Raw genomic sequence first — 57,461 nt, forward strand, 5'->3', positions numbered from 1 at the left:
CGCCGCCTGCGCCTCGCCCTCGACGTCGATGTCGACGAAGCCCGTCGTCGGCCGCGATTCGACCTTGCGGATCAGAACGGATCCGTTCGACGCCGCGAGGGTCCGGCCGGTCGGCATGTAGACGGTGCCGCTCGCCAGCGTGATGTCGACGTCGGAGCCGCGGAAATCGACGGTCCCTGAGGCATCGCGAACGGCGGGCAGTTCTCCGGTGATGTCGAAGCGGGTGTCGGCGATCGTGAAGGAGCCGTTGACCTCGTCGCCGTTCAGTTCGATGCCATTGCCGAGCCGTCCGGGTCCGACGCGCAGCCGGACGCGCGAGTTTTCGATCGTGCCGCCGAAGACGTTCGACATCACCCAGGCCCGGGCTCCCGGCGCGGTCGGCGTCGGCCAAAGCTGTTTCGCGTGGGCGACCGGAATCGACGGAATGTCGAGCGCCAGCGCCACCGAGGGGCTGCGCCCGTCGAAGAACTGCACCGTCGCCTGGCCGTAGACCTCGCCCGGTCGCGTGCGGACGCCAAGCTCGGCTGCGGTGAGCAGGCGCGCTGCGGGATCGTAGGTTCCCGCCACACGGGCCAGGAACGGCAGGGCGGGCTCCGGCACGCCGGTCACGGCCACCACCGATCCGTCCGAATTGAACTCCCAGCGATAGGCCGGCGCTGCGCTGCCCTGATCCGCCACGGGAACGGGGCCGATCGCGCCATGGAAGGCGAAGGTCGAGCGCTCGGTCCTGATCGAGATGCGCTCGAACTCCAGCTTGCCCGATCCCGCGGCGAGAACGGCGGACAGATCGAGATCCGCATGCTGCTCCCCGAATTCCGGCAGCAGCGCGATGAGCTCCGAACCGGAGGCGGCGATGCGGATGCGCCCTCGCCCGGGAGCCGGCCGCGTTCCGGTCAGCCGGATGCGGCCGCTGCCGTCGATCGACGGCAGCTTCGCCGACGGCGTCTCGACAGCCAGCCGGGCGACGTCGATCTGCAGGTCGAACTTCAGCCCGGCCGCAGACCGCCGCGATGCGGAGCCGGTCAGCTCGACCGGCCTGCCGAGAAGGTCGAACGAGCCCTCCAGCTTGAGGCCCTGCCCCGGCTCGCGCCAGGCGGCGAAGCGCTCGGCGTGGATGCTGTTTCGCGCAGGCCCGGCGAAGATCATCTCCACGTCGCGCAGGACCACCCTCGGCGCCTGGCGGCCCTGCAGCGCATCGAAGAGCTGGTTCATGCCGCCGAAGATGGACGCCACCACCTTGTCGGGATCGACAAGGCCGCGTTCGTCGGCGACGCCGTCGAGCCAGCCCGGCTCGTTGGATGCCGGAAGGGCGGCGCCATCGATCACCGCCTCCTTCAGCGCAACTTCCGCGACGTCGAGCCGCCCGGACAACAGCGGCCGGAGGGAAAGGCCGAAGCGCATCGAGCCGGCACGCGCAAACTCCCGGCCGTCCTCGGCGATCAGCAGTCGAACGGAGGGAATTTCGATGGAGACAAGCCCGATTTCTCCCCACGACAGGCGCGCAGTCCCGGCTTCGACCTGCACCGGGACGCCGGTATAGGCCGAAAGCGCGATCTCCGCCTCGCGCTTGATGCGCTCGTTGCCGACGCCGGCCGCCCCGGCCAGGTAGAGACCGCCCGCGGCGACGACCAGCAGCACGAGGGCCGCCAGAACCGTATAGAGGCCAGCCTTCAGCACGGCGCGGCCACGTCCGCCCCGCCGCTTGGCGAGCGGCGGCGGCACGCAGGCCGACGGCAGAGTCTCGAGGGCCGCTATGTCGGCCTTCCGGAAGCGCACCCTTTCGTGCTGCACGGTCCTCTCTTCCACTCGTCCGTCCGTCTCAGCGGTGATCCATGGACGAATCCCACACGTTAACTATAAGGCGAACCGTCGATGTCGCTAACCAAATTCGGCTGCGGGGTCGTTCCCGCGCGACGGGTCTCGTCGACACAGAAGGGACAACATATGGCACTTCCAGAAATCGGACAGGATGCACCGGACTTCGAACTCCCCAGCGACGGAGGCGGCACCATCGCGCTTTCGTCCCTGAAGGGAAAGGCGGTCGTCCTCTACTTCTACCCGAAGGACGACACGAGCGGCTGCACCACCGAAGCCGTCGACTTTTCGGCCCTCAAAAACGAGTTCGACGCGACCGGCGCCACGGTCATCGGCGTTTCTCCCGATAGCGCAAAAAGTCATGACAAATTCAAGGCGAAGCATTCGCTGAGCGTGGCGCTGGCATCGGACGAGGAGAAATCCACGCTGGAGGCCTACGGCGTCTGGGTCGAGAAGAGAATGTACGGAAAGAAGTACATGGGCGTGGAGCGGACGACTTTCCTCATCGGGCCGGACGGCAAGGTGCGCCGCGTCTGGTCCAAGGTGAAGGTTCCCGGCCACGCGAAGGACGTGCTCGAGGCCGTGAAGAGCCTGTGACGTCCATGGATACAGCCTCCCCCGCGGACCCGGCCGACTACCGTCCCAGAAGCCTGCGGGGCGGCTGCATCGACGCCATCGGCGAGAGCGACCTCGATCGCAAGACGGCAATCGTGCGCGCCGTCGCGCGGCGCTGGTTCGACCGGACGATCTCGGTGATGAGCCCGATGGACGGGACGCCTCCCGACTATCCCGGCCGGCCGGCGCGGCCGGAACTGGTCGAGCCGAAGCGGGTGCCGCGGCGGTCACTGCATACGGATCGGGGCCGCATCGCGCTCGCCCACGCGCTCGCCCACATCGAGCTCAACGCCATCGACCTGGCGCTCGACATCGTCGCCCGCTTCGCGGCCGAGCGGCCGCCCGCGAGCTTCTTCGACGGCTGGATGCAGGTCGCTTTCGAGGAGGCCAAGCATTTCACGCTGCTGCGCAACCGGCTGCGGTCGCTCGGCGCCGACTATGGCGACCTGCCGGCGCATGGCGGATTGTGGGAGGCCGCTCACCAGACCCGCAACGACCTGCACGCACGGCTGGCCGTCGTGCCGCTGATCCTCGAGGCGCGTGGCCTCGACGTCACGCCCTCGCTGCTGGAGAAGATGGAGGAGACCGGAGACGCCGAGACGGCGGCGATCCTGCGGGTCATCTACGAGGACGAGAAGAAGCACGTCGCCATCGGGGCCAAGTGGTTCCGCTTCTATTGCGCGCGCGACCGGCTCAACCCCGCCCAGCGTTTCCAGGAACTCGTGCGGGCCAATTTTCGCGGCGACCTGAAGCCGCCCTTCAACGACCGCGCCCGTGCGGCGGCCGGCCTGACGCCCCTCTTCTACCGGGCGCTGAGCGCCTCTTCGCGACACGGTTGAAACGCGTCCGCGAGGCCCGCGGGGAAGCGCCCGAAAACGTTTGTTAACCCTAATGGAGTGTAATCGGCAGGCATCGACTTTCGTGCAACGGAAAGCAGTATCCTGTGTCAAAGAGCCGTTCATCAGCCGTCTTCGGCAAGCGCAAGGAACCGCACACCTTCATCATCGCCCGCGGCGAGGAGATCCGGCATTTCACCGTGCGTCCGTGGATGTCCGCGCTCGCCGGATCGGCCCTGGCGGCCTGCGCGGTCGGCTATCTGCTCGCCACCAGCTATCTCGTGCTGCGCGACGACCTGATCGGCGCCACGGTCGCGCGGCAGGCCCGCCTGCAGCAGGCCTATGAAGACCGCATCTCGGCGCTGCGCGCCCAGGTCGACCGCATCACCAGCCGGCAGATGCTCGACCAGCAGCTCGTCGAGAGCAAGGTCGCCGAACTCATCGACCGGCAGGAAGAACTGACTGCCCGCAACGGCATGATCCTGCCCCTTCTGGAAAAGGCCGCGGGCGAGGACGTGTTGCCTGCGCGCGGCCCCGTCCCGCTCGACAGGCCCGAGATCCGTGCCGACCTGCCGCTCGAGAACGCCTTCGCGCCCACGGCGGCCGCGACCGCCAGCGCGGCCGCATCGGCCCTCTCCAGTCTCGCCGCGCAGAAGCCGGCGGCCGATCCGCAGCGCCTCTCGGCGGCCGACCGCGCCGACCTACTGTTCGTGAAGATCAACCGCTCCCTGCACGCCATCGAGGCGCTGCAGTTCCAGAAGATCCGGGCGGTGAAGGAAAACGCCTACAAGACCGCCGACGCGATCGTGGCCGCGCTCAAGGATGCCGGTCTGCCCGTCGACCCGGACTACGGCACCGGCGATGTCGGCGGGCCCCTCGTTCCCGTCGGCGCGGACGATCCGTTCGAGACCGAAGTCGAGGAACTGGACGACGCGCTGACCAAGCTCGACGGCATCCGCCAGGCCGCCGTCCGCCTGCCCATCGCCAATCCGGCGCCGGGCCAGAGCGTGACCAGCGGGTTCGGCGTCCGGCGCGACCCGCTCATCGGTCGCCCGGCCTTCCACGCGGGCATCGACTTCCGCGCCTCGGTCGGCGTCCCGGTGCGCGCCAGCGGGGCCGGCACGGTGCTGAAGGCCGGCTGGAACGGCGGCTATGGCCGGATGGTCGAGATCGACCATGGCAACGGCCTGACGACCCGATACGCGCATCTGAGCAAGCTCAAGGTGGCCGAGGGCGACACGGTCGCGGCCGGCGCCGTCGTGGGTCTGTCGGGAAGCTCCGGCCGCTCGACGGGACCGCACCTGCACTACGAGGTGCGGCGCAACGGCAAGGCGACGAACCCGGTCCGCTTCATCAGCGCCGGCAAGGCGATCAAGGACCTGCTCTGACGCGCAGGCCCCGCCGGACCAGGCCGGCGGCGCCTGCGATCAGTCGATGTCCTCGACGGTCGTGACGCCGCCATCGATCCTCTGCGACAGCGAAGCTTCCATGAAGTCGTCGAGGTCGCCGTCGAGCACGCCCTGCGGATTGGTGCTCTCCACGCCGGTGCGCAGGTCCTTCACGAGCTGGTAGGGCTGCAGCACGTAGGACCGGATCTGGTGGCCCCAGCCGATGTCGGACTTCGACGCCTCGGTCGCGTTGGCCGCTTCCTCGCGCTTTTGCAGTTCCACCTCGTAGAGGCGCGAGCGCAGCATCTCCCAGGCCTTGGCCTTGTTCTTGTGCTGCGAGCGCTCCTGCTGGCACGACACGGCGATGCCGGTCGCCAGATGGGTGATGCGGACGGCCGAATCGGTGGTGTTGATGTGCTGGCCGCCCGAGCCCGAGGCGCGATAGGTGTCGATGCGCACGTCGGACTCCGAGACCTCGATCTCGATGGTGTCGTCGATGACCGGATAGACCCAGATGCTCGAGAACGAGGTGTGGCGGCGCGCATTGCTGTCGAAGGGCGAGATGCGCACCAGCCGGTGCACGCCGGACTCGGTCTTCAGCCAGCCATAGGCGTTGTGGCCCTTGATCAGCAGGGTGGCCGACTTGATGCCGGCCTCCTCGCCGTCATGCATCTCGAGCACTTCGACCTTGAACTTCCGCCGCTCGGCCCAGCGCGTGTACATGCGCAGGAGCATGTTGGCCCAGTCCTGGCTCTCGGTGCCGCCGGCTCCGGCATGCACTTCGAGATAGGTGTCGTTCTTGTCGGCCTCGCCCGACAGCAGCGTCTCGATCTGGCGCGCAGCGATCTCGGCCCGCAGCTCGCGGATGGAGGCCTCGGCCTCGCCGACGACCGACTGGTCGCCCTCCTCCTCGCCGAGCTCGATCAGGCCGATGCCGTCGTCGAGCTGGGCGGAGAGCCGCCGGATGGCCGCGATCTGGTCCTCGAGCGACTGGCGCTCGCGCATCAGGTCCTGCGCCTTCTGGGGATCGTTCCACAGCTCGCCGTCCTCGGCGAGCATGTTCAGGTAGTCTAGTCTCTTGTGGGCCTGATCCCAGTCAAAGATGCCTCCTCAGCAGGCCGATGCCCTGCTGGATCTCGTTGACGAGGTTCTGGGTTTCCGCGCGCATGGCAGTTCGCCTGCTCTTCCTGACTGGATCTGATGGGTGATGAATCGCGGCGGACCATATTTCCATGGTCCGCCGCTGTAAAGGTGACGCGAAGGCTTCGGTGGTGTGGTGCCGATGCGCCGGGCCGCAGCGGTCAGTAGAGACCGCCGCCGCCCGTCGAGATGGCGCGGCTCGCCGAGGGCGAGATGGCGGCGCCTTCCACCGAGTCGCCGAACTCGCCGCCGATGATGGAATAGGAATCGGCAGGCCCGGTGCCGGGCTTGAAGGCTTCCATGATCACGCCCGCCTCGCCTTCGTAGGCCTGCATGCCGGTCTGGCGGTTGATCGGGATCAGCTTCATGCCCTGCGGAATCTGGAAGTCGACCGGACGCATGTCCTTCAGCGCTTCGGCCATGAACTCCTTGAAGATCGGCGCCGCGAGGCCGCCGCCCGTCGAGCCCTTGCCCATCGGCGAGGGCTGGTCGTAGCCGAGGTAGACGCCGACGACGATGTCGGGCGTGAAGCCGATGAACCAGGCGTCCTTCTCGTCGTTGGTGGTGCCGGTCTTGCCGGCGATCGGCCGGCCGAGCTCGGCGATGGTGGTGGCCGTGCCGCGCTGCACCACGCCCTGCATCATCGAAGTGATCTGGTAGGCCGTCATCGGGTCGAGCACCTGCTCGGCAGTGTCGATCAGCTCCGGTTCTCCCTGGCCGCGCCATTCGGCGGCGTTGCAGCCCTCGCAGCCGCGATCGTCGTGCTTGTAGACGGTCTTGCCGTAGCGATCCTGAATGCGGTCGATGAGCGACGGCTTGATCGACTTGCCGCCATTGGCGAAGACCGAATAGGCCGACACCATGCGCATGACCGTCGTCTCGCCCGAGCCGAGCGACATGGCGATGTGCGGCGGCATGCGGTCGTAGACGCCGAAGCGCTCGGCATATTCGGCCACCAGCGGCATGCCCATGTCGTTGGCCAGCCGCACCGTCATCAGGTTTCGCGAGCGCTCGATGCCCGCCCGCAGCGTCGAGGGGCCGGCGGCCTGCCCGCCATAATTCTTCGGCGACCAGACCTCGTTGCCGATGGTGATGGTGATGGGACCGTCGAGCACCACGGAGGCCGGCGTGTAGCCATTGTCGAGCGCGGCGGCGTAGAGGATCGGCTTGAACGACGAGCCCGGCTGGCGCATCGCCTGGGTGGCGCGGTTGAACTCGGAGGCGGCGAAGGAGAAGCCGCCGACCATGGCCAGAACGCGGCCGGTGTGCGGGTCCATCGCCACCATGCCGCCGCCGACCTTGGGCACCTGGCGCAGGATCCAGCCGTCGTCTCCGGTCTTCTCGACATAGACGACGTCACCGACGTCGAGGACGTCGGAGGGCGACTTCGCCTTGAGCAGCTTGCCGTCGACGACGTGGCGCATGGCCCAGCCCATCTCGGCGGTCGCGATCGAGATCGTCCGGCGTTCCGGCGCCAGTTCGCCGGAGACTTCGCGCTGCGGCTGCAGGCCGAGCTCGAGGCCCTTGGCACCGACCTCGAGGACGACCGCCAGGGTCCATTCGGGGACGTCCGACAGGGCAGGCACTTCGGCCAGCGCCACACCCCAGTCGCCGTCGGTGGCGATGGTGGTCACCGGACCGCGGAAGCCGCGCAGCGTGTCGAAGCGGATCAGGCCGTGCTGCAGCGCGGTACGCGCCATCATCTGGAGCTTCGGGTCGAGCGTGGTACGGATCGATAGGCCGCCGGCGTAGAGCGCATCCTCGCCGTAGCGCTGGATGATCTCGCGGCGCACCTCCTCGGTGAAGTACTCGCCCGCGAACAGGTTGCTGCCGCGGCGGCGCGGGTTGACGTTGAGGCCGGTTTCCTTGGCCTTCGCGCCTTCGGCGGCGTCCACGTAACCGTTCTCCACCATCTGGTCGACCACCCAGTTGCGGCGCTCGATGGCGCGCTCGGTGTGGCGGAAGGGATGGTAGTTGGACGGACCCTTGGGCAGCGCGGCCAGGTAGGCCGCCTCGGCAATGGTCAGCTCGTTGACGGACTTGTCGAAATAGGCGAGCGCGGCGCCGGCGATGCCGTAGGAACCGAGACCGAAGAAGATCTCGTTCAGGTAGAGTTCGAGGATGCGGTCCTTCGAATAGGCCTGCTCGATGCGGAAGGCGAGGATCATCTCGCGGATCTTGCGATCGTAGGTCTGGTCCGAGGTGAGCAGGAAGTTCTTGGCGACCTGCTGGGTGATCGTCGACGCGCCGACCGGGCGGCGGCCGCTGCCGACGTTCTGCAGGTTGGTGACGACGGCACGGACGAGGCCCGTCACGTCGATGCCGGGGTGGGTGTAGAAGTTCTTGTCCTCGGCAGAGAGGAATGCTGCCTTGACGCGGTCGGGGATCGCCTGGATCGGCAGGAACAGCCGCCGCTCCTTGGCGAACTCGGCCATCAGCTCTCCGTCCGAGGCGTGGACGCGGCTGGTGACGGCCGGCTCGTAGCGGGCAAGGACCTCGTAATCCGGCAGATCGTTGGTCAGCTGGCTGATGTAGAGGGCGACGCCTCCCGCCACCACCAGGCCGAGCATGATGGCAACGCCGAAGAAGTATCCAATCAGTCGAATCATACCCGCTCCAATCCGGACAACCCGAAGTCCGGCAGCATCCCGGAAGCGCCTCCACCGGGAGAAGCCGCCCTCCGTCTCACCGACCGCTCATTGCCTTCCTCATGTGGGCAAAATGCGGCAGGAAAACCGTTCGTCCAACCCGTGGCGCCCTGCCCGCCAGGCATGTTGCCAAAAGGCCACTGCCGTCAATCCCCGCCGCCCGTTTCAGCCGCCCGCACCGGTGCGAATCGCCGCGAAGGCCTCGATCGCCACGGTCATGCTGCTCACCGCCTTCTCGCGCCAGACGGGGTCCTGGAGTTTCGCGGCATCCTTGGCGTTGGACAGGTATCCGAGCTCCACGAGCACCGACGGCACGTCCGGCGCGCGCAGCACCCGGAAGCCGGCCGACCGCTGCGGATTGTTGATCATCTCGATCGCCCGCCCGAGTTCGTCGACCAGCGCGCGGGCGAACGCGACCGAGAAGCCGTGCGTCTCGCGCCGCACCAGGTCAAACAGGATATCGGCCACCTGCTGGTTGTCGTCGGCGATCTCGATGCCGGCCACCGAATCGGAGAGGTTCTCGCGCTCGGCGGCGGCCCGGGCGACCTCGTCGGAGGCCTTCTCGGAGATCGTGTAGACGGTCGCGCCCCGGATACCCGGCAGGCTGATCGTGTCGGCATGGATCGACACGAACAGATCGGCCTCGTGCTGGCGCGCGATCCGCACCCGTTCGTCGAGCCGCAGGAAGACGTCGTCGTCGCGCGTCATGAAGACGTTGAAGCGACCCGTGGACTTGAGCCGCTCGAGCAGCTCGCGCGAGAAAGACAGCGTCAGGTCCTTCTCGGCCGTCCCGCTGACGGCCTTCGCGCCCCCGTCGATACCGCCATGGCCTGGATCGATGACGATCGTGAACGGCTTCTCGATCGGGGCGCGCACGCCGACGCGGTCGTTCTTGCCGGTCGTCACCGTGGAGGCCGTCGTCGCCGCCTGGTCGGCCAGCGCGCGCTCGAAGGCCGCTTCCGAATCGGCGACGATGTCGATCACCATGCGATGGCCGGGCGAGTTCTCGTTCTCCAGCAGCGAAAGGTTCTCGACCGTGAACGGCCCGTTGCCCGTCAATATGATTCGCGACGAACCGGTGCCGAGATTGCCGTAGCGTACCCCTGCCACGAGCCCGCGCGGATCGAGCTGGTCCGGCTCGAAGGCGAAGTTCGTCGCCGGCAGGTCGACGATCAGCCGGTGCGGTCCGCGCAGCAGGAACCACTTCACGTCCGGCTCGCGGTCGAACTCCACCACGACGCGCATCCGCACCGCGTCGCCGGCCATCCGATAGGCATGCGCCCGAAGCGCGTCCTCGTCGGCGTTCGGCGCCGCCAGCGCCGCAGCCTGGCCGAGAACCAGCGCGAACAGCACGGCAAGCCACGCCATTCCCGAACGCAGCAGTCGCCGGCGGTGATCCTGCGATCGTTGCATCAGTTCCTGTCCCGCCACCCTATTTCGTCGGCGCCCGGCCTTCCGGACATGCGTCTCGTTAACGGATCGTATCCGCGCGTGGTTAACCGAAGGTTGTCGCGCGGCAGTTGCCGACGCCCCCTTTGCCGGCATCGGAAACGGGGGTTGCCATCGTCGCGCCCAAATCATAAAAGCGTCGCTGGGTTACTTCAATGCTCGGGACCGCCTCCCGATCGGCCTTCCGACAATTGTCCGGAAGTTCCAAGTCGATGGCGACGGCCTGGTCGCTGGCGCGTAGTGAACCAGAAAGTTTTCGTCAAGGCGTTCGCGACTATCGCGAATACCTTGAGTGATGAAAACGGCCGGAAGTTGTCTTCCGCGCCGGCTCTGTATGAGCAAAGAGCTGGTCCGGCGCGCCGGGCCTTGGTTGAAAACGTTTCGCCTGGAAATGCGATGGCCTTGGGCGCCCTGAAGACAACCCCCGATCAGAACCGCGCCTTCGTGGCTGCGGACGGGCATCTTCCGGCGTTCTGGTCACGGCAGTCGGCGGACCACAGATTATCCGGCACGATCCCTCCGAGACTCACAAGGCGGTGCGCGGTGACGCGTCCACCCGTGATGGCGGCTGCCGGGGAGACAAATTCTTATGCCCAACAAAATGCTTATCGATGCCTCCCACCCGGAGGAAACACGGGTCGTCGTCACACGCGGTAACCGTATCGAGGAATTCGACTTCGAGTCCCAGGACAAGAAGCAGCTCAAAGGCAACATCTATCTCGCCCGCGTGACGCGGGTGGAGCCGTCGCTCCAGGCGGCCTTCGTGGAGTATGGCGGCAATCGCCACGGCTTCCTCGCCTTCAGCGAAATCCATCCCGACTACTACCAGATCCCGGTGGCCGACCGTCAGGCGCTGCTGAGGGCCGAGGCGGAAGCCGCCGAGGACGAGGATGAGGACGAGGATCCGGAAGAGCGCGGCGAGCGCGGCAAGCAGAAGCGACGCCGCAACGGCCGTGGCCGCGGCCGCAACCGCCGCGACGACGAGACCAACGCCGCGGGCGAAGCCGTCGATGCCGACGCCGACTCGGAGAGCGATTCGGAGGACGAAGGCGTCGAGTCGGTCGGAAGCTTCGAGAATGGCGACCCCTTGTCGGCCGGCGACGAGCTCCCCGCTCACGACCGGCAGGACGAAGCGTCCGACGAGGACGATGACGGATCGGACAACGGCAAGTCGGGCGGCCCGGCGATGGCTGCGGCGATCTCGGCCGACATCGTGTCGGAAGATGCCGACGGCCATTCGGAGCGCTCGCGCGACTTCGGCAGCGACGACGGCGACGACAATGGCGGCCCCCGCTCGATCGAAGAAGGCGACGAGGAGGTCGAATCGGTCGGCGCCGAGGACGCGATGGAGGAACTGCCGAACCGCCGCAAGGTGTTCCGCAAGCAGTACAAGATCCAGGAAGTCATCAAGCGCCGGCAGATCCTGCTCGTCCAGGTCGTCAAGGAAGAGCGCGGCAACAAGGGTGCGGCACTCACCACCTACCTGTCGCTCGCCGGCCGCTACTCGGTGCTGATGCCGAACACGGCGCGCGGCGGCGGCATCTCGCGCAAGATCACCAGCATCCAGGACCGCAAGCGGCTGAAGGACGTCGTCAAGGAACTCGACGTGCCGCAGGGCATGGGCGTCATCCTGCGCACGGCCGGTGCCAACCGCACCAAGCCGGAAATCAAGCGCGACTATGAGTATCTGATGCGGCTGTGGGAGAACGTCCGCACGCTGACGCTGCAGTCGACCGCCCCTGCCCTCGTCTACGAGGAAGGCAGCCTGATCAAGCGTTCGGTGCGCGACCTCTACAACAAGGACATCGACGAAATCCTCGTGGCCGGCGACGAGGGCTACCGCGAGGCCAAGGACTTCATGCGCATGCTGATGCCCAGCCATGCCAAGGTGGTCCAGCCCTATCGCGACGTCGTGCCGATCTTTGCCCGCAACGGCATCGAGGCCCAGCTCGACCGCATGCTGCAGCCGCAGGTGACGCTGAAGTCCGGTGGCTACATCATCATCAACCAGACCGAGGCGCTGGTCTCCATCGACGTCAACTCCGGTCGCTCGACCAAGGAGCACTCGATCGAGGACACCGCGCTGCAGACCAACCTGGAGGCTGCCGAGGAAGTGGCGCGCCAGCTGCGCCTGCGCGACCTCGCCGGCCTGATCGTCATCGACTTCATCGACATGGAAGAGAAGCGGAACAACCGCTCGGTCGAGAAGAAGATGAAGGACTGCCTGAAGAACGACCGGGCGCGCATCCAGGTCGGCCGCATCTCGCATTTCGGCCTGCTGGAGATGTCGCGCCAGCGCATCCGCGCCAGCGTGCTCGAATCGACGATGAAGCCCTGCTCGCATTGCGGCGGCACCGGCCACGTCCGTTCGGACTCGTCGGTCGCCCTGCACGTCGTGCGGGCCATCGAGGAGCACCTGCTCAAGGACAACCGCCACCACATCACCGTGCGCACGCCGGTGGCCACCGCGCTCTACGTTCTCAACCACAAGCGCGCCAACATCGTCGACCTGGAGACCCGCTTCGGCCTGTCGATCACCATCGAGGCGGACGAGAGCGTGGGCATCCAGCACTACGCGATCACGCGCGGCGCGGTGGTGGAGAACCCGATCGCCATGCCGGCGATGCCCTCCTATGCCGACACCACCGAGGACGAGATCCTCGACGCGGAGATCGTGCCGGAGGTCGAGGACGAGGAAGAGGAAGAGGAGGTCGTCGCCGCGCAGCCCGAGCGGCGGGAACCGCGCGAGCAGAGGGAGCCGCGCGAGAGCGCTTCCGACGACGGCCAGGGTCGCCGCAAGCGCAAGCGGCGGCGGCGGCGCGGCGGTCGCGATCGCGACGGTCAGGAGACCGGCCCGCAGGTGGCTGCGGATGCGGCTCCGGACGCCGACATGGACGAGCCCGAGCAGGCCGGGAGCGAGGCGGAAGCCGTCGAGATGGCCGATGAGGCCGGCGCAGACGCGGACGGCGGCAAGAAGCGCCGGCGCGGCAAGCGCGGCGGCCGCAAGAACCGTCGCGATGCGGATGGCAGCGACATCGAAGCCGGCGCCGAGGGCGCCGACGACGAGGCCGACGACGCACCGGCCGGCGAGAGCCTCGCCGAGGCACCGGCAGCCGTGACGGAGGAAGCGCCGGTGGCCAAGGCCGTCGCAGCCGAAGCCGCGGTTGAACCGGTTGCCGAGACGGCACCCGAGGCCGACGAAAAGCCGGCGCCCAAGAAGCGTGCCCGGCGGCCGTCCAAGAAGGCGCTCGCCGAAGCGGAGGCCGCGGCCCTCGCGGCCGAGGCAGCGGCGCAGGCTCCCGTCGCCGCCAGCCCCGAAGCCGAGGCGGCTCCGGCTGCCGAGGTTCCGGTCGAACAGCCGGCCGAGGTCGCTGCCGAGCCGGCCGCCGAACCGGCGCCTGCCGCGGAGACGGCCGAAGCGGCGCGGGCTTCCCGGCGCAAGCCGTCGGCACCGCTGGCGACCGAACCGGTGGTCACGTCGGCCGCCGAACCGGCTGCCGACAGCGAGGCCAAGCCGCGCAAGGCCGGCTGGTGGCAGCGCAAGAGCTTCTTTTGAGAAGTAACTGACATTGCTCGCACGGCGGTCGTTCCGCCGTGCCTGGAGGGGCTGCCCGAGGGCAGCCCCTTCTTCGTTGGCGATACCTTCGCCGCTGCGGAGCGTCACGTCGCAGCGACAGCCCGCCAACCCTCTAGCCGGAGCGCGTCATTGCGCCTGCGGGCAGCGTCCGACCCGCTCAGCCGCCCTGCCCCGCGAGCCAGGCTTCCAGCCGGTCCATCGCCGTGACCATGTCGGCGGTGGCGCCGGCATAGGAGAAGCGCATGGTTCGGTGGCCGTTGACGGTGTCGAAGTCGATCCCCGGCGTCGCCGCGACATGGGCTTCGGCGATCATCTTGCGGGCGAAGTCCATGCTGTCATTGGTGAAGCGCGAGACGTCGCAATAGGCGTAGAAGCCGCCGTCCATCGGCGAGGCGATGGCGAGGCCGAGGCGCGGCAGGCGTTCCAGAAGCATGGCGCGGCTTTGCGCATAGCGTGCCTTCACGGCTTCCAGTTCCTCCGTCGCGGCGAAGGCGGGAACGGCGGCGATCTGCGAGATTTCGGGCGCCGAGATGTAGAGGCTCTGCTGGATCCGCTCGACAGGCCGCAGCAGCGTCTCGGGCAGCACCATCCAGCCGATGCGCCAGCCGGTCATGCAGTAGTATTTCGAAAACGAGTTGATCACCACGACGTCCGGATCGAGCGCCAGCGCCGTGCGGTCCGGCCGGTCGTAGGCCAGCCGGTGGTAGATTTCGTCCGAGATCACCTGGACGCCCAGCCGCTCGCATGTCGCGAGGATGCGGCTAATCTCGTCGTCCGGCGTGATCGAGCCGGTCGGATTCGCCGGACTGGCGAAGAGCAGTCCCTGGAACGGCCACCGCGCATGCGCTTCCTCCAGTCGCTCGGCGGTCAGCCATCCGGCACCCGCGAGATCGATCTCGACCGCCTCGATGCCGAGCACCTTCAGGATGTTGCGATAGGCCGGATAGCCCGGCGCCGTGATGGCGACGCGCTCGCCGGCATTGAACATGGACAGGAAGGCGAGGTTGAAGGCGGCCGACGAGCCGGTCGTCGCCACGATGCGCTCGGGCGGGACGGTCACGCCGTAGTGGTCGGCATAGTGGCCCGCGATCGCCTCGCGCAGGATGCGCAGGCCGAGTGCGTCGGTGTAGCCGATGCGGCCGTCGCGGGCTGCGCGGGCGGCCGCGTCGCGCACGGCCTGCGGCGCGGGATCGGAGGGCTGGCCGACGGCCATGGAGATGATCGGGGCCCCTTGCGCGCGCAGCCGGTTGGCTTCTGCCAGTACGTCCATCGCATGGAAGGGCTCGATGGCGCTGCGTCTCGAAATGGCTGTCTTCATCCGGTCTCTCGCATCCCGTTCGTCAATTCGCCGTACAATCGCCGGATTGCTCCGGGATCACAAAACAATGAAGCCTCTTCACTTGGCTTTTCATCCGCGTGAGGCTCGTCTACCTGTGATCCCCGCCATGATCCATTCCCCTTCCCCCCGTTCGAGGACGTTCCGCAGCGCCTTTCGCCGTCTGGTCCCTCCCCTGGCGGCCGTTCAGCTGTTTCTTGCCGCCTCCGGTCCGGCGCTCGCCCAGCAGCAGCGCCTTCCCATCGTCCGCGATGCGGAGATCGAGGCGCTGGTGCGCGACTATGCGCGGCCGATTCTCGGCGCGGCCGGCCTGCAGAAGGCCGGCGTCGACATCATCCTGGTCAACGACCGCGGCTTCAACGCCTTCGTCGTCGGGCGGCGCATGTTCATCAACACCGGCGCGCTGATGACGGCGGAGACGCCGGGCGAGATCATCGGTGTCATCGCCCACGAGGCCGGGCACATCGCCGGCCGCCACCAGGAAAAGCTGCGCCAGCAGCTGGAGCGGGCGCAGACCATGGCGCTGGTGGCCACGCTGCTCGGCGTCGGCGCGGCCGTCGGCGGCGCCCTGTCGGGCAATGGCGGGCTGGCGCAGGGCGGCACCGGCATCGCGGCCGGTGGCAGCGAGGTCGCGCGGCGCACGCTGCTCGGCTACCAGCGCGCCGAGGAGATCGCCGCCGACCGCTCGGCGCTGACCTATCTGGAAAAGACGGGCCAGTCGGCGGCCGGCATGCTCAAGACCTTCCAGCGCTTCCAGAGCGCGCTGTCGCTGTCGGGCGCCCGTATCGATCCCTATCAGATCAGCCATCCGATGCCGCGCGAGCGCATCTCGAATCTCGAGACGCTGGCGCGCCAGAGCCGGAGTTTCGGCAAGCCGGACCCGGCCGCGCTGCAGCTTCGCCATGATCTGATGCGCGCCAAGATCGCCGCCTACATGGAAGGACCGGCTGCGACCTCGCGGCTGTTCCGCAACGATCCGCTGGGGCTGCCCGCGCGCTATGCGGACGCGATCAACACGCATCTGCGCGGCAGCCCGGCCAATGCGCTGGCCAAGATCGACGCGCTGATCCGCGAGAACCCCAACAACCCTTATTTCCACGAGATGCGCGGCGAGGCGCTGATTCGCGCCAACAAGCCGGCGGAGGCCGCCAAGGCCTATGGCCGGGCGCTCGCGCTCGATCCATCCAAGTCGGCCATCATCCAGATCCAGCGCGGTCAGGCCCTGCTGGCGGTGGGCGACCGGGATTCGGCGCGGCAGGCCGTGAAGGACATCCGCGGCGCGCTCGACCGCGACCGCGAGAACGCCGCCGCCTACCGCCATCTGGCGCAGGCCTACGGCATGCTTGGCGACGTGGCGGAGGCGGAGCTCGCAACCGCCGAGGCCTCCTACTACTCGGGCGCCTTTCAGGACGCGAGCATCTTTGCCATGCGGGCGCAGCAGAAGTTCAAGCCCGGTTCGCCGAGCTGGGTTCGCGCCCAGGACATCATCAACACGAGCAAGCCCCGGAAGAAAAAATGAGGGGCCTCGTCCAATGCGGGAAAAACCGGTCATGAAGAAATCTTTCGGTCTGCGCGCGGCCAGCTTCTCCCTGCTGGCGGGTCTGCTCGTCTCGGGCGCTGTCGTCGGGCCGGCAACCGGCATCGCCGCCGAAACGGCCGGCGAGAAGACGGCCGGCTTCACCCGCGCCGAAATCGAATCGATCGTGCGCGAATACCTGATCGCCAATCCGGAGGTGATGCTGGAAGTGCAGGACGCGCTGGAGGCTCGGCAGCGCGACCAGCAGCAGGCGGCCCAGCTCGAGACCATTCGCGGCGCCAGCGACGACATCTTCAATTCCGCGCATGACGGCGTCTACGGAAACCCCGACGGCAAGTACACGCTCGTCGAGTTCTTCGACTACAATTGCGGCTACTGCAAGCGCGCGCTGGGCGACATGCTGGAGCTGACCAAGGCCAATCCGGACGTGCGCTTCGTGCTCAAGGAGTTCCCGATCCTCGGGCCGGATTCGCAGCGCGCCCACATCGTCGGCCAGGCCTTCCAGCACCTGATGCCGGAGAAGTACGGCGAGTTTCACGTCAAGCTGATGAGCGCGGCCGGCCGTGCGACCGAGGAGAGCGCGATCAAGGTGGCGGTGTCGCTCGGCGCGGACGAGGCGGCGCTGCGTCGCGAGATGAAGGACCCCAAGATCGCCGACGTGTTCAACCGGACCTACGAGATCGCCAACCAGCTCGGCATCACCGGCACGCCCTCCTACGTCGTCGGCGAGGAAGTCGTCTTCGGTGCGCTCGGACGCGACGTGCTGGAGCAGAAGATCGCCAATCTCGAGCAGTGCGGCAAGGCCACCTGCTGACGGGGCATATCGCCCCCGGATCGGCCTCGAAGCGGTGCTTTACGCGGGGAAAGAACGCGTTTGCGCTCTTTCACGCGCGCATCAACCCGACTATAGAGGTGCGGCGCCCGGCGGGTGCATTGCGACATGATCTCGCGGGCCGGCGCGGCGCCGGCGGATCAGGGGCACGAGCCTGCCGCTGGACGCGCGAGCGGAATTGCGAAGGAACACAGGCCCAATGGCGACCAAGACCCCCGGCATAGACCAGAAGCTCATTCGCGACCTGGCGGGCATCCTCAACGAAACCAACCTTTCGGAAATCGAAGTCGAGCAGGGCGACCTGCGGATCAAGGTTTCGCGTCAGTCGACCGTGGTCCAGGCCATGGCCGCCCCGGCGCCCGCGCCGGTCTACGAGCGCGCGTCGGCGCCCGTGGAAGCGGCCAAGCCCTCGGCCCCGTCGTCCGACAAGATCGTCCCCTCGCCGATGGTGGGCACTGCCTATGCCTGCCCCTCGCCCGGCTCGCCCGCCTTCATCGAGGTCGGCCAGAAGGTGCGCGAGGGCCAGACGCTGCTCATCATCGAAGCCATGAAGACGATGAACCAGATTCCTTCGCCCCGCGCCGGCACCGTCACGCAGATCCTGTTCGAGGATGCTCAGCCGGTCGAGTTCGGCGAGCCGCTCGTCGTGATCGAGTAGTCGCGGCATGTTCCAGAAGATCCTCATCGCCAACCGCGGCGAAATCGCCCTGCGGGTCCTGCGCGCGGCCAAGGAGCTCGGCATCCAGACGGTGGCGGTGCATTCGACGGCCGACGCCGACGCCATGCATGTGCGCCTGGCCGACGAGAGCGTGTGCATCGGCCCGCCGCCGTCGCGCGACAGCTATCTCAACATCCACCAGATCGTCGCTGCCTGCGAGATCACCGGCGCCGACGCGATCCATCCGGGCTACGGCTTCCTGTCGGAGAATGCCCGCTTCGCCGACATCCTGGCGGCCCACAACATCACCTTCATCGGCCCCTCCGGCGACCACATCCGCATCATGGGCGACAAGATCGAGGCCAAGCGCACCGCCAAGCGCCTCGGCATCCCGGTCGTGCCCGGTTCCGATGGAGCCGTGACCGAGGAGAAGGAAGCCAAGCGCATCGCCGGTGAGATCGGCTATCCCGTCATCATCAAGGCCTCGGCCGGCGGCGGCGGACGCGGCATGAAGGTCGCGCGCAGCGAGGCCGACCTCGAGATCGCGCTCGCCACCGCGCGCTCGGAAGCCGGAGCTGCCTTCGGCGACGACGCCGTCTACATCGAGAAATACCTCGAAAAGCCGCGCCACATCGAGGTGCAGGTGGTGGGCGACGGCCGCGGCGGCGCCATCCATCTCGGCGAGCGCGACTGCTCCTTGCAGCGGCGCCACCAGAAGGTCTGGGAGGAGGCGAACTCGCCTGCCCTCAACGCCGAGGAACGCGCGCGCATCGGCGCAACCTGCGCCAAGGCCATCGCCGATCTCGGCTATTCCGGTGCCGGCACGATCGAGTTCCTCTACGAGGACGGCGAGTTCTACTTCATCGAGATGAACACGCGCCTGCAGGTCGAGCATCCCGTGACCGAAGCCATCACCGGCATCGATCTGGTCCACGAGCAGATTCGCGTCGCCTCCGGCGGCGGTCTGTCGGTTCGCCAGGACGAGGTCCGCTTCCAGGGCCACGCCATCGAGTGCCGCATCAACGCGGAAGACCCGCGCACCTTCACGCCCTCGCCCGGCACCATCACCCATTTCCACACGCCCGGCGGCCTCGGCATCCGCGTCGATTCCGGCGTCTATTCGGGCTACCGCATCCCGCCCTACTACGACAGCCTGATCGGCAAGCTCATCGTGCATGGCCGCAACCGCGTCGAATGCATGATGCGCCTGCGTCGCGCGCTCGACGAATTCGTGGTCGACGGCATCAAGACGACGCTGCCGCTGTTTCGCGATCTCGTCGGCAACGGCGACATCGCCAATGGCGATTACGACATCCACTGGCTGGAGAAGTACCTCGCGGCCAAGGACTGAGCCGGGCCGGCGATGGAACGTCCCTTCGCGCCCGGTCACCGCATCCCGCCGGATCTCCTGCTCAAGGCCTATGCCTCGGGTGTCTTCCCCATGGCCGAGAACGCCGACGATCCGGAGGTGTTCTGGGTCCGGCCGGAGACCCGGGGCGTCATCCCTCTCGACGGCTTCCATGTGCCGCGCAGCCTGGCAAAGACGATCCGGCGGCAGGTCTTTTCGATCGCGTTCGATCGCGACTTCGGGGGCGTGATCGACGGCTGCGCGCAGTCGCGCGAGATTCGCCCCTCGACCTGGATCAACGGGCCGATCCGCGAGGCCTACGGCAAGCTGTTCGAGCGCGGCCACTGCCACACGGTGGAAGCGCGGCGCGACGACCGGCTCGTCGGCGGCCTCTACGGCGTGACGCTCGGGCGCACCTTCTTCGGCGAAAGCATGTTCTCGCTGGAGACCGATGCCTCGAAGGTCTGTCTCGTGGCTCTGGTCGAACGGCTGAAGCAGCGCGGCTTCGTTCTCCTCGACACGCAGTTCACCACCGAGCACCTGAAGCGCTTCGGCGCCATCGACGTGCCGCGGCGCAAATACGAGAAGCTGCTCGCCAACGGCATCTCGGGCGAGGCCGTCTTCTACCCCTGACGACGGATCGGGCGTCAGCTCCGCTGCAGCGCGACGTGGACACCGAGACCGACCAGCACGGTCCCGCCGAGCCGCTGCGCCATCTGCCGGGCACGCGACGAGTGGCGAAGCGTCTCCACCAGCCGGCCCGCGATCAACACGCAGACGATGTCGGCCAGCGAGAAGGTCAGGTTGACCACCGTGCCCAGGATAAGCAGTTGCGCCCAGACCGGCAGCGCCGCTGCCGCATCGACGAATTGCGGCAGGAAGGCCAGGAAGAAGAGCGCCGTCTTCGGGTTCAGCACCTCCACCGCGATGCTCTCGGCAAAGGCGCGCCGGCCCGATTTGCGCGGCAAGTCGAGCGGCAGTTCGCCCGAAGAGGCTCCGGCCGCGCGAAAGGCCCCGACGCCGAGCCAGATCAGGTAGACGGCACCGGCGACCTTCACGGCCAGATAGAGCGCGGGGACCGCGTGGAACAGCATCGACAGCCCGGCGGCCGCGGCGACCACGTGGACATAGCAGCCGAGATGGATGCCGAGGCTCGCCATCAGACCGGCCGACCGGCCGCCTGCCAGCGTGCGCGCCGCCGCATACATCATCGCCGGCCCGGGAATGAAGGCAAAGAGCGCCGTGGTGACGATGAAGGTGACCAGGATGTCGATGGCGGGCATGATGGCTCCAAGGCCCGCGACAGGGCCCCTGCCATCCATAACCCCAGCCGGCGGCTCGCGATAGTCGTGCGGCGCGTCGTCAGTCCGCCTTGGCGGTCTCGGGCGGCGGCACGTCGGAGTTCTGTTTGCAGGCCTTCAGCCAGACGTCGTAGACCGAGTGCTCGACGGCATTGAGGCCTGGGCTCTCGGCGAACATCCAGCCGGTGAAGATGCGCCGGATCTTGCGGTCGAGCGTGATCTCGTCGACCTCGACGAAGGAATCCGTCCTTGCCTCGTCGGTGTCGGGGCTGGACAGGCAGACGCGCGGCGTCACCTGCAGGGCGCCGAACTGCACCGTCTCGTCGATATAGACGTCGAAGGTGATGATGCGGCCGGTGACCTTGTCGATGCCGGTGAACTCGGCCACCGGATTCTTGATGCGCTCCACGGGCGCGGCATCCTGGGCGGCGGCGCCCATCGGAAGAAGACCGAGGGCCAGCGCGCAGCAGAGCGACCGGACCAGATGTTTGGATGCCGTCGATATCATCTGTCTTCGACCGAAACCTCTGCCTGACGCTTGATCCGCCGGCCATCCTCGCCTGCCCGGATCAACAGACGGTTAACCATGGATTGTGGCGATACGATTGCTCGTCTGCGCAATCAGTTCCCTGGTGTCCAGGCGTCGTAGTCGCCGGTGACGGCCGGGCGGTCGCCGGGGCGCAGCACCGAGCCCTTGGGGCGGTAGGCCTTCCAGGAACCGGTGTGATTCGGCTCGTGCGCCTTTTCCCACTCGTGGGCCTGATAGTTTTCCTGGGTCGGCGCGACATCGACCCGATGGTGCAGCCAGCCGTGCCAGCCGGGCGGCACGCGGGTGGCCTCCGACAGGCCATTGTAGATGACCCAGCGGCGCTGGCGGCCCTCCGAATCGGTACCGCCGGTGTAGTACAGGTTCCCCTGCTCGTCCTTGCCCACGAAGGTGCCGTTGCGCCAGGTGTGGAAGCGCGTGTTCAGCGTCTGGCCGTTCCACCAGGTGAACATCTGGGTCAGGAATTTCAACATCGCAGGACCTCGCGCGGATATGTCCGCCTTATGGCTCCCGAAGGCGGCGAAAGCAAGGGGCGCGGCGCGGCGCCTGCCCCGGCCGGGCCGCTAGAGCTTCATCTTGAACGCCACGTGGCTCCTCTCGAATCCGAGGCGCTCGTAAAACCGATGCGCCTCGATCCGCGCGGCGTTGGAGGACAGCTGGACGAGCCCCGCGCCTGCCTCCCTGGCCTGCGCCACCGCATGGCGCATCATCGCCGCGCCGATGCCGCCGCCGCGCCTGTCGGCGCGCGTCTGGACGCCCTCGACCGTCAGGACCAGCCGCCCGCGGCACGTCATCATCGGCGTCAGCGTCGTCTGGAAGGTGCCGACCACCACCCCATCCATCTCCGCGACGAAGAGGCGGTCGGCGGGGCTCGCCGCGATTCGCTCGAAGGCGGCCATGTAGTCGGGCAGCGCCGCCGGATCGGCGCTATCGCCATGGCCGCCGACCGCGTCTGCCGCATACAGGGCGGCGATCGCAGGCACGTCGTCGCGGCGGGCCTCACGGATGACGAGATCGGTCGTATCGGGTTTCATTCTGTGTGCCTCCGGCCATCATGCAGGCGACGTTTATCGCAGAACGCGACGAAGGTTTGCGACAAGATCTGTCCGCTGCTCCACCCTGAGCTTATCCAGGTTCTGCTGACGCCACAGGACGGCCGGCAGGCTGCTCGCATGGGGGATCGCGAGGAGCGACCAGTCAGGCTTCCCCTCTTCGAAGCCGATCAGGAATTCCTGGTGCTGCAGCGGCATCTGATCGAGCAGAGCCGCAAACATGTCGGTCTGCGTCTTGATCAGCTCTTCAATGGCAACCGGCTCCACGGTCATCCCCGCAAAGCCGGTTTGGTACTCGGCCAACAGTTCCTTGCGCCTGCGGGACAGCACCTCATGCATCGGCCTGTTGTGGCTGATGAGGTAGAGGATGAAGGCTTCGCGCAATTCATCGGAGATGCCATCATGAGCGAGAAGTTCCCGCACATCGAACAGGTCACGGGGATGCTGACGGTCGAGGGTGGCCACCAGCTTTCCTGCATACAGGTCGGCCATGGACACGACGCGGATTTCGGCAAAGCCGAAGGTGTCTTCAACGGTGGGTGTCACACTGCGGAGTTCGGGCTCGTAGGCCGTACCGCGCATGACGGGCGAGAGTTCGATCTTGACCTGGGCACCACCGGCCCGCACGAGAAGCTTGGTGATGCAGCCCTCGGTCATGGCCCTGGTGATGGCCGCACCGCCCACCACCCGAACAACCCGCGCCTCGATGCGCTTCATGGCAGCATCGATGCCGGCAAGCGACTCCGCACGGTTTGCGACCGGCAGATAGGTGAGATCGATATCAACCGACAGACGCGGCAGATCGCGCACGAAGAGATTGATCGCCGTGCCCCCTTTGAGGGCAAACACCTCTTCCTCAGCCACCAGAGGAATGATGCGTATGAGGAGAGCAACCTGCCCGCGATAGGCCTCATTCACGGCCATAGAGCGCTTCCGGGACAGTGATGTTGTAGACAGGATCGAGGCGGCCGCCCGAAACCAGAGAACGCTTGCCCGATCCAAGGTCGATCGACGATTTATCCAGACGCTTCAGCCAGGCGTGCCGATGCCGATCGGCGAAGAAGAAGAACAGCCGCTTGACCTTCACGCTCCGACAATCGGCCAGGAGCTTCTGCAGATGGCGAGGACGGAGATTGGAAAGCCCCTCCATGAGCTTGTCTGCCTGATCGAAGCTCTCCCGATGGGGGAGTTCATCGAGCAGTTCCAACATGGCGCGCTCAGGCGATGACAGGGTGAGTGGCCAATCCCATTGCCCCCAACTCATCGTCGTGAAGTCTCCGCCCTGAAGCGTTGAGAGGTCACGCCCCGAATTGTTGCGGATATCCCAGGCAAGGCCGGTCATGCCCCGGCTTTTGTGGTCGCCGGCAAACAGCTTGTCGCTGTGATAGACGAAACGCGCATCGACCGGCAGCTTGAACACCCAGGAGGGCGGTGGCTTGGGTCCGTAGAGATGGACCGTCTCTATGCCCGGCGAGAGATAGTGCGCATGGCCATCCAGCGCGAGCGCGGTACGACCACCGACGCAGAGGGGCCCATGCCGCTCCAGCAGCAGGGTCTGCAAGGAAATCACGACCTGCTGCCATTTGAGGGGACCGCGTGGCCGGCGATAGACACCCCGCACCGGCTGGTCGAGCCAGCCGGTTTTCGTATAGTAGGTGCGCAGATTGCTGGCATAGCCCTTGGCCTCCAGCCACGCCCCATCAACCACGAGCCCCTCAGGGAGATCGTGCGCAAGCCGGTTTACACGTTGTGTTCTCTGCTCATCCATATTGAGCATGGTAGCAGAAGTTCAAACCAAAAGCCAGTTTGACATCCGCCTTAAGGGCTCATCCAGATTGAGCCTGGCTGCCTTCTTGCGAACCGTCGCCCCCTTCTCATTCGAAACCAACCCAAACCGCATGACGTTGACATCCGTTTCGAGTCCATTGGAAAAATGGGTTTCCTTCGTTGCTGGATCGTGATCCACCCTGTGGATGGGGACACGAGAGACGCGAGGCCGCATGGCCAGTCCGAGCGCCGGCATCATCGACAGCCAGACGGTAAAGGCACCCGCGCATGGCGCAGCGCGCGGCGACGATGCCGCCGAGATGCCTTTCGGCTGCAAGCGTCACATCGCGGTCGACACCAACGGGCGATTGCCGATGGTCGACCTGACACCGGCCGACGGCGCCTGTGACCGCCGGCAGCTGCCGGAGAAGGCCGCCTTCCTGGATTTCGTCGTCGAGGTCGTGCGCCGCACCGACAGCGAGCCCGGTTTCAAGCTGCTGCCAAGACGCCGGGTCGTCGAACGAACCTTCGGCTGGCCCACGCGCTCGCGCCGCCTCGTGCCCGACTACGAACAGCACATCGACGTCTCCGAAGCCATGTCCCACGTCGCCATGGGAAGCCTTCTGCCGCGCAGGATAAGCCATTGAACCCGTTTTCAAACGGACTCTCAGGCGCCACGCCGGCGAGCGCCAGCGTCGCCGGCATCCTGTTTGCGGTCGGCGCCGCGACGATCTTTTCGATCAACGACGTCGCGATCAAATGGCTCTCCGACGGCTATCCTCTGCACCAGATCACCTTCATCCGCAGCCTCGTCGGCATGCTCGTCATCCTCGCCGTCTTCGTGCCGCTGGAAGGCTCCTATTCGGCGCTGCGCACCCGCCGGCCGGGCTTCCATCTCCTGCGCGGCGCGATCCTGGTCACCGCCAACATGGCCTTCTATGCCGGGCTGGCGACGTTGCCGCTCGGCGAGGCGACGGCGATCTATTTCGTCTCGCCGCTGTTCATCACCGCGCTTTCGGTGCTGCTGCTCGGCGACCGGGTGGGCCCGCGGCGCTGGGCGGCGGTCGCGGCCGGCATGATCGGCGTCGTGATCGTCATCCAGCCGGGCAGCGCCGCCTTCCAGGTCGCCGCGCTCCTGCCGCTCATCGGCGCCTTCTTCTACGCCTTGCTGCAGATCACCAGCCGCAAGATCGGCGTGACCGAGAGCGCCTCGACCATGGCCTTCTACCTGAACCTGTTCTTCATCCTGTTTTCGGGCGCCGTCGGGCTCGCCTTCGGCGACGGGCGGTATGCCGGCAGCGACGATGCCAGCCTCGAATTCCTGCTGCGCGCCTGGGTCTGGCCGACACCGGGCGATTTCCTGCTGCTGTCGCTGATGGGCGTCATCGGTTCGACCGGCGCCTATTGCGCCAGCCAGGCCTACAGGATCGCGCAGCCGGGCCTGATCGCGCCTTTCGAATATGTCGGCATGCCGCTCGCCGTGTTCTGGAGCGTCGCCATCTGGGGCGACTGGCCGGACGCGATCTCGTGGATCGGCATCGCCCTGATCGCGGCAGCGGGGATCTTCGTCTTCTGGCGCGAGGCGCGGCTCGGACGGCAGCACCGGCTGCGCCCGCCCGCGGCGCGCGGCCGCTGATCAGGCGACCGCACGTTCCAGGATCAGCGCCGGGATGCCCGACTGGTCGCGCCCGCAGTTCTCCGTGCGGCCGATCTCGACGAAGCCCTGCGTGAGATAGAAGGCGATGGCGCGGGCATTCGCCGGCTCGACCTCCAGCCGGATGCGCTCGGCATCCGGGAAGCTCTCGATGATCTCGTCGAGCAGCATCCCGCCGATCCCCTGCCCCTGGCGGCCCGGCCGGACGTAGAGCTGCGACAGCGTCACGGTCTTGCCGTCGTCGGCCGTTCCGGCGAAGGCCATGCCGGCAATCGCCACGCCGTCGTCGGCCACCACGAACTCCGCATCCGGCTTGTCCAGCTGCGCCCTCAGCGACCGCAGCGAATGCCAGTCATTCGTGATCTCCGTCACCCTGGCGGCACCGTAGATGCCGTCATAGGTCGCGTGCCAGGTCTCCACCAGCACGTCCCGGATCGCCGGCAGGTCGTTGGGCCCGGCGGTGCGGATGAACATCATTCGATCCCGAGCTTCGCCTTCACCAGGTCGTTGACGGCCTGCGGATTGGCCTTGCCGCCGGTGGCTTTCATCACCTGGCCGACGAACCAGCCCGCCATCGTCGGCTTGGCGCGGGCCTGTTCCGCCTTGTCGGGATTGGCCGCGATCACCTCGTCGACCGCCTTCTCGATGGCGCCGGTGTCGGTGACCTGCTTCAGGCCGCGGCTCTCGACGAGTTCGCGCGGGTCGCCGCCCTCGGTCCAGACGATCTCGAACAGGTCCTTGGCGATCTTACCGGAGATGGTGCCTTCCCTGATCAGGTCGATGATGGCGCCGAGCTGGTCGGCAGAAACGGGAGTCTCTTCAAGGGCCTTGCCGGACTTGTTCAAGGCACCGAGCAGGTCGTTGATGACCCAGTTCGCCGCCATCTTGCCGTCGCGGCCCGCGGCGACCTGCTCGAAGAAATCGGCGACGGCCTTCTCGGCCACCAGCACCGACGCGTCGTAGGCCGACAGGCCCATGGCCGAGACGAAGCGCTCCTTCTTCTGGTCGGGCAGTTCGGGCAGGTGCTTTGCCAGCGCGTCGACATAGGCCTGGTCGAATTCGAGCGGCAGGAGGTCCGGATCGGGGAAGTAGCGATAGTCGTGCGCCTCTTCCTTCGAGCGCATCGAGCGGGTCTCGCCCTTGGCGGGGTCGAACAGCCGCGTCTCCTGGTCGATCCTGCCGCCGTCCTCCAGGATGGCAATCTGGCGCTGCGCCTCCGCCTCGATCGCCTGGCCGATGAAGCGGATCGAGTTGACGTTCTTGATCTCGCAGCGCGTGCCGAATGCGCCGCCCGGCTTGCGCACCGAGACGTTGACGTCGGCGCGCAGCGAGCCCTCGTCCATGTTACCGTCGCAGGTGCCGAGATAGCGCATGATGGTGCGCAGCTTGGTCACGTAGGCCTTGGCCTCGTCGGCCGAGCGGATGTCGGGCTTCGAGACGATCTCCATCAGCGCCACGCCCGAGCGGTTGAGATCGACATAGGACATGGTCGGATGCTGGTCGTGCATCGACTTGCCGGCGTCCTGCTCGAGATGCAGGCGTTCGATGCCCACCTCGATGTCCTCGAACTGGCCCTGCCGGTCCGGACCGACCGAGACGATGACCTTGCCCTCGCCGACGATAGGCTGCTTGAACTGCGAGATCTGGTAGCCCTGCGGCAGATCGGGATAGAAATAGTTCTTGCGGTCGAAGACCGACTTCAGATTGATCTGCGCCTTGAGCCCGAGCCCGGTGCGGATCGCCTGCTTCACGCATTCCTCGTTGATCACCGGCAGCATGCCCGGCATGGCCGCGTCGACGAGGCTGACATTGTCGTTGGGCGCGGAGCCGAAGTCGGTCGAGGCGCCCGAGAAGAGCTTGGAGTTCGAGCTCACCTGGGCATGGACCTCCAGGCCCACGATCACCTCCCAGTCGCCGGTGGCGCCGGAAATCAGCCGCTTCGGGTCGGGCGTGCGGGTGTCGATGATGCTCATTTCGGGCCGGAAACCTCACATTCGGACATGCCGGTTGGCTAGAACAAACACCATGCGGAGGCAAGGCTTTCCGATGGCTTGATCCAGATCAAGGCGCCCTTCCTGCCGCGCGGCGATCCTGGCTTGGCAGACCGAAGCGGGAGAATCGTCGTGGGCTATATGGGTTTCGTCGAACGGATGGCCGCCAAGGCCGACCTGATGGAGAGCATGATGCGCAAGCTCGACGTCCGCGAGGCCATTGCCGACATGCCGGCGGCGCCATCCGTGATGCGCAGTGCCGCCCTGCGCTGCCTGTCCTGCGGCCATGCCGGCGAATGCACGACCTGGCTGGAGGAGAACGAGGCGCCGCAGCACGCCCCGGACTACTGCCGCAACAAGGACCTGTTCGAATTCGCGGCCGAAAGCTAGGGGCGTCCCCCGGAAACGGGCGCCGGCTTCAGGTCGGAGACACGTCGAGGGACGGCGAAACCCATCGGGCGGAATGCCCATGAGGATCGCGACACGATTCAGCGGTGCCGGGCGACCGGTCCCACCGCTCACGAGACTACAGTGCCCCTGTAGCTAGGCCGGCCCGCCTCCCTCCCTCCCTGGCGGCCGGCCGCTTTTTTTCACGCGGTCGCGATGTAGTTGCGGATCTCCTGCGCCTCGTGCTCGACCTGCTCAATGCGCCGCTTCACCACGTCGCCGATCGAGATGATGCCGACGAGGATGCCGTCGCGCTCGACGGGCAGGTGCCGGAAGCGGCCGGCGGTCATGATCTCCATCACGTCGTTGATGGAGTTGTTCTCGTGGCAGACCTGAACCTTCGCGGTCATCGCCGCCGAGATCGGCTTGTCCAGCGCACCCGGCCCCTCGCCTGCCAGGATGCGGACGATGTCGCGCTCCGACAGGATGCCGGCAATGCGGCCCTCGTCCTTCGTCACCACGATGGCGCCGATCCGGCGTCTGGCGAGCACCTGCACGGCGTCCGCGAGCGTCCTGTCCGGCATCATCGTCTCGACGTCGGAGCCCTTGTCCGCAAGTATGTTCTTGACCAGCATGGCGTCCTCCTCAAACGCGACCTCCGCCCCGTCCGGCGACCTTCGCCGCCGTCAGGCCATGGTGCGCGGAGTTTTCCGCCTTTGCAAGGCTCCCGGTCAGGCGCGGCGCCGGTCGAACAGGCGCACCGCCAGGAACCCGGCCAGGAAGCCGCCGACATGCGCTTCCCAGGCGATCGCGCCGTCGACGCCCGGAATGCCGCTCGCCAGCCCGGTCGCGAGGTTGATGACGAACCAGACCGCGAGGAATGTCACCACGGTTCGCGAGGACAGCGCTTCGGGGATCGTCAGCATCCGGCCTTCGAAGGCCGCGCGGCCGGCCCCGCGGCTGCTGCGGAAGCCGAAGCGGGCGGCAGCACCCATCATCCCCGAGATCGCGCCCGAGGCACCCACCAGCGGGACGTTGCTGTCCATGTGCAGCACATAGTGGAGCGCGACGGCGGCAAGCGTCGTGGCGCACCAGAACAGCACGAAGCGGACCGGGCCTATCCGTGTCGCCAGCGGAGAGCCGAAGGCGGCGAGCCAGATCATGTTCACCGCCAGGTGCGCCAGGCCGCCATGCAGCAGCGAATATGTGAGCGGGCTGGTGAAGGCCGGCAGGTCGAGCAGGTATTCCCCGGAATAGCGGAGAGGAATGAACGCCCCTGCCAGAATCACCTCGAAGTCCATGGCGGGCGTCAGCAGGTAGCCGCGCACGAGGTGGATGCCGACGCAGAGCGCGATGAAGACGAGCACGACAGCCGGGATGTTGAAGGCGGGCTCGCGCCGCGGCGGCGGCGGAAACGGGCCGCCGCGCGATTCGCGATCGGTGTCGCGCAAGGGATCTGCTGACAAGGTCGAGGACTCCGGACTGTCGGGTGCCCTATATGGCTGCGCAGGGCCGGCGCCGAAACCGTCCGCGTGGGCGAAAGGTTAAAAAAATGGCCGTCCGGGACATGGTCCCGAACGGCCGGTCGAGTCCCCACTCGATGGACGGAGATCGCTCTCGAACCTGAATTCGCTGTGAAGCCAATGGCTTCCTGAGTGCCCCTCACTCCCATGCCGGCGCCGGCAACGCAATCTCAACCTTTCGTTAACCTTAACGGCGACGCGTCGTGCATAATGGTTAATTGCGCTGGCATGCAACCTGCTCCCTCCTCCATGAAGCATGGCGGATGTCACCCCGTTGTGCGTGGTTGAAACAGGTCCACGTGAAAATGCATGAGTGGGGACAGATGAGACAAAGGGGAACTGCGGGGCTGTTCCAGTATTGGAACAAGCTGCGCGACGGTCGCCCGGCGCCCAGGCGCACCGAGATAGAACCGGCCGACATCAAGTCGATGCTGGCCGACACGTTCATCCTGGAACGCGACCTGCGCGGCGATGCGGTCTTCCGGCTGGCCGGGACGCGGCTCTGTGCCACTTTCGGACGCGAGCTCAAGGGCTTCGCCTTCACGTCGCTGTGGACCCACGCCGATCAGCCGAAGGCAGCGCGGCTGGCGCTCGGGACGCTGCTCGAGAAGTCGGTGACGGTGACCACCCTCCTCGGCACGACCGAAAGCGGCCGGTCGCTCGACTTCGAACTGCTGCTCCTCCCGCTCGAGGGCGGCGCCGAAAACCCGCGGGCGATGGGTTCGCTGTGCCCGGCGGAAAAACCCTACTGGCTCGGAGCCGAGCCCATCGTCCAGTGCCGGGTCGACGGCATCCGGACCATCGATCCGGACCGCGAACCACTTCAGGGCGAGGGCATGATGCAGGTCGATGCCCCGCCGCTCGCCCCCGGCCAGGCAACGCTGGCGGGAACGCCGGCGCGCCGCTTCCGCCATCTCGTGGTGATCGAAGGGGGCCGAAACCGCTGATTGCATGCCTTTGCGTCAGCTTCGCGGGTTGCAACCCCGCCTGCCGAGCCGAAACCTTAGAGACTGCTTAAATGATCGTGTCGAAAAAGCGGCCGGCACAACCCCGGATTACCGACTGTTAACCCATCCCGGTCATATTGATGAAAGCCCTTCGAGGCCATCTTGATCGGATCATGGGTAGAACAGGGACAGCGATGACGTCAGCGGCCACAGATGCCATGCCGTCCAGGGCCGAGAGGCGTTACTTCCAGCGCGTGCGGGTCAAGGTATATGGCCGCTTCATGCTGGAGGATCGCACCGAGCATCCCTGTCAGGTCATCGACATGTCTCCGGGCAATGCACTTCTGCGCGCCGACCGCGTCGGCGAACTCGGCGAGAAGGTCATCGCCTACATCGATCACATCGGCCGCATCGAAGGCGTCGTGACGCGCATTTCCAGCGACGGCTTCGCAATGACCATCGTCGCGTCGGAACGCAAGAAGGACAAGCTCGCCGCGCAGCTCACCTGGCTCGCCAACAAGCACGAGCTCGACCTTCCCGAGGACCGCCGCCACGACCGCGTTTCGCCGCGCAATCCGATCAGCGTGCTGCAACTCGCAGACGGGCGACAGTACCAGTGCCGCATCGTCGACCTCTCGCTCTCCGGCGCCGCCGTGGAGATCGACGTCCGCCCCGCGCTTGGAACGCCGGTCACGCTCGGCACCATGCGCGGTCGCGTCGTCCGGCATTTCGAGGATGGCGTCGCGGTCGAGTTCGCTGCCGTCCAGCGCGTCGATGCGCTCGAGGCCGAGTTCTCCGACGACGACCGGTAGCCGGCCGCCCGCGGCCCGCTTTCATCACCGCTCCCTTCCTGCGAAGGTCCGCGCCCCTGCGGCTGCCGTCGCGTTCCGCGGCCGTCCGGCGCGGAGGCGCCCGCGCGCACGGCGTTCGAAACCGCGATTTCGACTAGAAATTTAGCAAAATTCACGTCTCTTTTTAGTCTTGTTTATATTACATCGCATACGCGTTTTACTTAAATCTCCAGCGACAACTTTGCCTGGAATAAATCCGTCCCTGTCATTGTGCCTTCAAACGGGGAGACACAGCGATGGGGTTTCGGGACAGGGTGGTCGCGTTGATGTCGGCGGGCATGTTGCTCGCCATCGTGCCGACGACCGGATTCGCGTCCGGCACGTCGATGCCGACGGGAGGCCGCACGACGCAGCCGGTCGGCCATTACGAGTTCTGCAAGCGCATGCCGTCGGACTGCGCCGACCGCGCCCGGACGAGCCGTCCCGTCGACCTGACGCGCAAGCTCTGGGACAGGATCGTCGCGATCAACCATGACGTGAATGCGTCGGTCGCGCCGCGCACCGATTACGAGATGTGGGGTCGCGAGGAGTACTGGTCCTATCCGACGGATGTCGGCGACTGCGAGGACTATGTGCTCGAGAAGCGCCGCCGCCTCAAGGAGATCGGCATACCCGCCGGCAACCTGCTGATCACCGTGGTTCGTCAGCCGAACGGAGACGGCCATGCCGTCCTCACCGTGGAGACGAGCCTCGGCGATTTCATCCTGGACAATCTCGAGACCCGGGTTCTCGCCTGGACGGACACGGACTACCGCTACCTGAAGCGGCAGTCTGACCGCGACGCGAGCGTCTGGATCTCGATCGGCGACGACCGCAACGTCGCCGTCGGCAGCGTCAGATAGAGTTTTGTAGAGGTTCCCGGTCGAGTCCCCACCCCCCGTCCCCAACGACCGGGCACATGGAGCCGGCCCCTGTCCCCGGGCCGGCTCCTCCTTTTTTTCAGGAGAGCCCGGCCCGATCCGGGACGAGCGGGGGTCAGGCGGGCGTCAGGCCCTTCGCGAAGCGGCGACCGTTCTCGACATAGTGGTTCGCCGACCAGCGCAGGAGTTCGATCGCCTTGTCGTCGAGCTGGCGGATGGCCTTGGCCGGCGAGCCGACGATCAGCGAGTTCGGCGGAAATTCCTTGCCCTCGGTGACCAGCGCGCCGGCACCCACCAGCGAGTTCTCGCCGATGCGGGCGCCGTTCAGCACGATCGCCCCCATGCCGATCAGGCTGTTGTCGCCGATGGTGCAGCCGTGCAGCATCGCGCGGTGGCCGATCGTGCAGCCCTTGCCGATCGTCAGCGGAAAGCCGATGTCGGTGTGCATGACCGTGTGCTCCTGCACGTTCGATCCCGCGCCGATCTCGATCGGCTCGTTGTCGCCGCGCAGCACCGCCCCGAACCAGATGCCGACGTCGCGGCCGATCCGCAGCCGGCCGATCAGGGTCGCGTCCGGCGCGATCCAGTTCGTCGCGGCATCCTCGAACTGCGGCTTCACGCCGTCGAGCGCATAGATGGGCATGGTCTGTGGGTCTCCTCGCCTCTTCGTCGGATCAGGAAATCAGGCCGCCGAGGAAGAATGCGACGTCGACGACGACGATGCCCGTCAGGAATGCCCAGGTCATCGCCAGCGCGGCGCTGCTTCCGACCGTGGTCCAGCCGACGCGGCGCGCCCGGAAAGCCTCGAGAGCCTCGTTGAACAGCATGAAGGGACCGGCGAAGGCGGCCAGCACCACCGAGCGCAGCGGCCGGCGCATCGTCACGAAGGGTTCGGCGAAGGCGAGCCGCCGCCCGCTCCACATCTCCAGCAGCACGCCGAGCATGCCGCCGGCGACGAGCCCGCTCACGAATACGAAGGATACGATCCAAACACCGGTCATCATTTACCGCCCGTTTACCATGGCAGACGAAGGTCGTCACCGGTTGCCGCAAAATGCGTGCCGGTTATCCCGTGCCATGACGGGACGGTGGCAGCGGTAGGAGCTTGGACGGGACAATGCAGGCATCGGCGGGACAGGGCGCGGCGACGCGGCGGATCGACGACCGGCTGATGGTGAAGGTCTTCGTCGCCTTCGCCCTGCTGGCGCTGGTCTCGGCGCTGATCAGCGTCGGCGGCAAGTGGGTCGGCCGCTCCATCGCGCTCGCCGGCCATACCGAGGACGCCACGCCGCGCGAGATCGTCATCGGCAACAACGTCGTCGTCGTTCCCGCCAACGCCATACGGTTCGAGGACGACCGTCGCGACGGCGTCGCCTCCTCGCTGCGTCTCTATCTGCGATGGCCGGACCTGCAGGGCTATAGCGCGGCTGCGCGCGACGACTTCAACCACGCCGACGGATCGCGCAACATCCTGTTCGTCTCCTTCGAGCAGCAGATCATGTCGCGCGACATGAGCGGACGCTTCGATCCGATCTATGCATCGCTGATCGAGCCGGCGGGAACGCCGGGCCCGGCCGGCGTGACGCTGCACGGCTTCAAGCCGCAGTCGGGATATCTGGACGAAAGCCTGGCGGTCGGTCCCCAACGCGCGGGCAGCCGCTTCGTGGCGCGCTGCCTGACGGGCGCGGTCGCAGCCGAATCGCTGGCCGACTGCGAGCGCGATCTCGTCGTCGGCGACCGGCTCGTGCTGGTCTACCGCTTTCCGTCACGTCTTCTGGGGGAATGGAAGCAGCTGGACGATGCCATGCTCGCCTATGCGCGCAAGGCGCTGAAGACGCCGCGCGGGGGCTGAGCCCCGGCGCGGCGGCGGGCGTCAGAGATCGACGTCGAGGATCGCCATCGAGAAATTGTAGGACAGTTCGCCGTCCTCGTCGTCCTTGAAGATGATGCCGAGGAACTCGTCACCGACGTAGAGCTCGCACGAATCGTCCTTGCGCGGACGTGCCTTCACGGAAAGCGAGGCGTTCTGGAAGACGCGCTTGAAGTAGGCGTCCAGCTTCCTGATTTCTTCGGCTTTCAAATCGACTTCTCCCGGTCGGTGTGCGTGATGCGCCTGCCTGGGCACGCGTCATGCGTGCCCGCGTTCGCAGGCTTCTGGCATGCCCGCCGCCGACCTGTAAACCCCGCAGACAGCCACGCCGGCTTCCGATCGCCGGGCGCGGCGGGCGTGCGTCAATCGCTGCCGATCAGCTGGTCCATGGCGCGCGAGGGCTCGGCGCAGCCGGCCTCGCCGACGATCCGGGCCGGAACGCCCGCCACCGTCTTGTTGTGCGGCACGGCGGAAAGCACCACCGAGCCGGACGCGATCTTGCTGCAATGGCCGATCTCGATGTTGCCGAGGATCTTGGCGCCCGCGCCGATCAGCACACCGTCGCGGATCTTGGGATGGCGGTCGCCGGTCTCCTTGCCGGTGCCGCCGAGCGTCACGCCCTGCAGGATCGAGACATTGTCGCCGATGACGGCGGTGGCGCCGACGACGAGACCGGTCGCGTGATCGAGGAAGATGCCCTTGCCGATGCGCGAGGCGGGGTTGATGTCGGTCTGGAACACGGCCGAGGAGCGGCTCTGCAGATAGAGCGCGAAGTCCTGGCGGCCCTCTTTCCACAACCAGTGCGCCAGCCGGTGCGTCTGGATCGCGTGGAAGCCCTTGAAGTAGAGCACCGGCATGATGAAGCGGTCGCAGGCCGGATCGCGGTCGTAATAGGCCTGGATGTCGACGCGCATGGTCGTGCTCCAGGACGGATCGGCCTTGAGCATGGTCCGGAAGGTCTGGCCGATCAGGCTTGCGGAGATGTCGCCATGGTCGAGCCGCTCGGCGATGCGGTGGATCACCGCCTCTTCCAGCGTCTCCTGGTTCAGGATCGTCGAATAGAGGAAGGCCGCCATCAGCGGGTCGCGCGCGACGGCCTCCTCGGCCTCGCGGCGGACCGAATCCCAGATCGGATCGATCGGGCGGATGTCGCTCGATCGCGCGTTGCTGCGTGTGCTCATGCTGTCGCTCCCTTCACGCCCCCTTGGGCGCTCCCTGGTTTCGCGCCCTTGCCGGGTCGCGCAACATAGGCCAGAACCGCTTCCCATAGAACTGCGAATTCCTCAACACACTCTTCAATTGGATTGAAACGGGCGTGAATCAAGCCGAAACCGATCCGCGCATCCGCGTCTCCCGGTCCGATGACGGCATCGTGAGCGTCACCATCGACCGCGCCGACAAGAAGAACGCCCTTACCCTGTCGATGTGGCAGACCCTGGCAGCAGTCTTTCCGCGCGAGGCAGCCGATCCGTCCACCCGCGTCATCGTGCTGACCGGCGCCGGGGCCGACTTCTGCGCCGGCGCCGACATCGGCGAATTCGGCGACCTGCGCGGCGCTGCCGCGACCGCCCGCGGCTACGAGGCGGCGAACTCGGCTGCCTTCCGGGCGATTCGCGAATCGGCCGTGCCGACGATCGCGGCCATCGCGGGCATCTGCTTCGGCGGCGGCTTCGGCATCGCGGCGGCCTGCGACCTGCGCCTGGCCACGCGCGATGCCCGCTTCTCCGTGCCCGCCGCCCGCCTCGGGCTCGCCTATCCGCAGGACGCCATGCAGGACATCGTCCGCGCCTGCGGACCGCAGCTCGCCAAGCATCTGGCCTTCACGGCCGCGCGCCTGACGGCCGATCAGGCCAGGGACGCGGGCATCCTGCTCGAGACGGTCGCCGACCGCCCTGCCCTCGACGCCCGCGCAGCCGAGATCGCCGCCGCCATCGCCTGCAACGCACCGCTCTCGGTCCGCGCCTCGAAGGCCTCGATCGCCGCCGTCGAGAGCCGCAGGCCCGCGGATGCGGCCCGCGCACGCGAACTGGGCGACGCGACCTTCGACAGCGCCGACTACGCCGAGGGCCGCGCAGCCTTCGCCGCGCGCCGCGCGCCGCGCTTCCGCGGGCTCTGAAGCCGCTTGACGCGCTGCGCCGCAGCCAGCCGCGGCGCGGCACGTCGAGCCGTCGCTCGCCGCCGATCCGTCCCCGCTATCCACATGCTTGCACACAATATCTAGCGTCATCGCTCCGTCATGAAACGAGGCCTTGACGCTCCGGTACGAGTCGCATTTTATGGGGTCGTACCCGTGTTGAGGGTGCGGCCGGCGCGTTTAGAGACCGGTCTTCATTTCCGGATTTTCCTGCGTTTCTGGGGTGTGCCGACGGTTTGCGAGGGCCGTTGGCCCGTGTTCGCGTTCGGGCTTGCGAGGAGACGTGCAGACAAGTCGAGGGGTTGGTTAAATCTTCTGTTAACACTATATTTAGTGTTTGCGCCCTACCCTGACACTAGATACGGATGACGGCATTCACACCCACCGAGTCGTATCGACGAGTGGAATCGGAACCCGCGAGGGTTCGTCCGAAGCTGGACGGCGCCCGTTGGAGGCGTCGAAGACGGTGTTCAGGCGACAGCGTGCGGAAGGAGAACCGGCGATCTTCGCGGATTGCCGGAGCGGCGGACCATGCGGCTTTCGCGGGGGTATGTGCCCCCCGCCGCAAAGACGCTATATATAGATGTCAAAGGGACAGACCATGCGGATCGAACGTCGGTTCACCAAGAGCGAGAACGCCAGCCCCTATGCGGAGATCGAATTCCGCAAGGCCCTGAGCGAGATCAGGAATCCCGACGGTTCGGTGGTGTTCCGTCTGGCCGACATCGACGTGCCGGCGCAGTTTTCCCAGGTCGCCACCGACGTGCTGGCGCAGAAGTATTTCCGCAAGGCCGGCGTGCCCGCGCGTCTGAAGAAGATCGAGGAGAACGACGTCCCGTCCTTCCTGTGGCGCTCGGTGCCCGACGAGGCGGCGCTTGCGGCGCTGCCTGAGGGCGAGCGCTACGGCTCCGAGACCGACGCGCGCCAGGTCTTCGACCGGCTCGCCGGCACCTGGGCCTACTGGGGCTGGAAGGGCGGCTATTTCGACGGCGAGGACGACGCCCGCGCCTTCCGTGACGAACTCGCCTACATGCTGGCCACCCAGCGCGTCGCGCCCAACTCGCCGCAGTGGTTCAACACCGGCCTGCACTGGGCCTACGGCATCGACGGTCCCGGCCAGGGCCACTATTACGTCGATCCCTTCACCGGCAAGATGACCAAGTCGAAGTCGGCCTACGAGCATCCGCAGCCGCATGCCTGCTTCATCCAGGGCGTCCAGGACGACCTCGTCAACGAGGGCGGCATCATGGACCTGTGGGTGCGCGAGGCGCGCCTGTTCAAATACGGCTCCGGCACCGGTTCCAACTTCTCCTTCCTGCGCGGCGAGGGCGAGAAGCTGTCGGGCGGCGGCAAGTCGTCGGGCCTGATGTCCTTCCTCAAGATCGGCGACCGCGCGGCGGGCGCCATCAAGTCGGGCGGCACGACGCGGCGGGCGGCCAAGATGGTGGTCGTCGACATCGACCATCCCGACATCGAGGAGTACATCGACTGGAAGGTGAAGGAGGAGCAGAAGGTCGCCTCGCTCGTCACCGGCTCCAAGATCGTCAAGCAGCACATGGCCGCCATCATGAAGGCCTGCGTGAACTGCGAAGCCGGCTCGGAGGAAACGCGGGACGACTGCTTCGACCCGGCGAAGAACCCGGCGCTGAAGCGCGAGATCAAGGCGGCCAAGAAGGACTCCGTGCCGGAGAACTACATCCAGCGCGTCATCCAGTTCGCCCGCCAGGGCTACACCGCCATCGAGTTCAAGACTTATGACACCGACTGGGATTCGGAGGCCTATCTGACGGTCTCGGGCCAGAACTCCAACAATTCCGTCTCGCTCAAGGACGACTTCCTGCGCGCGGTCGAGACCGACGGCACCTGGAACCTGACCGCCCGCAAGGACGGCCGGGTGATGAAGACGCTGAAGGCCCGGGATCTCTGGGAAAAGATCGGCTACGCCGCCTGGGCGTCGGCGGATCCCGGCCTGCACTTCAACACCACGATGAACGATTGGCACACCTGCGCGGCCGCCGGCCCGATCCGGGCGTCGAACCCGTGCTCGGAATACATGTTCCTCGACGACACGGCCTGCAACCTCGCCTCGATCAACCTGCTGACCTATCGCAACCGGGACGGCAGCATCGACGTGGCGGCCTACGAGCACACCGTGCGGCTGTGGACCGTCGTGCTCGAGATCTCGGTCATGATGGCGCAGTTCCCGTCCAAGGAGATCGCACGTCTCTCCTACGAGTACCGCACGCTCGGCCTCGGCTATGCCAATATCGGCGGCCTCTTGATGACCTCCGGCATCCCCTATGATTCCGACGAGGGCCGCGGCATCTGCGCGGCGCTGACCGCGCTGATGACGGGCGTCGCCTACGCCACCTCGGCCGAGATGGCCGGCCAGCTCGGCGCCTTCCGCGACTATGACCGCAACGCCACCAACATGCTGCGCGTGATGCGCAACCACCGCCGCGCCGCCTATGGCGAGCGTGACGGTTACGAGCATCTGGCGGTCAGCCCGGTGCCGCTCGTCGCCGACCACGTGCCGCAGAAGGAACTGGTCGAGCGCGCCCGCGCCGCCTGGGACCGTGCCATCGAGCTCGGCGAGGAGCACGGCTTCCGCAACGCGCAGGCCACCGTCATCGCGCCCACCGGCACGATCGGCCTCGTGATGGACTGCGACACCACCGGCATCGAGCCCGACTTCGCGCTGGTGAAGTTCAAGAAGCTCGCCGGCGGCGGCTACTTCAAGATCATCAACCGCGCCGTGCCGGAGGCGCTGCGCACGCTCGGCTATTCCGAGAGCCAGATCGCCGAGATCGAGGCCTATGCCGTCGGCCACGGCAACCTGAACCAGGCGCCGGGCGTCAATCCCGGCTCTCTCAGGGCCAAGGGCTTCACCGACGAGAAGATCGCCGCCGTCAACGCCGCGCTGAAGAGCGCCTTCGACATCAAGTTCGTCTTCAACCAGTGGACGCTCGGCGCCGACTGGCTGAAGCAGACGATGGGCTTCACCGACGAGCAGCTCAACGACATGTCGTTCGAGATCCTGCCGGCGCTCGGCTTCTCGAAGAAGGAGATCGAGGCGGCCAACGTCCACATCTGCGGCGCCATGACGCTCGAGGGCGCGCCCTTCCTGAAGGCCGAGCACTTGGCCGTCTTCGACTGCGCCAATCCCTGCGGCAAGATCGGCAAGCGCTATCTCTCGGTCGACAGCCACATCCGCATGATGGCGGCCGCCCAGCCCTTCATCTCGGGTGCCATCTCCAAGACGATCAACATGCCCAACGAGGCGACTGTCGAGGACTGCAAGTCGGCCTATCTGCTCTCCTGGAAGCTCGCGCTGAAGGCCAACGCGCTCTACCGCGACGGCTCCAAGCTGTCGCAGCCTTTGAATTCCTCGCTGATTTCCGACGAGGACGACGAGGACGACGCGCTGGAGGAACTGGCGGCAGCCCCCGCCGCCGCGCGTGCGGTCACCGTCACCGAAAAGATCGTCGAGCGCATCGTCGAGCGCGTCGTGCGCGAGCGTGAAAAACTGCCGAACCGCCGCAAGGGCTACACCCAGAAGGCGGTCGTCGGCGGCCACAAGGTCTATCTGCGCACCGGCGAGTTCGACGACGGGCGGTTGGGCGAGATCTTCATCGACATGCACAAGGAGGGCGCCGCCTTCCGCGCGATGATGAACAACTTCGCCATCGCCATCTCGCTCGGCCTGCAATACGGCGTGCCGCTCGACGAATATGTCGAGGCCTTCACCTTCACCAAGTTCGAGCCGGCCGGCATGGTCATCGGCAACGACGCCATCAAGAACGCCACGTCGATCCTCGACTACGTGTTCCGCGAGCTCGCCGTCTCCTATCTGGCGCGCCACGACCTCGCCCATGTCGACATGTCGGACTTCTCCAACACCGCGCTCGGCAAGGGCATTTCGGAAGGCAAGTCGAGCCCCTTCTCCAAGGGCCTGACGCGCGGCGCCTCGCCGCTCAAGGTGGTGGCGGGCGGCGGCGACCCCAAGGGCCAGGCAAGCTCCGACCGCGGCCAGCCGGCACGCGCCGCGCCGACGGCGTTCGGCTCCAACGTGCGGGCGATCTCGACCGCGGCGGCCACCGTGACCGCGCTGAAGCCCGCCACCTCGGAACTGCGCGAGGAAGCCACCGCCTTCCGCCGCGACTACGAGGAGCGCGCCCGCGAACTGGAGGAAGCCGCCGCCTTCGAGGAAGCCGCCAATGCGGCAACCGAGATCGGCGACAGCCTCTTCACCGACGCGGCCGCGAAAGAAGCCGCCAACGCCAAGGCGCTCGCCACCGAACGCCGCGCCCGCGCGGTCATGCAGGGCTACACCGGCAACATGTGCTCGGAATGCCAGAACTTCACCATGGTGCGCAACGGGACGTGCGAGAAGTGCGACACGTGTGGCGCGACGAGCGGGTGCAGCTGAGCCCATTCCGGTAAGCGATGAAACTGCTATAAGAGGCGATGAAGAAGCCACCAAGCCATCTCCGCTTCACGCATATTCGCCTTGTAAACTGGCGCAACTTTCTCAAAGCTGAGGCAAGCCTAGGCGGCCGCGCTTTTTTCGTTGGACCGAATGCGTCGGGTAAGTCGAATCTGCTCGACGCGTTCCGGTTTCTAAGGGACCTAGTAAAGCCGGTTGGTGGTGGGTTTGTATCAGCAGTCGAAGCCCGAAACGGAATTTCCGCCATACGCTGTCTGCAAGCACGTGGCCGGAACAGCTATGTCGAGATTGACGTATCCGTTGGCAACGATGAGGAACCAGCGCTATGGAGCTATCGGATTCGCTTTACGAAAGTCGGCCGTGAACCTTTTGCAACCATTGCCGAAGAAGATATTAAGCTCCGTGGAGAGACAATTAAACTGCAAAAACGCGGAAAAGATGACGTAGATTTTCTCCCATTCACTCAAACTCTACTGCAACAAGCATCTACAAATATCGACTTTCGAGATCTCGTAACATTTTTTGCATCCATTCGATATCTCCACGTGGTACCTCAGATAGTTCGTGATCCCCGAAGATCTCTGGACGACAAGGAAGATCCGTTTGGTGGCGACCTGCTAAAGCGAATATCCGAAACCAACCAACGCACCCGCGAGTCCCGCCTGAAGCGCATTGCACAAGCGCTCAGTATTGCTGTACCTCAGTTCGTTGATCTGAAGTTGGATCAGGATTCCGAAGGACGACCACATCTCAAAGCCGGATTCAAGCATTGGCGCCCGAATCCGTCATATCAAACTGAAGAAGTTTTTTCTGATGGGACACTCAGATTGATCGGCTTTCTATGGTCGCTTTCCGAGAATGAAGGCCCCCTTCTACTAGAGGAACCAGAGCTTTCTCTTCATGCCGATGTGGTAAGACAGTTGCCATCGATGATGCATCGAACGCAGCGGCACAAAAGCCGTCAAATAATTGTAACAACGCATTCAGATGCGATGGTAGATTCTGAAGGTATAGGACTTAACGAGGTATTTATACTGAAAGTTGGGGACATTGGAACAACCATAGAATCCGGCATTGATGACAATGAGATTGTTGAACAGGTAAGAGGAGGATTCACTTTGGCTGAAGCGGTCATGCCAAAGGCTAGGCCCAGAGATATTACTCAGCTTTCGTTCATTGGTGAGCTTTAGTTGAACATCAATTACGCAGGAGAAGGTCCGACAGACGCCGCGATACTGCGGCGACTTATACTTTTTTCAGGCGGGGTGCCTGGTATCGATTACACCACACATCGCAGTGGCAGAGGGAAGAGTAGTATCGATCGAAGAATTCCAGGCTTCAATTCCGCTGCTAAATCTGTCGGTGCAAAGACAATTGTTTTGCGGGACTTGGATCAAGATGCCGAATGTGCCCCCGCCCTGCGTCGGCGCCTTCTTCCAAACGGGGACAGTCGTCTGTGTTTTCGTGTCGCGGTTCGGGAGGCTGAAGCCTGGCTCTTGGCCGAACCGAAGAGCTTGTCAAGTTATATGAAAATTAGTGAGAAATTAGTCCCACCCGCTCCTGAAAAACTTGATAATCCGAAAATTCTCCTGGTTGATCTTGCTCGAACATCAAGAAGTTCGGTTATAAGGCGAGAGATGGTTCCGGAACCGCGATCTGGAATTTCGGTCGGGCGAGGATACGTGTCAATTATATTGGACTTTGTAGCTTCCTCTTGGGATATAGATAGAGCTGTGCGAGAAGAGCGCGCACCATCTCTGACGAAAACTTTTGCAGCTCTTCAGAAACTTATCGCATTGTAAGACAACAACATCGCTATCGTTTGTCTATCAAAAATTTCCTACAAATCCGCGGAGCGATCCGGTTTCATATCGACGGGCTGCGCGAAGACGGCCTTCCCGTCCCGCCCTCGGCGAGCCGCGCCGCCTATATCGAGACGTAGAGCGGCCCACCATCGCCGTTCCCTTCACCGTGCCCGCGCCCCCTCACCTTCGTCATCCCGGGCGTAGCCGGAGCGAAGCGGAGGCGCAGACCCGGGATCCATGCCTCGCCGTCTCTGCCGGGCGATCCGGCGCAGGACGGCCCGCGCCCCCTTCTCCATCGTCCCGTCCTCCGCCCCCCGTCGAGGCATGGATCCCCGGGTCTCCGCGACGGCTTTCGGCCTGCTCCGCCCGAAGATGACGAAGCGGAGGGCGGCGCGTGCCATCCGGGAACAGCGACGCGCGGGCGCGTCGCCCCCTGCCCCCCGCCCTCACGCCGCCGCGTGAGGCGCGGTGCGGCGGGCGGCGAGCGCGTGCCAGGCGAGGTAACCGAGGGCGGCTCCCGCTCCCGGGACCCAGATGGCGGGGTCGCGCATCATCACGGCGGCGGCGAGCGCGAGCCGCAGGAGCATCTCCGGCCCGCCGATGCGGCGGCGGTCGAAGCGGGCGAGCGCGCCGGCGAGGAGGTAGAGGCAGAAGGCGAGGCGCAGGAGCACCAGCGCCAGGCCCGGCCAGTCGACCCCGGCCGCATAGCCCGGCAGGAAGGCCATGGCCGACGGCGTCGAGACGAGCGGATCGAGCTTGGCGGCGTCGATGAGCAGGAGCTCGGGGTAGAAGGCGAAGACGAAGGGCAAAACGAACATCACGATCCCGGCCCGGACGGCGGCGAAGCCCGTGGCCATCGGATCCGCCTTGGTGATCGATGCCGCCGCGAAGGCGGCGATCGCGACCGGCGGCGTGATCGCCGAGGCGACGGCGAAGAAGAAGATGAACATGTGGGCGGTGAAGGGCGCGATGCCGAGGCCGATCACCAGCGGCCCCATCAAAAGCGCGACGTTGACGTAGGCGGGAACGGTCGGCATGCCCATGCCGAGCAGGATCGCCATCAGCATGGTGACGAACAGCGCCGCAAAGAGGAAGATGCCGCCCGCCTGCAGCTCGGGGCCGAACAGCCGCAGCATCGACAGCACGTCGCGCGCGATGAAGCCCGAGAGCCCGGTGAAGTTCAGGCAGAAGTCGATCACCGAGACCGAGAGGAACATCAGGTAGAGCGTCGCGATCAGCACGCCGGCATCCGCCAGAGCGTCGATCAGCTGCGAAGGCCGCCGCCGGAAGGCGGGGTCGAGCGGGAACAGGCAGGCGAGCAGCACGACGGCCCACCAGCCCGCCGATCCCGCGTCGCCAGCCGAGTTCTGCACGAGCTGGAACAGCCAGGGCAGGTTCTCGGTACGGCAGGATCCGTTCTCGATGATCCGCTCGATGCCGAACAGGCCGGCGATCGGGCCGCAGCCGATCGCCTCCTTCGGCGTGACCAGAAGGACGAGGATCAGCACGATCGGGCCGAGGATCATCAGGAAGTTGAGCCGGTCCTGGCCGGTCAGCACCATGTCGGACGTCTTCTCGCCGACCGCCTCGATGCCCTGCTTGCGGGCCTGGAAGACGACGGTCAGGAACAGGCAGCCGAAATAGGCCAGCGCCGGCAGCGAGGCCGCGATGATGACCTCGCGGTAGGGCGTGACGGTCATGGCGGCCAGGACGAAGGCCGCCACGCCCATGACGGGCGGCATGATCTGGCCGCCGGACGAGGCGGCCGCCTCGATGCCGCCGGCAAAGGTCTTCGAGAAGCCGCGCTTCAGCATCATCGGGATCGTCAGCACGCCGGTCGACAGCACGTTGACCACCGGTCCGCCGGAAATGGTGCCGAACAGGGCGGACGAGACGATCGCCGCGTGGGCCGGCCCGCCGCGCATCCTCCGCGTCCACAGGAAGGCGAGCTTGATGAGCGACCGCCCGCCGCCCGAAATGCCGAAGAGCGAGCCCAGCACGATGTAGGGAAAGACGGTGGACAGGAGAATGCCCATGAAGCGACCGAGCAGGCCCTGCGCATTGTTGACGAGGATGTCCTCGACGTTGGGACGCCCGTCCATCAGCATCCGCGGCTCGCCGCCGAGCTTGGTGATGAGGTACTTGTTCATGTCCTCGGCGCCGAAGACATACCAGGCCAGCACCGTGGCCAGCGTGTAGGCGGCGATGAGGATGGCGACGGCGACCAGCGCGAGGCCCCAGACGCGCACGTTGTAGCCGAGGAAGACGGCGATGCCGACCCCCACGACGGCGAAGATCCAGCCGCCGAGCGTGTTGATGCAGGCCGGGTCGTCCACGGATGTCGGGGCCGGCAGGCCGTAGAGTTCGGCGAATTCGCGTTCCTCGGCCAGCGCGCGGGCGATCAGCTCGGCGCGCTCGCCGGTGACGCGGTCGATCAGGCAGACGGAATCGATCTCGACCAGATAGGCGAGCGCCACGACCACGGCCATCGCCACCAGCGCGACGTCCATGAACAGGCCGAAGCCGCGCCAGAAGGCGCTCCGCTCCTGCAGCGCGTAATCCGCGAAGAAGGAGTGGCTCAGCGCCACGATCGCCATCATCAGCACGAAGCAGACCGGGTAGAGCCACTGGTAGGGGAACTTGCGGATCGGGAAGTCGGCGCTCCCGACGAGATCCTGGACGAACCCGTCCAGTCCGGGAATCGAGGGGATGGTGTTGAGGAGCCCGATCGCCACCAGGACGAGCCCGAGCAGGCGGGCGGCGCGCTTCAGCGGCGAGACGATCTCGGTCGGTTCCATGACGGGTCAGCCCAGCTTGACGGGGAGCGGCGGGAAGGCCGAAGCGCCTGCCCGCCTGGTCGATGGCGCTACTTGGCGCAGTCCGGGACAGCAAAACCCGCTTCTTCCCAGGCCGCGACGGCGCCCGGGTGGTATTTCAGGGAGAGCGCGCCGCAGAAGCCGGTCGTCTCCTCGTCCAGCACGTCGAAATTGACGTTCGCCGCATAGGGCGTGCGCTTCTTGAGCTCGGGAATGGAGGCGATGTAGGCGGCGGTGATCGACTTCACGAGATCGTCGGCCATGTCGGCCCGGACGAGCGTGGCGAAGGGCACGCCCGGCGAGCGGAAATAGCCGTCCTCCGAAATCAGCGTCACGCCCTGGTCGGGGCCATAGCCCATCTCGTCGCCCTTGATCACCACCGGCGAATTGCCCGGCGCGCGCAGAAACTTCTTCATGCCCTCGCTCTCCCAGATGGCCTTCGGAAAGGAGATGAGGTTGACGTTGCCGGCGGCCAGCGCCGTCACGACGCGATCCGAGGGGAAGGTGACCGGCACCATGAAGGCGTCGGCCGAACCGTCGACGAGCACGGTCGGCAGCTGGCCCCAGTTGGTCTGGAGCCCCTTGTAGTCCTCGCCATCCTTGAAGCCGCCGCTGCCGAGCTGCAGCGTCTGGCGGCCAAGCGTCAGGGCTGCCCCGCTCGGCGGTCCGTTCCACACCGTGCGTCCCTTGATGTCCTCGTAGCTGCGGATGCCGGATGCGACCGGCGCGAAGAGGCCGTAGGCTCCGGCATTGTAGGGCCACACCGCCCGGACGTTTTCGGCCAGCGTCTTGCCGTTCTCACCCTGGCTGCTGAACGGCCCGCGGCCGTTTTGGAGCAGGAAGTGCAGCACGGTCGGCGTCGTGGCCATGTCCGTCTTGCCTTCGGCCACGTTGACGATGGAGTTGGTGGCGGTCTGGCCTTCCATGACCTGGATGTTGGCGATCCCCTCCCGCGCCAGCACGTCCGCCAGATGGACCATGTTCACGTGCGGCGAGTTGCCGGGGCTCGAAGTCTCGCCGGTGAGATTGACCTGCGCCAGGGCGGCGTTTCCTGCAAGGCAGAACGCCGCGCAGCCCAGGAGCGCGATCGTCTTGGACAGTTTCGTCAACATCGGTTTCCTCCCTTTCGATGACGAACCGGGGCAGCCATCCGCCCCGGCATCTTCTCATTCCGTCGGCCCGGCCCGCATGTCGCGCACCTTGCGGCCGACATATTTCGCGACGATCTCCGGGGCGACGTCCTCCTCGCCGACCACGCCGATCAGCACGCCCTTGAGCCCCGACTTGCTGCGTGCGTTGCGCAAGGCGTCGTTCGAGATCGTGGTGCGGGCGGCGGGCCGCCGCGCCCAGGCGGACAGGCTGTCGTAGAGTGCGGCGCGCACCGCCTCGTGCGCGGGCGATGCCCCGAGGTCCTCCAGTTCGCCCGGGTCCGCGTCGAGATCGAAGAGCATCGGCCGGAAGCCGCCCTCGAAGTGGATCATCTTGAAGCGCCCGTCGAAGACCATGAACATGCGCGCGTCGTCGGGGTGGAGCTCCAGCCGGCCGGCAAGCGGGCTTGCCGAATAGTCGTATTCGCAGAACACGGCCTGTCTGGCCGGCGCCGCGCCGCCGCGCAGGACGGGCAGCAGCGACTGCCCCTCGAGGACATGGTCGAGACCGGCCGGGTCGCGGCCCGCCGCTTCCACGAAGGTCGGCAGCAGGTCGATGCACTCCACGAGCGCGTCGCAGACGGTGCCGCGCGTGGCATCGGCCTTCCCGGACGGGTCGTAGACGATCAGCGGCACCTTCACGCTGGCGTCGTGGAAGAAGGTCTTCTCGCCCATCCAGTGGTCGCCCATGAAGTCGCCATGGTCCGACGTGACGACGATCATCGTCTCGTCCATGCGCCCGGTCTTATCCAGCCAGTCGAGCAGCACGCCGATCTGGTCGTCGCACTGCTTGATCAGGCCCATATAGGCGCGCAGCACCTTTTCACGGACGTCGTCGCGCGACAGCGCACGGCCGACCGGCGCGTTCTGGAAGCCGCGGAACACCGGATGGTCGGTCTCGCGTTCGGCCTGCGAGCGGACCGGCGGCAGGAAGTCCTGCCGGCCGTACATCGACGCATAGGGCTCCGGCACGATGTAGGGCCAGTGCGGCTTGATGTAGCTCAGATGGCAGAGCCAGCGCCGGTCGCCCTGGCTCTCGATGAACTCCATGCCGCGGCGCGTGAGGTAGGGTGTCTCGCTGTCCTCCTCGCGAATGTTGGCGGGTCGATCGGAGTTCTTCAGGAACCATCCCGACAGCACGTTGCCGGTCTCGTCGATCGCGGAATTGGCGTAGTCGTGCCAGGGGTTGTCACCCTCGTAGCCCTTGCCGCGCAGGTATTCGTTGTATTTCAGCGCCCCGCCCGGATCGTAGAGCCCTTCGGGGCCTTCCGGACGCATGCCGTCGTCGCGCTCGAAGACGTCGAAGCCGCATTCGCCGACCCGTGCGCCGATCACGCTGTCAGGCTCGAGGCCCAGCCGCCGCATGCCTTCGGCATCGGCGGCCATGTGGGTCTTGCCGACCAGCCAGCAGCCCATGCCGAGATCGCGCAGATGATCGCCCATGGTGAGTTCGCCGACCTTGAGCGGGACGTTGTTCCACGAGGCGCCGTGGCTGTGGACGTAGCGCCCGGTATAGGTCGACATCCGCGACGGGCCGCACAGCGGCGACTGGATGTAGGCGCGGGTGAAGCGCACGCCCTTCCCCGCCAGCCGGTCGATGTTGGGTGTCTTCAGGTGCGGATGGCCATAGCAGCTCAGATAGTCCCACCGAAGCTGGTCGAACATGATGAAAAGGATATTCTTGGTTTCCGCCATGCCAGCCGGTCTCCTCCCCGAAGACTGCCGCCGCATGCTCGCGCGGCTGCGTTTCTTCCGGAACCGTAGCGGTGATCGACCGATCGGGGAAATAAGAAGTTCCGCTCCGATATGACGGAGCGGATATATCAGGCATAGACCTTTGCCGCGTCCCGCACGTGTCCGACGAGCAGCTGCGCCTCCGCCGAGAGCTTGCGGTCCGACGCGTGGGTGATGCCGACAGACCCCATCAGCTCCTCGCCCGTCAGGCCGAGCCGGACAAGCAGGCCATCCGCGATCTCCTGCCGCACGGCGCCCAGCGGCACGCAGGCAACGGCACGGTTGCCGGCGATGAAGCTGCGCGTGAACTCGAAGGACACCGTCTCGATCTTGTTGGGAAAGGCGCCATGGCCGCGGGCGGTTGTGAACTTGTCGAGTTCCCGCCGGATGATCGTGTCGGGCATGGGCACGACGACGAGCTCGCCGCGGACCTGGTCCAGCGTCACGGCGTCCGGCTCGCCGGCGAAGGGATGGTCGCGCGCCACGACGAAGACCAGCGGTTCGAAGTAGAGGTGCTCGAAGCGGACGCCGGGCATGTAGTCGAGCGCCAGCAGGCGGCCGAGCAGGAAGTCGATCTCGGACCGATGCAGCCGGGCCACCAGCTCCGGCACGCCGGCCCAGTAGAGACGCAGGTCTGCCTGCGGCGCGGCGGCCTTGAACGTGCCGGCGGCCGCAACCGCGAGCGTGCGCGCGACGTTGGGCAGCATGCCCACCGAGACCACCGGCACGGGCGACAGGCCCGCGGCGCTGCGCGTTCCCGCCTCGAGTTGCGAGAGGGCCGCATCGACATGCCGGCGCAGCGATTCGCCCGCCTCGGTCAGCGACAGCCCGCGACCGGTGCGCAGGAAGAGCGGCTGCCCGATCAGCGCCTCCAGTTCGGCCAGCGCGCGCGAGAGCGCCGGCTGCGAGCTGTGCATCTGTTCGGCGGCCGCGCTGACGGAGCCGTGACGGGCCATGGCCTGGAAGCAGCGCAGGTGACGCATCCTCAATCGCTTGAACGCTTCGGTCATGGCTGGTGCTCCGGCGGGTTTCGGCACAGCGTAGAAGAGATGCGCTCCGCCTCAAAGGTCCGCGCATGCCGCCGTGCGATTGACCCGCCCGGCAGATCGGCCATCGTTCGGCGCGGCCGCCGGCCGACGCTGCGGTTTACCCGCGGCAGGCACGCGCGCTTGCGCGCAATCGCCCGGAAGTTGAAGGCCACGGCTCCCCGCGGCGCATATCCGCCCGACTGCTCTTTATGCGCCGTTTATGCCCCGCCCGCGCCTTCCACATCGCGCGTTGATGGCATGACGGCATAGATCGGAGGCTCCTGAAACCCCGGAGCCTTCCATGCTCGACATCCTCTTCATCGCGCTCGCCGCCGGCTTCTTCGCCGCCGCGGCACTCGGCGTGCGCTTGCTCGAACGGCTGTGAGGCCCGCCATGGCGATCGACCTCTTCGTCGGCGGCGCCGTCGCCGCCCTCCTCCTTGTCTATCTCGGCATCGCGCTCGCCCGGCCGGAGCGGTTCTGACCGCACCGGCCCGGATCCCGCGCAAGGACACCCCTCATGGCACCCGACATCCTCCAGTTCATCTTCTACGCGGTCGTGGTCACCGCGCTCGCCTGGCCGCTCGGCCTCCATCTCGCCGCGGTCTACGAGGGCCGCCCGACCGTTCTCTCGCCGGTGCTGGCGCCGGTCGAGCGCGGCATCCTGGCGCTCGCCGGCATCCGCGCCGGGCAGGGTCAGCACTGGACGCGCTATGCGCTGTCGGTGCTCGCCTTCAGTCTCGGCTCGGTGCTGCTGCTCTACGCCATCCTGCGGCTGCAGCATCTCCTGCCGTTCAACCCGCAGGGCTTTGCCGCGCTATCGCCCGACCTCGCCTTCAACACCGCCGTCTCGTTTGCCACCAACACCAACTGGCAGGCCTATGGCGGCGAGACCGCCTTGTCGTCACTCAGCCAGATGACGGGGCTGACGGTGCAGAACTTCGTCTCGGCCGGGGCCGGCATGGCGGTCTGCGCGGCGGTCATCCGCGGCTTTCTTGCCCGCGAGCAGAAGGTTCTCGGCAATTTCTGGGTCGACCTGACGCGCTCGGTCCTCTATGTGCTGCTTCCTCTGGCCATCCTTATGACCCTTTTCCTGGTCTGGCAGGGCGTGCCGCAGAACCTGGTCGCCTCGGTGACCGCCACGACCGTCGAGGGCGCGCAGCAGACCATCGCGCAGGGTCCGGCCGCCTCGCAGATCGCCATCAAGCAGCTCGGCACCAATGGCGGCGGCTACTTCAACGCCAATTCGGCCGTGCCCTACGAGAACCCGACGCCGCTGTCGAACCTCGTCGAGATGGTGTCGCTGCTGCTCATTCCCGCCGCCTTCTGCTTCATGTTCGGCCGCATGGCGCGCGACCTGCGCCAGGGGGTGGCGATCTTCGCCGCCATGGGGGTCCTGTTCCTTGCCGCGCTGGCGCTCACCTACGGCTCGGAGATCGCCGGCAACCCGGCCTTCGCGCCTCTGCCGGTCGAGCAGTCGGCCGGCAACATGGAGGGCAAGGAGGTGCGCTTCGGCGTCGGCAATTCCGCCCTCTGGGCCACCGCCACCACCGCCGCGTCCAACGGTTCGGTCAATTCCATGCACGACAGTTTCATGCCGCTCGGCGCGCTGGCGCCGATGCTCCTGATGCAGGTCGGCGAAGTGGTCTTCGGCGGCGTCGGTTCGGGCTTCTACGGCATGCTGTCCTTCGTCGTGCTCACCGTCTTCCTGGCCGGACTGATGGTCGGCCGCACGCCCGAATATCTCGGCAAGAAGATCGAGGCGCGCGAAGTGAAGCTCGCCGTCATCGCCTTCCTGGTCATGCCGCTCGGCGTGCTCGGGCTCGGCGCGCTGGCGGCCGTCCTGCCGGTCTCGCTTGCCTCCGTGCAGGATGCCGGCCCGCACGGGCTGTCGGAGATCCTCTACGCCTATTCGTCGGCGACCGGGAACAACGGCTCGGCCTTCGCCGGCTTCGGCGCCGGCACGCCCTACCACAACACGATGCTCGGCCTTGCCATGCTTCTCGGCCGCTTCGTTTACATCGTGCCGATGCTGGCGATGGCGGGAGCGCTTGCGGGGAAGAAGGCGGCGCCGGCCTCCAGCGGCACCTTCCCCACCCACGGCCCGCTCTTCGTCACGTTGCTCGTCGCCGTCATCCTCATCCTCGGCGGGCTCACCTTCTTCCCGGCGCTGGCGCTGGGTCCCATCGCCGAGCACGTCTCGATGCTCGCCGGACAGACCTTCTGAAGGCACATCCCATGCGCACCAAACAAGACATCTCCCTGTTCGACCGGCGCGTCACCGGTCCCGCGTTCACGGCAGCCTTCGCCAAGCTCGCGCCGCGCGCCATGGCGCGAAACCCCGTGATGTTCGTCACGGAAGTGGTGGCGACGCTGTCGACGCTGCTCTTCCTGCGCGATCTGGCGCTCGGCGCCGACGGCGTGGCGATCAGCGGCCAGATCGCGGCCTGGCTCTGGTTCACGGTCTATTTCGCCAACTTCGCGGAGGCCATGGCCGAAGGACGCGGCAAGGCCCGCGCCGACACGCTGCGCGCCACGCAGTCCGAGACGCCGGCGCGCAGGCTGGCGTCGCTCGCGGCCGAAACCCACGAGGTGGTGTCGAGCCGCTCGCTCAAGCCCGGCGATCTCGTGCTGGTCGCCGTCGACGACCTCGTGCCGGCCGACGGCGAGATCGTCGAGGGCATCGCGTCGGTCGACGAGAGCGCGATCACGGGCGAATCCGCGCCCGTCATCCGCGAGGCCGGCGGCGACCGCTCGGCGGTGACCGGCGGCACGCGGGTCGTGTCGGACTGGATCAAGGTCAGGGTCACCGCGAAGCCGGGCGAAAGCTTCCTCGACCGCATGATCGCCATGGTCGAGGGCGCGGAGCGGCAGAAGACGCCGAACGAGATCGCCCTCAACATCCTGCTCGCCGGCATGACGATCATCTTCCTGATCGTGGTGGTGACGCTGCAGCCCTTCATCGTCCACTCCGGCGCCTTCGTGCCGGTGATCTTTCTCGTCGCCCTGCTCGTCACGCTCATCCCCACCACCATCGGCGGGCTGCTCTCGGCCATCGGCATCGCCGGCATGGACCGTCTGGTGAAGGCCAACGTCATCGCCAAGTCCGGCCGCGCCGTGGAGGCGGCGGGCGACGTCGACGTGCTGCTGCTCGACAAGACCGGCACCATCACCTTCGGGGCGCGGATGGCCGACGCCTTCGAGACGCTGCCGGGCATAGCCCCGCGGGAGATGGCCGAAGCGGCGCTGCTCGCCTCGCTGTCCGACGAAACGCCGGAAGGCCGCTCGATCGTCGATTTCGCCCGCAGGCAGCTCGCCCGGATGCCCGACGGCGCCGATCGCGTCGCCGAGGCGATCCCGTTCTCTGCCAACACCCGCATCTCCGGCGCGACGCTCCGGGACGGGACGGCGCTGCGCAAGGGCGCGGCGGACGCCATTCTCGCCTGGTGCGGCACGACGGCCGCACCCGAACTGCGCGCCCTCGTCGAGGCGATCGCCCGGTCGGGCGGCACGCCGCTGCTCGTCGCCCGCGACAAGCGGGTGCTCGGCGTCGTGCACCTCAAGGACATCGTCAAGCCCGGCATCCGCGAGCGCTTCGCCGAGCTGCGGCGCATGGGCGTGCGCACCGTCATGGTGACGGGCGACAATCCGCTGACGGCGGCCGCCATCGCGGCCGAGGCCGGCGTCGACGATTTCCTCGCCGAGGCGACGCCCGAGCGCAAGCTGGAGCTGATCCGCAGGGAACAGGCCGAAGGCAAGCTCGTCGCCATGTGCGGCGACGGCTCCAACGACGCGCCGGCGCTGGCGCAGGCCGATGTCGGCGTCGCCATGAACACCGGCACGCCGGCGGCCAAGGAGGCCGGCAACCTGATCGACCTCGATTCGGACCCGACCAAGCTCATCGAGATCGTGCTGGTCGGCAAGCAGCTGCTGATTTCCCGCGGCGCGCTCACCACCTTCTCGATCGCCAACGACGTGGCGAAGTACTTCGCCATCCTGCCGGCGCTGTTCGTCACCGCCTATCCGGCGCTCGACGCGCTCGACGTCATGCGGCTCGGCAGCCCGGGCAGCGCCATCCTGTCGGCCGTCATCTTCAACGCGCTCGTCATCATCGCGCTGATCCCGCTGGCGCTGCGGGGCGTTGCCTACCGGCCCGCCTCGGCCGCCAGCCTGCTGCGCCGCAACCTGCTCGTCTACGGGGTCGGCGGCCTGATCGTTCCCTTCCTCGGCATCAAGGCGATCGACATCATTGTCAACGCCGCCGGCATCGTATGAGGTGACACCATGCTTTCCGAACTCAGACCCGCGCTCACGCTCCTCGCGCTCTTCACCGCCCTCACCGGCATCGCCTATCCGCTCGCCATGACCGGCGCCGCACAGGCCCTGTTTCCGGCACAGGCGAACGGCAGCCTCGTCGAGCGCGACGGCACGATCGTCGGCTCCGCGCTCGTCGGCCAGGCCTTCGCCGGCGCAGCCTATTTCCACGGCAGGCCGTCGGCCGCGGGCAGCGGCTACGACGCCGCTTCGACCGGCGGCAGCAATCTCGGCCCCACCTCGCGGACGCTGATCGATCGCGTCGCCGGCGATGCCGGGCGGATCAGCCTGGCGAATGGCGGCGGGCGCGTGCCGGTCGACCTCGTCACCGCCTCCGGCTCCGGGCTCGACCCGCACGTCTCGCCGCAGGCCGCCGCCTTCCAGGCGCAGCGCGTGGCGGCGGCCCGCGGCGCCGATCCCGCGGCGGTCCGCTCCCTCGTCGATGACCATGTCGAGGGCCGCACGCTCGGCCTCCTCGGCCAGCCGCGCGTCAACGTCCTCGCGCTCAATCTGGCGCTCGACGAGCGCTTCCCCGTTCCTGCGGCCCGCGAGTGACCATGGAGAGGGAGAGCCGCCCGCAACCCGAGGCCCTGCTCGCGGAAGCTGCGAAGGAGGGGCGCGGGCGGCTGAAGATCTTCCTCGGCGCCGCACCGGGCGTCGGCAAGACCTACGCCATGCTGGAGGCGGCGCAGCGGCGCAGGGCCGACGGCATCGACGTTGCCGTCGGCGTGGTCGAGACGCATGGCCGCGCCGAGACCGAAAGGCTGACCTTCGGCCTCGACCTGATGCCGCGCGCGCGCATCCCCTATGGCGGACGGCTGCTGGCCGAGATGGACCTCGACGGCCTCCTGGCGCGCCGGCCGGCGCTGGCCCTGGTCGACGAACTCGCCCATTCCAACGTGCCGGGCAGCCGCCATGCCAAGCGCTGGCAGGACGTCGAGGAACTGCTCGCCGCGGGCATCGACGTCTACTCGACGCTGAACGTCCAGCACCTCGAAAGCCTCAACGACGTCGTCGCCCGCATCGCGCGGGTCAAGGTGCGCGAGACGGTGCCCGACAAGGTGCTGGAACTCGCCGACGAGATCGAACTGATCGACCTGCCGCCGGAGGAGCTGATCGAGCGGCTGCGCCAGGGCAAGGTCTACATCCACGACCAGATCGCCCGCGCCATCCAAAACTTCTTCTCCAAGGGCAACCTGACGGCGCTGCGCGAACTCGCCATGCGCGTCGCCGCAGACCGCGTCGACGCGCAGATGGCCGCGCATATGCGCAGCCACGCCATCCCCGGCCCCTGGCCGACGCAGGACCGCGTGCTGGTCTGCGTCAACGAGGCGCCGGTCTCCAAGGCACTGGTGCGGGCCGCCAAGCGCATGGCCGAGCGGTCGCGCACCGACTGGATCGCCGCCTGCGTGGCCACGCCGCGCTCGGAGCACCTGCCCGACACCGCCAAGGATTCGATCGCGGATACGCTGCGGCTCGCCGAAACGCTCGGCGCCGAGATCGCCACCATCAATGCCGAGAGCCACGTCGCCGACGAGATCCTCGCCTTCGCGCGCAGCCGCAACGTCTCGCGCATCGTGATCGGGCGGCCGCGGCCGCGGCGCTTCAGCGCCTGGTTCACCCGCGAGACGGTGGCCGAGGAGATCATCCGCAAGGCGGGCGAGTTCGAGGTCACCATCGTCTCGGCCGATCCGGCGCAGGCCGGCGCGCCGCCGATCCGCGGCCCCTCGCTGGTGCCCGAGCGCGACCCCGGCGCCTATCTCTGGGCGAGCGCGGCTGTGGCGGCGGCAACCGCCGTTGCCGTCTTCGTCAACCGCCTCTTCCCGGTCGAGAGCCTGTCGCTGTTCTTCCTGGTCGCCGTGCTCGGCATTGCCGCGCGCTTCGGCCTCTGGCCGTCGATCTATGCCAGCGCCCTCGCCTTCCTCGGCTACAATTTCTTCCTCACCGAGCCCTTCTTCACCTTCGAGATCGCCAACCAGGACCTCGTGCTGACGCTGTTCCTGTTCCTGGCGGTGGCGATCGTCACCGGCAACCTCGCCGCCCGCCTGCGCGACCAGGCGCGGACGCAGCGCGCCATCGCCAGGCGGACCGCCAACCTGTTTGACTTCGCGCGCAAGGTGGCGAGCGTCGCCTCCCTCGACGATGTCGTCTGGGCGGCCGTCACCCACGTGGCCTCCACCATGCAGTGCTCCTCGCTGATCCTGATGCCGGACCCCGAAGGCACGCTGTCGATCGCCGGCGGCATGCCGCCGGAGGACCAGCTCGAGGCCAAGGACCGGGGTGCCGCCGAGTGGGCCTGGACCCGGCGCGAGCCCGCCGGATGGTCCTCGCCGACGCTGCCGACGGCCAGCTGGCTGTTCCTGCCGATGAAGAGCGCCGATGCGGTGCACGGTCTGCTCGGCGTCCGGTTCGGAACGCGCCGGTACATCACCACCGAGGAGCGGCGGCTGCTCGAATCGCTGGTCGACCAGGTCGGCATCGCCATCGAGCGCACGCGGCTCGCCGCCGACATGGAGCAGTCGCGGCTGCTGGCCGAGACCGAGAGCCTGCGCGCCGCCCTCCTCTCCTCCGTCAGCCACGACCTGCGCACCCCGCTCGTCTCCATCATCGGCGCGGCGACCGCGCTGGTCGACGCCGGCGACGCGCTCGGCAGGGAAGGCCAGCGGGCCATGGCCGAGACGATCCGCGACGAGGGCGAGCGGCTGAACCGCTACGTGCAGAACCTCCTCGACATGACCCGGCTCGGCTACGGGGCGCTGAAGCTCGCGCGCGAACCGGTCGACCTGCGCGAGGTGGTCGGCCGCGCGCTGCGGCGGCTTGAGCGCGACCTTGCCGGCCACCGCGTGGTGCGCGATCTTGATGCGGCGCTGCCCGACCTGCCCGGCGACGCCGTGCTCCTCGAACAGGTGGTGGCCAACATCCTCGACAATGCCGCGAAATACGCCCCTCCCGGCACGCCGGTCACCGTCTCGGCCAGGCAGGCCGGCGGCGAGGTCGTGCTGACCATCGCCGACGAGGGACCCGGCATCCCCGAGGCCGACCGGGCGCATGTCTTCGACATGTTCTTCCGCGTGCGCGCCGGCGACGGGCAGCCGGGCGGCACCGGCCTTGGCCTCTCCATCGCCAAGGGCATCGTCGACGCCCATGGCGGCTCGATCCGCGCCGAGGCCGCCCTGGCCGACGGGCGCGGCACGCGGATCGTCATCACCCTGCCGCTCGCGGCCGGCGCAGACGGAAAGCCCCGATGAACACCGGCCGCATCCTGCTCGTCGAGGACGATCCCGGCATCCGCCGCTTCCTGCGCGTGGCGCTGGAGGCACAGGGCTTCGTCCTGCAGGAAGCCGCCTCCGGCCGGGAGGGCATCGGCCTTGCCGCAACCGCGCAGCCCGACCTCGTCGTGCTCGATCTCGGCCTGCCCGACATGGACGGCAAGGCGGTCATCGCCAGCATCCGCGACTGGTCGCAGGTCCCGATCCTGATCCTGTCGGTGCGCCAGTCGGAGGACGAGAAGGTCGCCGCGCTCGACGCCGGCGCCAACGACTACGTCGTCAAGCCCTTCGGCATCGCCGAGTTGCTGGCGCGCGTGCGCGCACTGCTGCGCACCGGCCGCGGCGGTGCCGCACCGACGCCCGACATCGTGCTGCGCGACCTGCATGTCGACCTTGCCCGCCACGAGGTGACGCTCGCCGGCGAACCGGTGAAGCTGACGCGCAAGGAGTTCGACCTGCTGGCGCTCCTGGCGCGCAATGCCGGCCGCATCGTCACGCACCGGCAGCTGCTCGCCGACGTCTGGGGTCCGGCGCACGAGCACGACCTGCAATATCTGCGCGTCTTCGTCGGCCGGCTGCGCGCCAAGCTCGGCGACGACCCGGCCGCGCCGCGCTTCATCCTGAACGAGCCCGGCGTCGGCTACCGCTTCCTGGACTGACGCTGCGGCGGCCCTCCTTCACGCGCCGCCCGCAGGCGCGATGCCGAACCTCTGCCGGTAAGCGTTCGGCGCCAGGCCGACCAGCTTCTGGAACGTCTTGCGGAAGGCCGCCGGGTCGCCGTAGCCGACCTCCCATGCGATGCGGTCGACGGGCGCGTTCGTCCGTTCCAGCGCCTCGC

Annotated in this window: 48 protein-coding genes and 1 pseudogene (2 of these 49 only partly in view); 25 read left to right on the forward strand and 24 right to left on the reverse strand. The window is 67.0% G+C overall.

Annotated elements, in window-relative coordinates:
* Positions 1-1,791: the 5' portion of a DUF3971 domain-containing protein gene (locus N1F91_RS04385; RefSeq protein WP_289990519.1), read on the reverse strand. The gene continues 1,590 nt to the left of window position 1, outside the view; 1,791 of the gene's 3,381 nt are visible here — the first part of the coding sequence; the start codon lies at positions 1,789-1,791; its stop codon lies off the left edge, out of view.
* Between the two features lie 153 nt (positions 1,792-1,944).
* On the opposite strand from N1F91_RS04385, the gene N1F91_RS04390 reads away from it, so the two are divergent.
* From N1F91_RS04390 to N1F91_RS04400, 3 genes are all read left to right on the forward strand, one after another.
* The gene (locus tag N1F91_RS04390; RefSeq protein ID WP_289990520.1) at positions 1,945-2,412 is read left to right on the forward strand and encodes a peroxiredoxin; all 468 of its coding nucleotides are present in this window, start codon (positions 1,945-1,947) and stop codon (positions 2,410-2,412) included.
* Between the two features lie 5 nt (positions 2,413-2,417).
* Positions 2,418-3,269: a ferritin-like domain-containing protein gene (locus N1F91_RS04395; protein WP_289990521.1), complete on the forward strand. Its 852-nt coding sequence runs from the start codon at positions 2,418-2,420 to the stop codon at positions 3,267-3,269.
* A gap of 104 nt (positions 3,270-3,373) precedes the next feature.
* Entirely contained in the window at positions 3,374-4,654 is a 1,281-nt protein-coding gene (locus N1F91_RS04400; RefSeq protein ID WP_289990522.1) for a M23 family metallopeptidase, read from the forward strand.
* A 39-nt stretch (positions 4,655-4,693) separates the two neighbouring features.
* Here the strand turns inward: N1F91_RS04400 and prfB are convergent.
* The 3 genes from prfB to N1F91_RS04415 form a co-directional block, all read right to left on the reverse strand.
* A protein-coding gene (prfB, locus tag N1F91_RS04405; protein ID WP_289990523.1) for a peptide chain release factor 2 occupies positions 4,694-5,822 on the reverse strand; the annotation gives its coding sequence in 2 pieces (ribosomal slippage) (positions 4,694-5,752 and positions 5,754-5,822; 1,128 coding nt in all).
* Between the two features lie 133 nt (positions 5,823-5,955).
* Positions 5,956-8,403 carry a penicillin-binding protein 1A gene (locus N1F91_RS04410; protein ID WP_289990524.1) on the reverse strand — a complete coding sequence of 816 codons (2,448 nt, stop codon included), beginning with the start codon at positions 8,401-8,403 and terminating at the stop codon, positions 5,956-5,958.
* 204 nt (positions 8,404-8,607) lie between these two features.
* Entirely contained in the window at positions 8,608-9,855 is a 1,248-nt protein-coding gene (locus N1F91_RS04415; protein ID WP_289990525.1) for an N-acetylmuramoyl-L-alanine amidase, read from the reverse strand.
* A 625-nt stretch (positions 9,856-10,480) separates the two neighbouring features.
* On the opposite strand from N1F91_RS04415, the gene N1F91_RS04420 reads away from it, so the two are divergent.
* Positions 10,481-13,447, forward strand: coding sequence for a ribonuclease E/G (locus tag N1F91_RS04420; RefSeq protein ID WP_289990526.1), 2,967 nt, complete (start codon positions 10,481-10,483; stop codon positions 13,445-13,447).
* A gap of 178 nt (positions 13,448-13,625) precedes the next feature.
* On the opposite strand, the gene N1F91_RS04425 is transcribed toward N1F91_RS04420, so the two are convergent.
* Entirely contained in the window at positions 13,626-14,786 is a 1,161-nt protein-coding gene (locus N1F91_RS04425) for an aminotransferase class I/II-fold pyridoxal phosphate-dependent enzyme (protein WP_289990527.1), read from the reverse strand.
* Positions 14,787-14,913: 127 nt separating this feature from the next.
* Between N1F91_RS04425 and N1F91_RS04430 the strand changes: the two genes are divergently transcribed.
* From N1F91_RS04430 to aat, 5 genes are all read left to right on the forward strand, one after another.
* Positions 14,914-16,323, forward strand: coding sequence for a M48 family metalloprotease (locus N1F91_RS04430; RefSeq protein ID WP_289990528.1), 1,410 nt, complete (start codon positions 14,914-14,916; stop codon positions 16,321-16,323).
* A gap of 31 nt (positions 16,324-16,354) precedes the next feature.
* Complete coding sequence (locus N1F91_RS04435; RefSeq protein ID WP_289990529.1) at positions 16,355-17,155, forward strand: DsbA family protein; 801 nt, start codon at positions 16,355-16,357, stop codon at positions 17,153-17,155.
* Positions 17,156-17,372: 217 nt separating this feature from the next.
* The gene (gene accB, locus N1F91_RS04440) at positions 17,373-17,831 is read left to right on the forward strand and encodes an acetyl-CoA carboxylase biotin carboxyl carrier protein (RefSeq protein ID WP_289990530.1); all 459 of its coding nucleotides are present in this window, start codon (positions 17,373-17,375) and stop codon (positions 17,829-17,831) included.
* Positions 17,832-17,838: 7 nt separating this feature from the next.
* On the forward strand, positions 17,839-19,182 hold the full coding sequence (gene accC / locus N1F91_RS04445) for an acetyl-CoA carboxylase biotin carboxylase subunit (protein WP_289990531.1): 1,344 nt from the start codon (positions 17,839-17,841) through the stop codon (positions 19,180-19,182).
* A gap of 12 nt (positions 19,183-19,194) precedes the next feature.
* Positions 19,195-19,812, forward strand: coding sequence for a leucyl/phenylalanyl-tRNA--protein transferase (gene aat / locus N1F91_RS04450; RefSeq protein WP_289990532.1), 618 nt, complete (start codon positions 19,195-19,197; stop codon positions 19,810-19,812).
* A 14-nt stretch (positions 19,813-19,826) separates the two neighbouring features.
* On the opposite strand, the gene N1F91_RS04455 is transcribed toward aat, so the two are convergent.
* The 6 genes from N1F91_RS04455 to N1F91_RS04480 all read right to left on the reverse strand — a co-directional run bounded on the left by N1F91_RS04455 (position 19,827) and on the right by N1F91_RS04480 (position 23,847).
* Complete coding sequence (locus tag N1F91_RS04455) at positions 19,827-20,462, reverse strand: LysE family translocator (protein ID WP_289990533.1); 636 nt, start codon at positions 20,460-20,462, stop codon at positions 19,827-19,829.
* Positions 20,463-20,541: 79 nt separating this feature from the next.
* Positions 20,542-20,988, reverse strand: coding sequence for a DUF2155 domain-containing protein (locus N1F91_RS04460; protein WP_354670521.1), 447 nt, complete (start codon positions 20,986-20,988; stop codon positions 20,542-20,544).
* Between the two features lie 113 nt (positions 20,989-21,101).
* Positions 21,102-21,500 (reverse strand): NADH:ubiquinone oxidoreductase subunit NDUFA12, encoded by a 399-nt coding sequence (locus N1F91_RS04465; protein WP_289990534.1) that lies wholly within the window; start codon positions 21,498-21,500, stop codon positions 21,102-21,104.
* A 90-nt stretch (positions 21,501-21,590) separates the two neighbouring features.
* Complete coding sequence (locus tag N1F91_RS04470) at positions 21,591-22,061, reverse strand: GNAT family N-acetyltransferase (RefSeq protein ID WP_289990535.1); 471 nt, start codon at positions 22,059-22,061, stop codon at positions 21,591-21,593.
* A 33-nt stretch (positions 22,062-22,094) separates the two neighbouring features.
* Positions 22,095-23,003 carry a nucleotidyl transferase AbiEii/AbiGii toxin family protein gene (locus tag N1F91_RS04475; protein ID WP_289990536.1) on the reverse strand — a complete coding sequence of 303 codons (909 nt, stop codon included), beginning with the start codon at positions 23,001-23,003 and terminating at the stop codon, positions 22,095-22,097.
* On the reverse strand, positions 22,990-23,847 hold the full coding sequence (locus N1F91_RS04480; protein ID WP_289990578.1) for a type IV toxin-antitoxin system AbiEi family antitoxin: 858 nt from the start codon (positions 23,845-23,847) through the stop codon (positions 22,990-22,992). The genes N1F91_RS04475 and N1F91_RS04480 overlap by 14 nt, the downstream gene beginning before the upstream one ends.
* Before the next feature lie 214 nt (positions 23,848-24,061).
* Between N1F91_RS04480 and N1F91_RS04485 the strand changes: the two are divergent.
* Both N1F91_RS04485 and N1F91_RS04490 read left to right on the forward strand, forming a co-directional pair.
* A pseudogene (locus N1F91_RS04485) lies at positions 24,062-24,493 on the forward strand (transposase); the annotation flags it as partial.
* Positions 24,490-25,482 carry a DMT family transporter gene (locus N1F91_RS04490; RefSeq protein ID WP_289990537.1) on the forward strand — a complete coding sequence of 331 codons (993 nt, stop codon included), beginning with the start codon at positions 24,490-24,492 and terminating at the stop codon, positions 25,480-25,482. The pseudogene N1F91_RS04485 and the gene N1F91_RS04490, both read left to right, overlap by 4 nt.
* On the opposite strand, the gene N1F91_RS04495 is transcribed toward N1F91_RS04490, so the two are convergent.
* Together N1F91_RS04495 and gatB are read right to left on the reverse strand one after the other, a co-directional pair.
* On the reverse strand, positions 25,483-25,974 hold the full coding sequence (locus N1F91_RS04495) for a GNAT family N-acetyltransferase (RefSeq protein ID WP_289990579.1): 492 nt from the start codon (positions 25,972-25,974) through the stop codon (positions 25,483-25,485).
* Positions 25,974-27,473, reverse strand: coding sequence for an Asp-tRNA(Asn)/Glu-tRNA(Gln) amidotransferase subunit GatB (gatB, locus tag N1F91_RS04500; RefSeq protein ID WP_289990538.1), 1,500 nt, complete (start codon positions 27,471-27,473; stop codon positions 25,974-25,976). The genes N1F91_RS04495 and gatB overlap by 1 nt, the downstream gene beginning before the upstream one ends.
* Positions 27,474-27,632: 159 nt before the next feature.
* On the opposite strand from gatB, the gene N1F91_RS04505 reads away from it, so the two are divergent.
* Positions 27,633-27,881 carry a DUF6455 family protein gene (locus N1F91_RS04505; RefSeq protein WP_289990580.1) on the forward strand — a complete coding sequence of 83 codons (249 nt, stop codon included), beginning with the start codon at positions 27,633-27,635 and terminating at the stop codon, positions 27,879-27,881.
* A gap of 200 nt (positions 27,882-28,081) precedes the next feature.
* Here the strand turns inward: N1F91_RS04505 and N1F91_RS04510 are convergent, their stop codons facing one another.
* Both N1F91_RS04510 and N1F91_RS04515 read right to left on the reverse strand, forming a co-directional pair.
* A complete protein-coding gene (locus N1F91_RS04510; RefSeq protein WP_289990539.1) occupies positions 28,082-28,513 on the reverse strand; it encodes a CBS domain-containing protein in 432 nt (143 codons plus the stop codon).
* Between the two features lie 96 nt (positions 28,514-28,609).
* Positions 28,610-29,344 carry a rhomboid family intramembrane serine protease gene (locus tag N1F91_RS04515; RefSeq protein ID WP_289990540.1) on the reverse strand — a complete coding sequence of 245 codons (735 nt, stop codon included), beginning with the start codon at positions 29,342-29,344 and terminating at the stop codon, positions 28,610-28,612.
* 380 nt (positions 29,345-29,724) lie between these two features.
* On the opposite strand from N1F91_RS04515, the gene N1F91_RS04520 reads away from it, so the two are divergent.
* From N1F91_RS04520 to N1F91_RS04530, 3 genes are all read left to right on the forward strand, one after another.
* On the forward strand, positions 29,725-30,348 hold the full coding sequence (locus tag N1F91_RS04520) for a PAS domain-containing protein (RefSeq protein WP_289990541.1): 624 nt from the start codon (positions 29,725-29,727) through the stop codon (positions 30,346-30,348).
* 194 nt (positions 30,349-30,542) lie between these two features.
* Positions 30,543-31,160, forward strand: a complete 618-nt coding sequence (locus N1F91_RS04525) for a PilZ domain-containing protein (RefSeq protein ID WP_289990542.1) — start codon at positions 30,543-30,545, stop codon at positions 31,158-31,160.
* 317 nt (positions 31,161-31,477) lie between these two features.
* Positions 31,478-32,041 carry a transglutaminase-like cysteine peptidase gene (locus N1F91_RS04530; protein WP_289990581.1) on the forward strand — a complete coding sequence of 188 codons (564 nt, stop codon included), beginning with the start codon at positions 31,478-31,480 and terminating at the stop codon, positions 32,039-32,041.
* Positions 32,042-32,174: 133 nt separating this feature from the next.
* Here N1F91_RS04530 and N1F91_RS04535 read toward each other — a convergent pair whose 3' ends face one another.
* Both N1F91_RS04535 and N1F91_RS04540 read right to left on the reverse strand, forming a co-directional pair.
* A complete protein-coding gene (locus N1F91_RS04535) occupies positions 32,175-32,702 on the reverse strand; it encodes a gamma carbonic anhydrase family protein (protein WP_289990543.1) in 528 nt (175 codons plus the stop codon).
* A gap of 31 nt (positions 32,703-32,733) precedes the next feature.
* Positions 32,734-33,063, reverse strand: coding sequence for a hypothetical protein (locus tag N1F91_RS04540; RefSeq protein WP_289990544.1), 330 nt, complete (start codon positions 33,061-33,063; stop codon positions 32,734-32,736).
* Between the two features lie 113 nt (positions 33,064-33,176).
* Here N1F91_RS04540 and N1F91_RS04545 point away from each other — a divergent pair, with 113 nt between their 5' ends.
* Entirely contained in the window at positions 33,177-33,911 is a 735-nt protein-coding gene (locus N1F91_RS04545) for a hypothetical protein (protein WP_289990545.1), read from the forward strand.
* A 21-nt stretch (positions 33,912-33,932) separates the two neighbouring features.
* Here N1F91_RS04545 and N1F91_RS04550 read toward each other — a convergent pair whose 3' ends face one another.
* Together N1F91_RS04550 and cysE are read right to left on the reverse strand one after the other, a co-directional pair.
* Entirely contained in the window at positions 33,933-34,139 is a 207-nt protein-coding gene (locus N1F91_RS04550; RefSeq protein ID WP_289990546.1) for a DUF3126 family protein, read from the reverse strand.
* 152 nt (positions 34,140-34,291) lie between these two features.
* On the reverse strand, positions 34,292-35,110 hold the full coding sequence (gene cysE, locus N1F91_RS04555) for a serine O-acetyltransferase (RefSeq protein ID WP_289990547.1): 819 nt from the start codon (positions 35,108-35,110) through the stop codon (positions 34,292-34,294).
* 134 nt (positions 35,111-35,244) lie between these two features.
* Here cysE and N1F91_RS04560 point away from each other — a divergent pair, with 134 nt between their 5' ends.
* From N1F91_RS04560 to N1F91_RS04570, 3 genes are all read left to right on the forward strand, one after another.
* Positions 35,245-36,045: an enoyl-CoA hydratase-related protein gene (locus N1F91_RS04560; protein ID WP_289990548.1), complete on the forward strand. Its 801-nt coding sequence runs from the start codon at positions 35,245-35,247 to the stop codon at positions 36,043-36,045.
* Between the two features lie 619 nt (positions 36,046-36,664).
* Positions 36,665-40,492, forward strand: a complete 3,828-nt coding sequence (locus N1F91_RS04565) for a vitamin B12-dependent ribonucleotide reductase (RefSeq protein WP_289990549.1) — start codon at positions 36,665-36,667, stop codon at positions 40,490-40,492.
* A 38-nt stretch (positions 40,493-40,530) separates the two neighbouring features.
* Positions 40,531-41,700: an ATP-binding protein gene (locus tag N1F91_RS04570; RefSeq protein ID WP_289990550.1), complete on the forward strand. Its 1,170-nt coding sequence runs from the start codon at positions 40,531-40,533 to the stop codon at positions 41,698-41,700.
* 1,061 nt (positions 41,701-42,761) lie between these two features.
* Here N1F91_RS04570 and N1F91_RS04580 read toward each other — a convergent pair.
* From N1F91_RS04580 to N1F91_RS04595, 4 genes are all read right to left on the reverse strand, one after another.
* Positions 42,762-45,113 carry a TRAP transporter fused permease subunit gene (locus tag N1F91_RS04580; protein ID WP_289990551.1) on the reverse strand — a complete coding sequence of 784 codons (2,352 nt, stop codon included), beginning with the start codon at positions 45,111-45,113 and terminating at the stop codon, positions 42,762-42,764.
* Positions 45,114-45,181: 68 nt separating this feature from the next.
* Positions 45,182-46,243, reverse strand: a complete 1,062-nt coding sequence (locus N1F91_RS04585) for a TAXI family TRAP transporter solute-binding subunit (RefSeq protein ID WP_289990552.1) — start codon at positions 46,241-46,243, stop codon at positions 45,182-45,184.
* Between the two features lie 54 nt (positions 46,244-46,297).
* Positions 46,298-47,974 carry a sulfatase-like hydrolase/transferase gene (locus N1F91_RS04590; RefSeq protein ID WP_289990553.1) on the reverse strand — a complete coding sequence of 559 codons (1,677 nt, stop codon included), beginning with the start codon at positions 47,972-47,974 and terminating at the stop codon, positions 46,298-46,300.
* Between the two features lie 128 nt (positions 47,975-48,102).
* On the reverse strand, positions 48,103-49,023 hold the full coding sequence (locus N1F91_RS04595) for a LysR substrate-binding domain-containing protein (RefSeq protein ID WP_289990554.1): 921 nt from the start codon (positions 49,021-49,023) through the stop codon (positions 48,103-48,105).
* A gap of 411 nt (positions 49,024-49,434) precedes the next feature.
* On the opposite strand from N1F91_RS04595, the gene N1F91_RS04600 reads away from it, so the two are divergent.
* Genes N1F91_RS04600 through N1F91_RS04625 form a run of 6 tightly spaced genes read left to right on the forward strand, consistent with a single transcriptional unit; the run spans position 49,435 to position 57,282 of the window.
* Positions 49,435-49,524, forward strand: coding sequence for a potassium-transporting ATPase subunit F (locus N1F91_RS04600; RefSeq protein ID WP_289990555.1), 90 nt, complete (start codon positions 49,435-49,437; stop codon positions 49,522-49,524).
* Positions 49,525-49,560: 36 nt separating this feature from the next.
* Positions 49,561-51,267, forward strand: a complete 1,707-nt coding sequence (gene kdpA / locus N1F91_RS04605; protein WP_289990557.1) for a potassium-transporting ATPase subunit KdpA — start codon at positions 49,561-49,563, stop codon at positions 51,265-51,267.
* Between the two features lie 11 nt (positions 51,268-51,278).
* Positions 51,279-53,315, forward strand: a complete 2,037-nt coding sequence (gene kdpB / locus N1F91_RS04610; protein WP_289990558.1) for a potassium-transporting ATPase subunit KdpB — start codon at positions 51,279-51,281, stop codon at positions 53,313-53,315.
* Between the two features lie 9 nt (positions 53,316-53,324).
* On the forward strand, positions 53,325-53,909 hold the full coding sequence (kdpC, locus tag N1F91_RS04615) for a potassium-transporting ATPase subunit KdpC (protein ID WP_289990559.1): 585 nt from the start codon (positions 53,325-53,327) through the stop codon (positions 53,907-53,909).
* Between the two features lie 2 nt (positions 53,910-53,911).
* Positions 53,912-56,602: a sensor histidine kinase KdpD gene (locus tag N1F91_RS04620; RefSeq protein ID WP_289990560.1), complete on the forward strand. Its 2,691-nt coding sequence runs from the start codon at positions 53,912-53,914 to the stop codon at positions 56,600-56,602.
* Entirely contained in the window at positions 56,599-57,282 is a 684-nt protein-coding gene (locus N1F91_RS04625; RefSeq protein WP_289990561.1) for a response regulator transcription factor, read from the forward strand. The genes N1F91_RS04620 and N1F91_RS04625 overlap by 4 nt, the downstream gene beginning before the upstream one ends.
* Positions 57,283-57,300: 18 nt before the next feature.
* Here the strand turns inward: N1F91_RS04625 and N1F91_RS04630 are convergent, their stop codons facing one another.
* Positions 57,301-57,461, reverse strand: the 3' end of a protein-coding gene (locus N1F91_RS04630; protein WP_289990562.1) for a GlxA family transcriptional regulator. The gene runs 811 nt beyond the window's last position; 161 of the gene's 972 nt are visible here — the last part of the coding sequence; its start codon lies beyond the right edge, outside the window; it ends in the stop codon at positions 57,301-57,303.

This window comes from Aquibium sp. ELW1220 (assembly GCF_030398385.1).
GTDB lineage: Bacteria > Pseudomonadota > Alphaproteobacteria > Rhizobiales > Rhizobiaceae > Aquibium.

Bases quoted from the DNA above. Each gene is read 5' to 3' on its own strand.
- N1F91_RS04390 (WP_289990520.1), top strand. From the start codon at position 1,945: ATGGCACTTCCAGAAATCGGACAGGATGCACCGGACTTCGAACTCCCC.
- N1F91_RS04395 (WP_289990521.1), top strand. From the start codon at position 2,418: ATGGATACAGCCTCCCCCGCGGACCCGGCCGACTACCGTCCCAGAAGC.
- N1F91_RS04410 (WP_289990524.1), bottom strand. From the start codon at position 8,403: ATGATTCGACTGATTGGATACTTCTTCGGCGTTGCCATCATGCTCGGC.
- N1F91_RS04415 (WP_289990525.1), bottom strand. From the start codon at position 9,855: ATGCAACGATCGCAGGATCACCGCCGGCGACTGCTGCGTTCGGGAATG.
- N1F91_RS04420 (WP_289990526.1), top strand. From the start codon at position 10,481: ATGCCCAACAAAATGCTTATCGATGCCTCCCACCCGGAGGAAACACGG.
- N1F91_RS04425 (WP_289990527.1), bottom strand. From the start codon at position 14,786: ATGAAGACAGCCATTTCGAGACGCAGCGCCATCGAGCCCTTCCATGCG.
- N1F91_RS04430 (WP_289990528.1), top strand. From the start codon at position 14,914: ATGATCCATTCCCCTTCCCCCCGTTCGAGGACGTTCCGCAGCGCCTTT.
- N1F91_RS04435 (WP_289990529.1), top strand. From the start codon at position 16,355: ATGAAGAAATCTTTCGGTCTGCGCGCGGCCAGCTTCTCCCTGCTGGCG.
- accB (WP_289990530.1), top strand. From the start codon at position 17,373: ATGGCGACCAAGACCCCCGGCATAGACCAGAAGCTCATTCGCGACCTG.
- accC (WP_289990531.1), top strand. From the start codon at position 17,839: ATGTTCCAGAAGATCCTCATCGCCAACCGCGGCGAAATCGCCCTGCGG.
- aat (WP_289990532.1), top strand. From the start codon at position 19,195: ATGGAACGTCCCTTCGCGCCCGGTCACCGCATCCCGCCGGATCTCCTG.
- N1F91_RS04455 (WP_289990533.1), bottom strand. From the start codon at position 20,462: ATGCCCGCCATCGACATCCTGGTCACCTTCATCGTCACCACGGCGCTC.
- N1F91_RS04460 (WP_354670521.1), bottom strand. From the start codon at position 20,988: ATGATATCGACGGCATCCAAACATCTGGTCCGGTCGCTCTGCTGCGCG.
- N1F91_RS04465 (WP_289990534.1), bottom strand. From the start codon at position 21,500: ATGTTGAAATTCCTGACCCAGATGTTCACCTGGTGGAACGGCCAGACG.
- N1F91_RS04470 (WP_289990535.1), bottom strand. From the start codon at position 22,061: ATGAAACCCGATACGACCGATCTCGTCATCCGTGAGGCCCGCCGCGAC.
- N1F91_RS04475 (WP_289990536.1), bottom strand. From the start codon at position 23,003: ATGGCCGTGAATGAGGCCTATCGCGGGCAGGTTGCTCTCCTCATACGC.
- N1F91_RS04480 (WP_289990578.1), bottom strand. From the start codon at position 23,847: ATGGATGAGCAGAGAACACAACGTGTAAACCGGCTTGCGCACGATCTC.
- N1F91_RS04495 (WP_289990579.1), bottom strand. From the start codon at position 25,974: ATGTTCATCCGCACCGCCGGGCCCAACGACCTGCCGGCGATCCGGGAC.
- gatB (WP_289990538.1), bottom strand. From the start codon at position 27,473: ATGAGCATCATCGACACCCGCACGCCCGACCCGAAGCGGCTGATTTCC.
- N1F91_RS04505 (WP_289990580.1), top strand. From the start codon at position 27,633: ATGGGTTTCGTCGAACGGATGGCCGCCAAGGCCGACCTGATGGAGAGC.
- N1F91_RS04510 (WP_289990539.1), bottom strand. From the start codon at position 28,513: ATGCTGGTCAAGAACATACTTGCGGACAAGGGCTCCGACGTCGAGACG.
- N1F91_RS04520 (WP_289990541.1), top strand. From the start codon at position 29,725: ATGAGACAAAGGGGAACTGCGGGGCTGTTCCAGTATTGGAACAAGCTG.
- N1F91_RS04525 (WP_289990542.1), top strand. From the start codon at position 30,543: ATGACGTCAGCGGCCACAGATGCCATGCCGTCCAGGGCCGAGAGGCGT.
- N1F91_RS04530 (WP_289990581.1), top strand. From the start codon at position 31,478: ATGTTGCTCGCCATCGTGCCGACGACCGGATTCGCGTCCGGCACGTCG.
- N1F91_RS04535 (WP_289990543.1), bottom strand. From the start codon at position 32,702: ATGCCCATCTATGCGCTCGACGGCGTGAAGCCGCAGTTCGAGGATGCC.
- N1F91_RS04540 (WP_289990544.1), bottom strand. From the start codon at position 33,063: ATGATGACCGGTGTTTGGATCGTATCCTTCGTATTCGTGAGCGGGCTC.
- N1F91_RS04545 (WP_289990545.1), top strand. From the start codon at position 33,177: ATGCAGGCATCGGCGGGACAGGGCGCGGCGACGCGGCGGATCGACGAC.
- cysE (WP_289990547.1), bottom strand. From the start codon at position 35,110: ATGAGCACACGCAGCAACGCGCGATCGAGCGACATCCGCCCGATCGAT.
- N1F91_RS04565 (WP_289990549.1), top strand. From the start codon at position 36,665: ATGCGGATCGAACGTCGGTTCACCAAGAGCGAGAACGCCAGCCCCTAT.
- N1F91_RS04570 (WP_289990550.1), top strand. From the start codon at position 40,531: ATGAAGAAGCCACCAAGCCATCTCCGCTTCACGCATATTCGCCTTGTA.
- N1F91_RS04580 (WP_289990551.1), bottom strand. From the start codon at position 45,113: ATGGAACCGACCGAGATCGTCTCGCCGCTGAAGCGCGCCGCCCGCCTG.
- N1F91_RS04585 (WP_289990552.1), bottom strand. From the start codon at position 46,243: ATGTTGACGAAACTGTCCAAGACGATCGCGCTCCTGGGCTGCGCGGCG.
- N1F91_RS04590 (WP_289990553.1), bottom strand. From the start codon at position 47,974: ATGGCGGAAACCAAGAATATCCTTTTCATCATGTTCGACCAGCTTCGG.
- N1F91_RS04595 (WP_289990554.1), bottom strand. From the start codon at position 49,023: ATGACCGAAGCGTTCAAGCGATTGAGGATGCGTCACCTGCGCTGCTTC.
- N1F91_RS04600 (WP_289990555.1), top strand. From the start codon at position 49,435: ATGGCGATCGACCTCTTCGTCGGCGGCGCCGTCGCCGCCCTCCTCCTT.
- kdpA (WP_289990557.1), top strand. From the start codon at position 49,561: ATGGCACCCGACATCCTCCAGTTCATCTTCTACGCGGTCGTGGTCACC.
- kdpB (WP_289990558.1), top strand. From the start codon at position 51,279: ATGCGCACCAAACAAGACATCTCCCTGTTCGACCGGCGCGTCACCGGT.
- kdpC (WP_289990559.1), top strand. From the start codon at position 53,325: ATGCTTTCCGAACTCAGACCCGCGCTCACGCTCCTCGCGCTCTTCACC.
- N1F91_RS04620 (WP_289990560.1), top strand. From the start codon at position 53,912: ATGGAGAGGGAGAGCCGCCCGCAACCCGAGGCCCTGCTCGCGGAAGCT.
- N1F91_RS04625 (WP_289990561.1), top strand. From the start codon at position 56,599: ATGAACACCGGCCGCATCCTGCTCGTCGAGGACGATCCCGGCATCCGC.